General features: G+C 68.3%; 35 protein-coding genes and 2 pseudogenes. 11 read left to right on the top strand and 26 right to left on the bottom strand.

Annotated elements, in window-relative coordinates; genetic code table 11:
• Positions 1 to 118: 118 nt before the first annotated feature.
• The 10 genes from ACWCP8_RS37155 to ACWCP8_RS37110 all read right to left on the bottom strand — a co-directional run bounded on the left by ACWCP8_RS37155 (position 119) and on the right by ACWCP8_RS37110 (position 10492).
• The gene (locus ACWCP8_RS37155) at positions 119 to 706 is read right to left on the bottom strand and encodes a hypothetical protein (RefSeq protein ID WP_451120761.1); all 588 of its coding nucleotides are present in this window, start codon (positions 704 to 706) and stop codon (positions 119 to 121) included.
• Between the two features lie 688 nt (positions 707 to 1394).
• Positions 1395 to 2057 carry a Type 1 glutamine amidotransferase-like domain-containing protein gene (locus tag ACWCP8_RS37150; RefSeq protein ID WP_313940999.1) on the bottom strand — a complete coding sequence of 221 codons (663 nt, stop codon included), beginning with the start codon at positions 2055 to 2057 and terminating at the stop codon, positions 1395 to 1397.
• A 459-nt stretch (positions 2058 to 2516) separates the two neighbouring features.
• The gene (locus tag ACWCP8_RS37145) at positions 2517 to 3302 is read right to left on the bottom strand and encodes an enoyl-CoA hydratase/isomerase family protein (RefSeq protein WP_451120759.1); all 786 of its coding nucleotides are present in this window, start codon (positions 3300 to 3302) and stop codon (positions 2517 to 2519) included.
• On the bottom strand, positions 3299 to 4546 hold the full coding sequence (locus ACWCP8_RS37140) for a cytochrome P450 (protein WP_352272352.1): 1248 nt from the start codon (positions 4544 to 4546) through the stop codon (positions 3299 to 3301). Before ACWCP8_RS37140 ends, ACWCP8_RS37145 begins: the two co-directional genes overlap by 4 nt.
• Before the next feature lie 104 nt (positions 4547 to 4650).
• On the bottom strand, positions 4651 to 6030 hold the full coding sequence (locus ACWCP8_RS37135) for a cytochrome P450 (RefSeq protein ID WP_451120757.1): 1380 nt from the start codon (positions 6028 to 6030) through the stop codon (positions 4651 to 4653).
• Positions 6031 to 6040: 10 nt separating this feature from the next.
• A complete protein-coding gene (locus tag ACWCP8_RS37130; RefSeq protein WP_352272348.1) occupies positions 6041 to 6601 on the bottom strand; it encodes a GTP-binding protein in 561 nt (186 codons plus the stop codon).
• 1 nt (position 6602) lies between these two features.
• Complete coding sequence (locus ACWCP8_RS37125; protein ID WP_352272346.1) at positions 6603 to 6995, bottom strand: DUF742 domain-containing protein; 393 nt, start codon at positions 6993 to 6995, stop codon at positions 6603 to 6605.
• The gene (locus ACWCP8_RS37120) at positions 6988 to 7830 is read right to left on the bottom strand and encodes a roadblock/LC7 domain-containing protein (protein WP_451120755.1); all 843 of its coding nucleotides are present in this window, start codon (positions 7828 to 7830) and stop codon (positions 6988 to 6990) included. The genes ACWCP8_RS37125 and ACWCP8_RS37120 overlap by 8 nt, the downstream gene beginning before the upstream one ends.
• Positions 7827 to 9014, bottom strand: a complete 1188-nt coding sequence (locus tag ACWCP8_RS37115; protein ID WP_451120753.1) for an ATP-binding protein — start codon at positions 9012 to 9014, stop codon at positions 7827 to 7829. The genes ACWCP8_RS37120 and ACWCP8_RS37115 overlap by 4 nt, the downstream gene beginning before the upstream one ends.
• 758 nt (positions 9015 to 9772) lie before the next feature.
• On the bottom strand, positions 9773 to 10492 hold the full coding sequence (locus tag ACWCP8_RS37110; protein WP_451120751.1) for an IS6 family transposase: 720 nt from the start codon (positions 10490 to 10492) through the stop codon (positions 9773 to 9775).
• A 299-nt stretch (positions 10493 to 10791) separates the two neighbouring features.
• Between ACWCP8_RS37110 and ACWCP8_RS37105 the strand changes: the two genes are divergently transcribed.
• Positions 10792 to 11712, top strand: coding sequence for a DUF1918 domain-containing protein (locus tag ACWCP8_RS37105; RefSeq protein WP_451120749.1), 921 nt, complete (start codon positions 10792 to 10794; stop codon positions 11710 to 11712).
• 264 nt (positions 11713 to 11976) lie between these two features.
• On the opposite strand, the gene ACWCP8_RS37100 is transcribed toward ACWCP8_RS37105, so the two are convergent.
• The gene (locus ACWCP8_RS37100; protein WP_451120747.1) at positions 11977 to 12204 is read right to left on the bottom strand and encodes an SHOCT domain-containing protein; all 228 of its coding nucleotides are present in this window, start codon (positions 12202 to 12204) and stop codon (positions 11977 to 11979) included.
• Positions 12205 to 12624: 420 nt separating this feature from the next.
• On the opposite strand from ACWCP8_RS37100, the gene ACWCP8_RS37095 reads away from it, so the two are divergent.
• Positions 12625 to 12906: a dsRBD fold-containing protein gene (locus ACWCP8_RS37095; RefSeq protein WP_356003064.1), complete on the top strand. Its 282-nt coding sequence runs from the start codon at positions 12625 to 12627 to the stop codon at positions 12904 to 12906.
• Positions 12907 to 13195: 289 nt separating this feature from the next.
• Here the strand turns inward: ACWCP8_RS37095 and ACWCP8_RS37090 are convergent, their stop codons facing one another.
• Genes ACWCP8_RS37090 through ACWCP8_RS37070 form a run of 5 tightly spaced genes read right to left on the bottom strand, consistent with a single transcriptional unit; the run spans position 13196 to position 17789 of the window.
• Positions 13196 to 14563, bottom strand: coding sequence for a Ni/Fe hydrogenase subunit alpha (locus ACWCP8_RS37090; protein ID WP_451120745.1), 1368 nt, complete (start codon positions 14561 to 14563; stop codon positions 13196 to 13198).
• Positions 14560 to 15342, bottom strand: a complete 783-nt coding sequence (locus tag ACWCP8_RS37085; protein WP_451120743.1) for an NADH-quinone oxidoreductase subunit B family protein — start codon at positions 15340 to 15342, stop codon at positions 14560 to 14562. The genes ACWCP8_RS37090 and ACWCP8_RS37085 overlap by 4 nt, the downstream gene beginning before the upstream one ends.
• Before the next feature lies 1 nt (position 15343).
• On the bottom strand, positions 15344 to 16150 hold the full coding sequence (locus ACWCP8_RS37080) for an FAD/NAD(P)-binding protein (RefSeq protein ID WP_451120765.1): 807 nt from the start codon (positions 16148 to 16150) through the stop codon (positions 15344 to 15346).
• A 23-nt stretch (positions 16151 to 16173) separates the two neighbouring features.
• Entirely contained in the window at positions 16174 to 16632 is a 459-nt protein-coding gene (locus ACWCP8_RS37075) for a Crp/Fnr family transcriptional regulator (protein WP_356003076.1), read from the bottom strand.
• Positions 16629 to 17789 (bottom strand): 4Fe-4S dicluster domain-containing protein, encoded by a 1161-nt coding sequence (locus ACWCP8_RS37070; protein WP_451120741.1) that lies wholly within the window; start codon positions 17787 to 17789, stop codon positions 16629 to 16631. The genes ACWCP8_RS37075 and ACWCP8_RS37070 overlap by 4 nt, the downstream gene beginning before the upstream one ends.
• A gap of 176 nt (positions 17790 to 17965) precedes the next feature.
• Here ACWCP8_RS37070 and ACWCP8_RS37065 point away from each other — a divergent pair, with 176 nt between their 5' ends.
• Entirely contained in the window at positions 17966 to 18469 is a 504-nt protein-coding gene (locus ACWCP8_RS37065; protein ID WP_451120739.1) for a hydrogenase maturation protease, read from the top strand.
• Positions 18470 to 18982: 513 nt separating this feature from the next.
• Positions 18983 to 20926, top strand: coding sequence for a multicopper oxidase family protein (locus ACWCP8_RS37060; RefSeq protein ID WP_451120737.1), 1944 nt, complete (start codon positions 18983 to 18985; stop codon positions 20924 to 20926).
• A 384-nt stretch (positions 20927 to 21310) separates the two neighbouring features.
• On the opposite strand, the pseudogene ACWCP8_RS37055 reads toward ACWCP8_RS37060, so the two are convergent.
• The 6 genes and pseudogenes from ACWCP8_RS37055 to ACWCP8_RS37030 all read right to left on the bottom strand — a co-directional run.
• Positions 21311 to 21985, bottom strand: a pseudogene (locus tag ACWCP8_RS37055) (P-type ATPase); the annotation flags it as partial.
• Positions 21986 to 22485: 500 nt separating this feature from the next.
• Positions 22486 to 22791 (bottom strand): Hsp20/alpha crystallin family protein, encoded by a 306-nt coding sequence (locus ACWCP8_RS37050; RefSeq protein ID WP_451120735.1) that lies wholly within the window; start codon positions 22789 to 22791, stop codon positions 22486 to 22488.
• Between the two features lie 54 nt (positions 22792 to 22845).
• Positions 22846 to 23493 carry a Fic family protein gene (locus tag ACWCP8_RS37045; RefSeq protein ID WP_451120733.1) on the bottom strand — a complete coding sequence of 216 codons (648 nt, stop codon included), beginning with the start codon at positions 23491 to 23493 and terminating at the stop codon, positions 22846 to 22848.
• An 82-nt stretch (positions 23494 to 23575) separates the two neighbouring features.
• Positions 23576 to 24124 carry a hypothetical protein gene (locus ACWCP8_RS37040; protein ID WP_451120731.1) on the bottom strand — a complete coding sequence of 183 codons (549 nt, stop codon included), beginning with the start codon at positions 24122 to 24124 and terminating at the stop codon, positions 23576 to 23578.
• A 253-nt stretch (positions 24125 to 24377) separates the two neighbouring features.
• A complete protein-coding gene (locus tag ACWCP8_RS37035; RefSeq protein ID WP_451120729.1) occupies positions 24378 to 24605 on the bottom strand; it encodes a hypothetical protein in 228 nt (75 codons plus the stop codon).
• A 55-nt stretch (positions 24606 to 24660) separates the two neighbouring features.
• Positions 24661 to 24900 carry a putative PEP-binding protein gene (locus ACWCP8_RS37030; RefSeq protein WP_451120763.1) on the bottom strand — a complete coding sequence of 80 codons (240 nt, stop codon included), beginning with the start codon at positions 24898 to 24900 and terminating at the stop codon, positions 24661 to 24663.
• Between the two features lie 36 nt (positions 24901 to 24936).
• On the opposite strand from ACWCP8_RS37030, the pseudogene ACWCP8_RS37025 reads away from it, so the two are divergent.
• Positions 24937 to 25463: pseudogene (locus tag ACWCP8_RS37025) on the top strand (transposase); the annotation flags it as partial.
• Positions 25464 to 25706: 243 nt separating this feature from the next.
• Here ACWCP8_RS37025 and ACWCP8_RS37020 read toward each other — a convergent pair.
• Together ACWCP8_RS37020 and ACWCP8_RS37015 are read right to left on the bottom strand one after the other, a co-directional pair.
• Positions 25707 to 28076, bottom strand: coding sequence for a SpoIIE family protein phosphatase (locus tag ACWCP8_RS37020; RefSeq protein WP_451120727.1), 2370 nt, complete (start codon positions 28074 to 28076; stop codon positions 25707 to 25709).
• 621 nt (positions 28077 to 28697) lie between these two features.
• The gene (locus ACWCP8_RS37015) at positions 28698 to 29333 is read right to left on the bottom strand and encodes a TetR/AcrR family transcriptional regulator (RefSeq protein ID WP_451120725.1); all 636 of its coding nucleotides are present in this window, start codon (positions 29331 to 29333) and stop codon (positions 28698 to 28700) included.
• A gap of 245 nt (positions 29334 to 29578) precedes the next feature.
• Here ACWCP8_RS37015 and ACWCP8_RS37010 point away from each other — a divergent pair, with 245 nt between their 5' ends.
• Positions 29579 to 32794 (top strand): bifunctional cytochrome P450/NADPH--P450 reductase, encoded by a 3216-nt coding sequence (locus tag ACWCP8_RS37010; protein WP_451120723.1) that lies wholly within the window; start codon positions 29579 to 29581, stop codon positions 32792 to 32794.
• 133 nt (positions 32795 to 32927) lie between these two features.
• Positions 32928 to 33974: a zinc-binding dehydrogenase gene (locus ACWCP8_RS37005; protein ID WP_451120721.1), complete on the top strand. Its 1047-nt coding sequence runs from the start codon at positions 32928 to 32930 to the stop codon at positions 33972 to 33974.
• A 116-nt stretch (positions 33975 to 34090) separates the two neighbouring features.
• Here the strand turns inward: ACWCP8_RS37005 and ACWCP8_RS37000 are convergent, their stop codons facing one another.
• Complete coding sequence (locus ACWCP8_RS37000; RefSeq protein ID WP_451120719.1) at positions 34091 to 34537, bottom strand: LuxR C-terminal-related transcriptional regulator; 447 nt, start codon at positions 34535 to 34537, stop codon at positions 34091 to 34093.
• A gap of 187 nt (positions 34538 to 34724) precedes the next feature.
• Positions 34725 to 35360 carry a TetR/AcrR family transcriptional regulator gene (locus ACWCP8_RS36995; protein ID WP_451120717.1) on the bottom strand — a complete coding sequence of 212 codons (636 nt, stop codon included), beginning with the start codon at positions 35358 to 35360 and terminating at the stop codon, positions 34725 to 34727.
• Between the two features lie 136 nt (positions 35361 to 35496).
• On the opposite strand from ACWCP8_RS36995, the gene ACWCP8_RS36990 reads away from it, so the two are divergent.
• The 4 genes from ACWCP8_RS36990 to ACWCP8_RS36975 are packed head-to-tail and all read left to right on the top strand — an operon-like array spanning position 35497 to position 41223.
• Positions 35497 to 36642 (top strand): VOC family protein, encoded by a 1146-nt coding sequence (locus ACWCP8_RS36990; protein ID WP_451120715.1) that lies wholly within the window; start codon positions 35497 to 35499, stop codon positions 36640 to 36642.
• Complete coding sequence (locus ACWCP8_RS36985; RefSeq protein WP_451120713.1) at positions 36639 to 37577, top strand: fumarylacetoacetate hydrolase family protein; 939 nt, start codon at positions 36639 to 36641, stop codon at positions 37575 to 37577. Before ACWCP8_RS36990 ends, ACWCP8_RS36985 begins: the two co-directional genes overlap by 4 nt.
• Positions 37574 to 39208 (top strand): bifunctional 3-(3-hydroxy-phenyl)propionate/3-hydroxycinnamic acid hydroxylase MhpA, encoded by a 1635-nt coding sequence (mhpA, locus tag ACWCP8_RS36980; protein WP_451120712.1) that lies wholly within the window; start codon positions 37574 to 37576, stop codon positions 39206 to 39208. The genes ACWCP8_RS36985 and mhpA overlap by 4 nt, the downstream gene beginning before the upstream one ends.
• Positions 39205 to 41223 (top strand): acetoacetate--CoA ligase, encoded by a 2019-nt coding sequence (locus tag ACWCP8_RS36975; protein ID WP_451120710.1) that lies wholly within the window; start codon positions 39205 to 39207, stop codon positions 41221 to 41223. Before mhpA ends, ACWCP8_RS36975 begins: the two co-directional genes overlap by 4 nt.
• Positions 41224 to 41406: the final 183 nt, after the last annotated feature.

The raw sequence follows: 41406 nt of genomic DNA, 5'->3' as shown, positions 1-41406 counted from the left end.
CGTCCGTGACGGCAACCTGCCCGCTACACTCCCACCGCTCGACGTTTCCCCAGGTCAAGCCACAAAGTACTGCTGGAGTACTAGTACTCCAGCCGCACTTCGTGAGCCCGTGAACCGGTCAGCCGGTGCGCACCGCGGTGACTGTGAAGCGTTCGACTTCGGCGATGTGCCCGCCGGTGGACGCGACGACCGTGAGCACCGGGTCGTCGGCGCCGGAGAAGGACACAGACTCTTTCCAGTGGCGGCCGTTGCCGCCTGCCGCGGTGCAGCAGGAGGTGCCTAGCGGTGCCGCGGACGACGGCTGGCGCACCTGTATGCGGATTCCCTCGTCCACGCCGGTGATCCGCCCGCCGGTCAGCAGGGGGGAGCGGACGATCAACCCGTATCCGGGAATGGTCAGGGAGAACGTCGTGTCGTCGGTGCCCACGACCTCCCACGGGGCATCCGGGCCGGTGCCGTACCGCACGAGGTGGATGACCGCCGCAGTGCCCGTGACTCCCGCGGGCCTGCTCAGCCCGACGCCGATGCGGGCGTCCGGACCTCTGACGGTGTGCGCGGTGACGCGGCCGATGTCCTGGAAGCCCAGGTAGCCCTGGGTGAAAGACAGTGCGGTCTCGTCAGGGTCGAGATGCCAGGGCTGGTGGCCGGCGGAGTGGAAGTCACGCTCCCACGCCCGGGCTTCGGCGAGCGTGGTGAAGGGCCACATCGGCTGGAAGCGCCCAGAACCGAGCGGCGGCGCGCCGCCCCCGGGCCCCGGCGTGGTCGGCGCCGGCGTGCCCGGTGGGGTGATCGCCGAGGGGCCTGACGGTACGGAGACGGTGGCCGACCGCGACGGCGACGATGTGCCCGGTGCGGCGGACGGCGATCCTGACGCGCTCGGGGGCGAGCCGGAACTCCCGCAGGCGGTGAGCACCAGGCCGGTCCCGGCCGTTGCAGCGAAGAGTCGGAAGTGGAGCCGAATGTTCATGGGCGCCCCAGGAAACACGTATCGACCGTTGATACTGCTTGTGCGACTATCGTGCCACTAGTCCGGTTCGTGTCATAGTGGCCAGGACCAGCTGCTTTTCAGCAGGACGCGCGATCAGCATCGCGTGGGAGCCTCGGCCGTCGGTCAGCCTGTCAACCAGCGGCCGGCGGTTCGTTCATTTCACGCAAGAGAGAATCCGGTCGCGAACTCTCCTGTCCTCGACTGGGGTTCACCCCGGCGCGAACCGACCCGCGACGAGGATCGCCACCTCGCGGAGCAACGATTGCCACCGGTCAGGGACTGCTCTTCGCCGTGCGGTCACCGCCCGATCTTGCAAGGTGCAGGCACCTCACCAAGAACACGAGGTGGAAGTGCTGCAAGGCGACAAGGTCACGTCCAACGGTGCGACGTCACGAATGCCGGGCGGCTATGACCCGAACTTCGTCCATTGCCCTTCGGAGACCACCTCGACGGAGCCGTCGACGACCTTGATGGCCGTCTGTTCGTCGATGGCGTAGGCCGGAACGCCGATGTCGGCGGCCCACCGCTCTGCGTCCGCCAGGGTGTTCTGCGGGAAGGCGTCCAGGTGCGGAAAGATCGAGAAGTCGACGACTCCCAGGGTGCGGTCGTCCGGCGCGGACGGCCACTCGACGAAGTACGCTCCGATCCGGGGCGTCATCACCATGCTTCCGGCACTCACTCCCACCCAGACCGTGTCGGGCAGCGAAGGCAGCAGATCGGCCAGCCCGGACTCCCGCATCCAGTGGCTCAGGTACGTCGCGTCGCCGCCGTCGACCAGGAGCACGTCGGCCTCCCGGAGCCAGGGGACCCATCGCTCCGCGCCGATGGTGGGCAGTGCGGTGAGCTCGAGGACACCGAGCGACGCCCAGCCCAGGCCGGATAGGTGCAGCCCCTCGGGTTCGGCGGCTACGAAGCCCCGCACCGATGTCGGACCGCACATCGGGTGACCCCACTGTGCTGTCGGGACACAGAGGGCGTGGCACTCGGCGATCGGCTTGCCGAGAAGCTGCACGAGCGCCGAGTGGATGCTTGGGTTCGTGACGCCACCTGACGTAAGCAAGAGCTTCAAGGTGCCTCCAATTTCGCGCGCGGAAGGTGGTGTACCTGAAGACCCGGGACCGTGCTGGGGCTCATCGTAGTTCGGGCAACCTCTTCAGAGGTCTCTCAGGTCGCCGCGCGATTGCCCCCACGTTCGTTGATGCATGTTCATACGGGCGGACTGCCCGGAACGTTGCCACTACAAGCGGCGCGGCCACACGTTCATGCGACGGCCCGGCAAAGACCGTCCCACCCTCACTCCAGCCCGCTACACTCTCCACGCCCAAGCCGTTGACCAGCGCTGATGAAGAGGTCCGGCTGGAGTACTAGCCGCTGGGGCTGCGAGCGCAGCGCGAGGTGCCCGACCCGATCGTGAGTGGCCGGGTACCTCGCCGCGCGCACTGTGCCCGCCACACGCGCCGAGGCACCCGGCCGTCCCTATGCCTCGGCGGTCCGTGGCGGGCCGGACGCTCGCATCAGCCTGGGAGGATCAGCCCCTTGCGTGCTGGTGGAGAGTGGCTGCCAGGAGATGGGAGTCGAGCAGGGAGACGTCTGCCATCCTGTCCGCCCGTGCGTAGCCGGCCAGCATCCGTTTGGTCAGGACGAGTGCTTCGGGCGAGCGTCGGACGAGGGGCCTGGTCCAGGAATCGATCACCTTGTCCAGCTGGTCGAGTGGGGCGGTCCGGTGGAGCAGACCGATACGGTGGGCCGTGTCGGCGTCGAAGACGTCGCAGGTGAGCATGAGCTCGCGAATCCTGGAGGTGCCGGCCTCGGAGATCAGGCGTCCCATCGCCCCGCCCCACGCCGGCGGTAGCCCTATGCCGACCTCCGGCATGCGAAAGCGGCTGGTGTCGGCACCGGCGCGCAGATCGCAGAAGGAGGCGAGGGCGAGACCCGCGCCGATGACCCGCCCGTGCAACCGGGCGATGGTGACCGCGTGAGTGTTCTCCAGGGCCTGGCACAGGCGGTGCGCCTTGTCGGCGATGCGCCGCAGATTTACTCCGGACGGATCGGCGGCCAGTACCTCCTGGTACTCGTTGCGGTCGGCACCCAGGCAGAAGTCCGTACCCAGTGACGACAGCGTCAGGATCCGGACGTCGGGTCTCTCGTGGAGGTCGTCGAGCAGGGTGGCGAGGTCGTCGAGGACTGCGGCGTCCAACGTGTCGTCCTGTCCCCAGGGGTTGAGGCGGACATGCAGTACGGGGCCGTCCTGCTCGGCACGTATCGCCTTGGGAGCGGTCCGGGCGTGTGCGGGGGTGGGGGTCGATTCGGTCATGCGAGGGCTACGTCCAGGTTCAGCAGGCGCCGGAACGCCACACGGGGCGCCATCGACGGGGGGCGTACGAGGGTGAGGCGAGGAAGGCGCCGGATCAGTTGGCGGAGAAGGGTCTGGGCTTCGAGGCGGGCCAGCGGCGCGCCGAGACAGTAGTGGATGCCGCCACTGAATGCGAGGTGGCCGGGCGTGCGTTCGGGGTCGAACCGGTCCGGGTCGCTGTGTCTGGCCGGGTCTCGGTGCGCCGCTCCGACCATGAGGTGGACCATTTCGTCGCGGCGGATCTCGACACCTCCCAGCACGGAGTCCTGCGAGGCGATCCTGCTGATCACGTGGGTGGGCGGGTCGTAGCGGAGCGTCTCCTCCACGAACCCGGGTACGAGGCCCGGGTTGTCTGCGATCATGTCCCAGCGTTCCGGGCTTTCGACGAGCCGGAGTGTCATCGTCGAGAGGAGGGTCGCGGTGGTTTCCAGGGCGGCCAGCAGGACGAACAACACCAGGAAGTAGACCGCCTCGTCGGCCTTGTCCTGGTCGGGCTCGATCGCGTCCCACGTCTGGATCCACCGGGTGACGGGGTCATCACCTGGGTGGGAGCGCCGATCACGCACCAGGTCCATGAAATAGGTGCGGAGTTCGGCCGTGGCCGCGTCGGACAATGCCAGTTGACTGGCCGACGGCAGCAGCTCCTGGGTGAAGACCTGATCGTGTGTCAACTCCCGGAGCCTGGGCCAGTCGGCCTGCGGCAGCCCGAGCCAGTCACCTATGGTGGCCACCGGCAGCTCCTCGCAGACAAGCCCGGAGAAGTCCGCCTCGCCAGTGCGTATTCGCTCCGTGAAGGCGTCGAGGAGCTGATTCGCGGTCCGGTTCACATTGCGGCCGATGCGCTCCACGGTGGCTCGGTCGAAGGTGCCCGCCGCCTGTCGCGCCTTGGTGTGGTCCGGGGGGTTGAGCGCGGCGAGCGTGTTGCTCATCTCGCGTGAGGAGGGCGCGTTCCAGCGTGTCCCGGGCCCCTGACGCTCCCGCCATTTCCTGTCGGGCTCCAGCCATTGACGGCTGCGCAGGACCTGGGTGCAGGCGGCGAAGCCCGTCACGACGGAGCCGCCCCAGGGGGCGGGCACCACCTCGCCCCGCGAGAGGAGTTCGGCGTATATCGGGAAGGGGTCTGCCTGCCCTCTGGCCGTCCGCAGACGGGAGAAGAGGGAGGCGGACGCCCGGCGGTCGTACGACGGAGTTGTGGCAACGCCCATGGTGGCGGCTCCTTTCTGAGACCCAGCCGCCATGCATACCCACAAGATCGTTAAAGCATCCGCTACCCCTGAGTACTCAGGAGGTTACTAAAATCACACTTCCCTCACTCGCCCCTGGTCCACGCCAGGAAGCGGCTGAACAGGCCGCCCTTGGGCTGCAGCGCGGCACCGGCGTTCGTACGCGAGGGTCCGGCGGTGGAGGGCGAGGAGGCGGCTGTTTGCTGCTGGGGCATCTGGCCCGCGTTCGATTCGGCCGACACGGCTGCCTGGGGAACAGCCCTCGGGGTGAAGCGGATCGGGAGGGTGACCAGCGAGCGGCTCCACGGGCTCGGCACCCAGGTAAGCGCCTTGAACGGGACACGCATCTCGACGTCGGGAAGCCGGTTGAGCAGTGCTTCGACGGCAGTCACGGCGATCATGAAAGCCGGGTCCTTGGCGGGGCAGGCGTGCGGGCCCGCTCCGAACGCCAGGTGCGCCTTGGCGCTGAGCTGTTCGCGGTGTTCGGTCAGCTTCGGGTCGGTGTTGGCCGCGGCGAACGAGATCAGGATCGGGTCGTTGGCCCGGATCACCCTGCCGCCGAGCTCGACGTCGTGAGTCGGGTAGTGGGCCGCGTAGTTGGCGATCGGCGCGTAGTTCCAGAGGGTCTGGGAGACCGCGTCCTCGACCGGGAGGCCGACCTGCCAGTCCTCTCCGAGGTACAGGGCGCTACTGGTGCCGATGGCCGCGGCCAGCGGCGCAGTGCCACCGGAGAGCAGGGTGACCAGCTGGTGCAGCACCTCCTCGTCGCTCAGCTGGGCCGGGTGCTCCATCAGACGAGTCGTGAGGTCGACTGCCGGGCGCCGCCGCTTGAGGGCGATCAGCTCGGTGAGCGCCCCGCCGAGCACCTCGTCGGCCCCGGGTGTGCCCTCGAAGATGCCGCTGATCCCGGCGATCACGCGGTCGCCGATCTCGGGCGGGCAGCCGAACAGGTTGCTGAAGACCAGCAGAGGCAGCGGCTGGGCATACTCGGCCATCAGCTCCGCCTGGCCGCGGATGTCGGTACTGAACTGGCTGATCAGGTAGGTGGCGGACTGCTGTGTCTGCCTGATGAGCTGGTGCTCGTTGACCGTGGCGAGACTGTCGGTAACGGCCTGACGCAGTCGGGCATGTGCCGCACCGTCACTGAAGAGAGCGTTGGGGCGGTAACCCATCATGGGCAGTGCCGGGCTGTCGGCCGGGACGCGCCCTTCGTTGAGGGCGTTCCAGCGGCGGGAGTCGCGCACGAAGGAGGCGGGGTTCTGCAGGATGTGCAGAGCGGCGTCGTAGCTGGTGACGAGCTCGGCCTGGACGTCGGGGGCGATGTCCACGGGCGCACTGGGACCGAACGAACGCAGATGCGTGTAGTGGCTGTCGGGGTCGGCTCCGAACGAGGGGCCGTACATCTGGACGTTCCCGTGCGCGGGGCAGCCGGGGGGTATCTGCTGCGGTTCAAGTGGCTGTTGCATTGCTGCGCTCCTAGCCGAGTTGGGACATGAGGTGTTTCACGAGGGTGATGAGGGCCTGCGCCGAGGAGTTCTCGTCCCGTACGTCGCATTCCACGACGGGGGTCTCGACGGTGAGGTTCAGGGCCTCGCGCACCTCGTCGAGCGGGTAGTCCGCGGTGCCCTCGAAGTGGTTCACGGCGATGGCGTACGTCAGGCCGAAACGTTCGACGAGGTCCAGGACGGGGAAGGACTCGTGCAGTCGCTCCGGGTCGACTAGGACCAGCGCGCCCAGGGCGCCTCGGGAGAGCTCCTCCCACATCTCCTTGAAGCGCTCCTGGCCGGGCGTTCCGAAGAGGTAGAGCACCAGGGTGTCGCTGAGGGTGAGCCGGCCGAAGTCCATGGCGACGGTGGTGGTCTTCTTGTCGGGGGTGCCCGAAAGGTCATCGAAGCCCACGCTGGCCTCGGTGATCTCTTCCTCGGTCCGTAGGGGCTCGATCTCGGAGAGACTGCCGATGCAGGTGGTCTTGCCGACCCCGAAATGCCCCACTATGAGGATCTTCACTGCGTGGGAGACATCTGGATCCAGGTACACGCTACGCTCCGAATCGATTCTTCAGGCCCTCAAGCACGGCGCTGACCAGTTCTCTGTCGACACGTTCGGCGCGAGGTATCGGTCTCCTCACGAGGATGAGACTGTCCTCTTCCAACTGCGCCAGCAGGATGCGGACGATGCCCAGGGGCAGGTGCGTGTGCCCTGCAACCTCGGCCACGGACAGGAAGCCGTTCGCGACCAGGTCCATGACCTGCCCCACTTCCGGGGACAGCGTGTGCGCCGCGACCGGTCCGTCCTCTGCCGCCGCCGTCACGAGCGTCGTATGCTCGTACTCGTGGTCCGGGGGCAGCGCTCGTCCGTTCGTGATCACGAAGAGAGGGACTAACGGAGACGTCAGTTCCAGCTCTTCATCCTGTTCGGGCCCGTCAGGCATGGCCTGTCCCCTTCCCCGGTGTCGCCGCCGCGGTCAGTCTGGGAACCGCCTCGTGCAGACGCGTGGTGAACTCCTCTATGTCGCATTCGTGTTCGGCGGCAGCGGCCAGGAGGGCACCGGGGCCGGCCGCCATCAGGAAGATCCAGCCGTGCTGGAACTCGATGACCGTCTGACGCCATTCCGCGTCCTCAAGGACCCCCGCGAACTGGGAGGTGACCCGGCTGTAGGCGTGGATGCCCGTCATGGCCGCGGAGATCGTGTCCGCGAGGTCGCGGCTCATCCCGCTGGTCGTCCCGCGGGGAAGGCCCTCCGATCCGAGCAGCACCGCGTGGCGGGCACCCTTGACCTCGGACATCACCTGGTCGAGCTCGCCAAGGACGAATCCCGCGTCATCGGAGCTCTGCTGCCGGGGGGCGCTCCCCCGCGCACCTCCGGCGTCCTCGGCCCTCACCCTCGGCGGCGAGGTGAGGTTGTTGCCCAGCCGGGCGACAAGGCGGTGCATGCGGAAGGAGATCTGCTGCATGTCCACATCGGGCGCGGCTGCGGCGGCGAGGTAGGCGCCCTGCCCTGCCCCGATCAGGAAGCTCCAGCCATGCGAGAACTCGATGATGGTCTGGTTCCACTGCGGGTCCTCCTCCGGTCCGGCGAAGTGGGCCGTCGCCCGGCTGAGCGACTGCATCCCGGCCATGGCGGCGGAGATGGTGCGCACATCCTTCTCGGCCAGGCCTTCCGTCGCGCCGCGAGGAAGGCCGTCCGCGGACAGCAGGACGGCGTGCCGTGCACGGGGCACGTTGTGCACGATGTCCTCAAGCATCCACGACAGGTCTGCGGTCATGCGTCTTCGGACCCTTCGAGCGAGGTGGCGTCAAGGTTGCGGCCGGAGAGCGTGCCGCGCTGGAAGGCCCCCAGGCTGCGCCCGGAAGTGCGGCCTGTCTCCCCCGGGGTCCGCGGCGCCGGTGAGGTGGTGTCGTGATCGGGGACGCTCGCGATGGGTGCCTGGCGTGCGCCGCGCTTGGGCAGACCGTGCATGGTGCGCGACGTTGCGCTCTGGGGCCGGCTCTCGGTGGCGGGCCGGATATTGCTGACCGGAGCCTCCTGGGCGGGCGGTATCTCCTCCATGGTCCACAGCTCCTCGGGCAAGAGGACAACGGCCCTGACGCCGCCGTATCGGGAGACTCCGGTGACGTCCACCCTGAAACCGTGCTGACGCGCGATCAGGCCGACGACCGGGAAGCCGAACTTCGGATGAGTCCCGAGCTGCGACAGACGGGGGGCGACTTCTCCGGAGAGCAGCGCGGTCGCCCGCTGCCGCTCTTCGTCGTTCATGCTGACACCGGCGTCGTCGATGACGATGCACAGGTTGTTCTGGACGCGCTGGAACGTCACCTCGATCGGCGCGTCGTGCTGCGAGAAGCTGGCAGCGTTATCAAGCAGCTCCGCCACAGCGAGTGCGACGGGCGCGACCGCGGACGCCTTCAGGGCAAGACCGGTCTGCTGCATGATGGTGACTCGGTGGAAGTTGCGGATCTGTCCCTGGGCACTGCGCACCACGTCGTAGACGCTGGCGGGCTTGTTGCGGCGGCCGAGGGGCGCACCGCACATGACGGCGATGCCCTGAGCCTTGCGCGCCATCTGGGCGTTGGCGTGGTTGACGTCCAACAGGTCGCTGAGGACGGCGTGTCCGCCGTACTTGTGCTGGATGCCATCCAGAAGTGTCGTCTGCTCGGCCGCGAGGCTCTGCAGGAAGCTAGCGGCGCCCTTGAGGACGGCCTTTGTGTTCTCCTCCGCCGCTTCCTTCGCCTCGCGGAGCGTGGCGTCCTGCTCGTTCCGGAACGTCTGCAGCTCGGCGCGCGACGAGTGCAGGTGGCTCTCTGTCGTGGCTAGCTGGCGCCTCAGTTCGGCTTCGGTATGCTGCTTCTTCGCCCCCAGCGCTCTGTTGCGGGCGACGAGTGCCACGACCGCGACAACGGCTATCGCCGCCACCACAACCAAGCACCACGCAAGTGTGTCTCGATTCATGGAAACCTTTCCAGGTGCATGGCATGCGGACGGCTGCGGATACACCTCGCGAGGACCCGCAACACAGCTGATCGGTACGGTTCACCTGTTGTTAAGCGGAGAGCATGCCGCCGATCGCAAATCAGCATCTGCGTCAAATGGATCAAGATCACAGATGCCAGGATGCTACCACCGGACCTTCGCCTCCCCGGACGCCTGCTATGGCGCCTTATGCGCCCAACACGGCTGCCGCAACAGCGGGTTGACACGACCTTTCGACCCCGCATCTGCCATCCGCCATCCCTCTCGCCACCGATCCGCCAATCGGCACTTCATAAGTGGAGTGACAATCTCTCACATCGATCTGAGGAGCCGTCAACCGGACCCTTCAAGGACCTCATCGACAGGTGGCGGCGTCCAGTTCATAGGTGCCGGGAGCGTGTTGTACGCTCGGCGGGAGAACGCCCGTGCAGGCGCCCGGGAATCCCCGGATGCACCCTGCACTTTCCGCACAGGCCGATTCGCACGGCAGCGATCCCGTGCCCGAGCCACCGACCGAGCAGAGGCGAGGGTGAGGTCCGACCCAGTGCTCCGCCACTCGCGCTGACGGATGATTCTCGCGGGATGCTCGGAACCTTTCGGTGAGCGCGCTCGCTCACCATCTGCGTCCCCGTGAAGTGGTGTTCCTGTGAGCACCCCGGCGGGCATTGTCACGTTGATGGCGGGGTGGCTGGGTGATGGGGTTTCGGGGCGTGCTGGGGTGTGGTTTGGGCGCCTGTTCAGGCCGCAGCGGCCAGGCTGATGTTCTCGGTGACGTGGTCCCAGAGGGTGAAGCGGATGGTCATCTCGAAGCGGTGTTCGGTGGCGGTGCGGAGGTGTCGCCAGGTGCGGAAGTGGGGTGAGATGCCGCTGAATGCGGACAGGAACCGCTGCGCTGCGCCGACGGAGCGGAAGCCTTTCATCGCGTGTTCGCGTTGCCTGGTGGGCTGGTGGCTGTTCTCGGCCCGGTTGTTCAGGCCCTTGTGCGAACGGTGCTCGACTGACGGCATTGCCTCGCGGTGGGCCGCTTTGTAGAAGCGGAGCTTGTCGGTGACGACCACCCGCGGCACCGCCCGGGTCTTCTTCATCAGGCGGCGGAAGAAACGGCTGGCCGCGGCCTTGTCCCGACGGTTCTGCACGAGAATCTCGAGGACGTTGCCGTCCTGGTCGACGGCCCGCCACAGGTACTTCAGCTCACCGCTGACCTTGATGAAGACTTCGTCCAGATGCCACTTATCCCCCGGCCTTGGCCGGCGGCGGCGCAGCCCGTCAGCGTAGGCCTGGCCGAACTTCAGACACCAGCGGCGCACGGTCTCATGGGAGACGATCACACCGCGCCGGAGCATCAGCTCCTCGACCTCGCGGTAGCTGAGCGGGAAGCGGAAGTACAGCCACACGCAGTGCGAGATCACCTCGACCGGGCACCGGTGCCCCCTATACGACGGCGAGATGCCCTCCACGGACGATCCCCTCCACCAGTGACCAACCCGAAGATCATCTCACTCAGCCAGCCAACGTGACAGTGCCGCTCTGCGACCGTTCGGTGGTGCATGATGCTTCTCCCTTCGGGGGTGTGACGCGCACGTGTGCAGCGCGTCGGGAACCAATCGCCCACAGGTGAGCCGCCCAGGTCTGTCTGGGGCCACGAGGCCCGAGACCGGCCCGTCGGCCCGAGAGGAATCAGGGTTTCACCCCGTGCGGCGGCACGCCGCGCGTGGCACGTTGGATACAGCAACATAGTGAGGAAACGGCGGCGATCATGCGAGCTCACCTCGGCGATCAACTTGTGGTCGAAAGCCCAGTCACCGGCGCTACCAGGCGCGACGGCGAGATTGTCGGACTCCACCACGAGGACGGAACCCCTCCCTACGACGTGCGCTGGTCGGATACGGACGCGGTGACTCTCGTATTCCCCGGGCCCGACGCGCATGTCCATCACGTCGAACACGAGCCCGAGGGAGACTACGAGTTCCGTCAACCGGGCAGGGAAGAGGCGGGTACCGAGTCCGCCAGGACCCGGCCCGGCAGGGCACCCAACCCTGGCGACATCGGTCGGCGCGTGGCCTTCGAACGCAAGCGCCAGGGGCTCACCCGGGCAGAAGCTGCCCGCCTGGCCGGAATGGCGCCGGCCTACCTGGCTTATCTCGAAGAACGGCCGGCCGACCCGAGTGTGGCGAGTCTGATCAGACTGGCCAGCGTGCTGCGAACCAGCGTCGCAGTCCTGCGCGGAGGCGGTATCGACCTGCCGCCAGGCCGAGGTCGGGCGGTCACGCACCCCCGGCTGCGGGACCTCGGCCCCGACGAATGCCGAGCCCGGCTTTCCACACATGGCGTGGGGCGAGTCGCGGTGTCGACACCCGATGGCCCAGCCGTCATCCCGGTGAACTACGAGGTCATCGATGACGTGATCGTTTTCCGGACCGCGCCTGACTCGGTGCCCGCAGCGGCTGTCGGAACGGATGTCGCATTCGAGGTCGACCATGTGGATGAGGCCATGAGCCAGGGCTGGAGCGTGCTCGTAGTCGGCCCTGCGCGGGTTGTTACAGAGCCCGACGCAGTGCGTCGGCTAGCAACTCGCGCCCATACCAAGCCTTGGGCGGGGGGCGAACGCGACATGTGGGTGTCGATCCGGCCCACGCGCCTCACGGGGCGTCTCATCAGTCCCGCCGCCGAGCAATGAGGGGCACTTCCGCGGTGCGCCCGATGCGTATCCCACGACCGCGATCCGACCTTCGCCGCGAAGCAGGTCCAGGCACAGCGCCGCGCGGCCTATTGTCATGCCCCTGCGGATCACGAGAATGAGGCGCACCCTGCGGGGGTGATGTCGATGCTGCGCCGACGGAGTGGATGCACCGCGGTTGGACGGACAATTATGGCGGCTCCCCTTGTCTGTGGCGATCTCGGCGTCCTTGATGCGACTGGTCGGCAAGGGCATCTGCCGGGGTCATTCGTGTTTCGTGGAAGGCGGGGAAGCGCACAGGGTCGTCAGGCGCCGCTGGTACTCCTCCTCATCGATCTCGCCGCGGGCGAACCGCTCGGCCAGCAGCTGCTCGGGCGAGGGCCCGGCCTGGATGTGGGTGTGGGGGTGTTCGGGGGTGCGGCCCAGGACCCGGAAGATGAGCACGCCGATGCCGACGATCACCACCCAGAACAGGACCATGTTCACTGACATCGCGAACCAGCCCCAACCACCACCGTGGCCGTACCAAAACATCGCGTTTCACTTCCCGGTTGCTGCCGGGGGCCGCGGGCGCGGGGCCCGCTGTCCTGTCACGTTCCCTGTCACCACCACGGTCCCACGGCCTTGACCGCCGGTGTAGAGCCGGATGGGCCCCGGTCGCCGGCCAGTCAGCCACATCCCCCCGGGGGCGCACAGGGCGGGCCGGACGGACCCGTCCGGCGCTCCCGGCAGGGCCAGTAGGCCCAAGCCCGGGACAGCCCGCACGGCGCAGTATGGAGACCGGAGCAATTCGAGAAGGATCGTTGTCGCGCCGAATCCGGGCATCGGTCGTGCCTCGCCGCCGTGGGAACCCGGCGTGCCGACGGCGGCCGAGCCCCCCGCAGGCTGGACCATTCAAGGGAAGTCTTGGCCATGACCTTGCACACCAGCACCGAGAAGCCACACAGCAAGCAGTGGAGCGTGCGCCTGGACCTCTTCGAGGAAGGTGACCTCACCAAGGTTCACGCCGTCCTAGACACCGGTGACACCACCCTTCGGAGTCGCAGCTCCGCGCAGCGCAACCCAAACGACACACCCGTTCCCGAGATCGGCGACGAGTTCGCCGCCGGCCGGGCCCTGATCGACCTCGGCAACCAACTGCTCCGCGCCGGAAGAACTGACTCCGCTTCGGGCGGCCTCGCCGCGCCCGGTTGAAGGGCGTCGAGGGCAGCCGCCCCAACTGGTGGACAGAAAGAGTTCCGCCACTGCGCAACGTCGGCCGTGGCGCTTCCGCCCGATGTCCGACGGGCTCGGGATGCGTTCGCGGCCCCGATGCGTGCCGTGCGGCATTCCCTGCTGTCTGCCCGGTTCGCGGGCACGGCTGACCTCCACCCAGGTGCGGGGGCGACTGTTGCCGTACGGCCCCACGAGCCACGTCGACGCGTCGACCTACGGCGGGCCGGTGAGCTGGCGTGCCGATTCGCGCACCTCCCTCGTTCGGCTTTCAGGTCCGCTCGACGGTGAGATTGAGGAAGTGGGCCGAGCATGAGATGCACGGGTCGTGATTGCGGACCGCCCGTTCGCACAGGGCGGTCAGCTCCGCGTCGGTGGGATCGCCGTCTCCCAGGCGTTCCTGCACGATTCGGCGGAGGTCCTCCTCGACCGCACCCAGGTTCTGTGCGGTCGGCGGGACAAGGCTGGCGTCGGTGACGGTTCCTTCGGCGTCGAGGGTGTAACGGTGGTACAAGAGACCGCGCGGCGCCTCAGTCGCTCCATGCCCGGTACCGGCTCGTGAGGGCACGTCGACGTAGGGGCGCGGCGGGGGTTCGTAGGCGTCGATGATCCGCAGTGCCTCGTCGACCGCATAGAGCACCTCAACCGCTCGGACGATGATGCTGCGGAAGGGGTTTCGACAGACGGTGCCCTGCCGGGGGTCGCCGAGTCCGGCGTCGTGGGCGGCCTGGAGGGCGATCGGGGACAGCCAGCGGCCGCTGATGGCGTACCGGGCGAGGGAGCCGGTGAGATGGCGGCGGTTGTCCAGCAGGGAGTGCAGGGCGGTGGAGTGGGGTACCTGGCTCTCGGCGACGTGGGCGCCGAAATCGTGGACCCCAAAGGTACGAGTGGGCAGCGCGCGGTCGGATTCGGGGGGAAGGTAGCCAGCGTGCGGCGCAGGCATGACGGTCGGGGTGCCGGACTCGATGGCGTAGGTGCCGGGCTCGGACAGAGCGAACAGGTCGTTGTCACAACCGGCGTCAGGGAACTCGAAACCGGCCACCCAACGAACGGTTTGGGCCGCGTCGTCCCGGGCCCGGCGCAACCTGTCGGCCAGCGGGCGCAGTTCGTTCGCGGTGGGGATGCGGTGGAAGCCACCGAGTCGGACATTGACCGGGTGGATCGCCCGGCCGCCCAGTAGTTCCAGGATCGCGTTGCCGGCCTGCTTGAGCCGCAGGCCGCGTTCAATGTCGGCACGCCGGGTGCGAGCCATGTCAATGACGCTGTCACAGCCGAAGAAGTCGGGCGCGTGGAGAAGGTAGATGTGTAGCGTCTGGCTCTCGATCCATTCACCGCAGTAGAGCAGCCGGCGCAGCGCCGCCAGCTGCCCGTCCACGACGACGCCGCAGGCGTCCTCGATCGCTCGGCAGGCGCTCATCTGGTACGCGACCGGGCAGATCCCGCACACTCGGGAGGTGATGTCGGGCGGCTCGGCGTAGGAGCGTCCGCGCAGGAACGCCTCGAAGAAGCGTGGCGGTTCGTAGATCGCCAGCCGGGCCTCTGCGACCTCGCTGCCGTCCATGCGCAGATATAGTGCGCCCTCACCCTCGACGCGGGCGAGCGATCCGACTTTCAACACCCTTGAGCCGCGGTGGGTCACTCTTCCAGTTCCTTCCGGGAGGCCGTGTCGAACTCAGGAGCGGCGGTATTGAAGGTTCGCAGCACCCGCACCACGTCGAGGGTGTCCATGCCATCGCGGCGCAGGAGGGGAATGAACGAGGGGAAGTTGGTCGAGTTGGACGGGCCGAAGCAGCCGTAACAGCCGCGCCCGTACGCGGGGCAGATCGCACCGCATCCGGCGTGGGTGACCGGACCCAGGCAGGGTGTGCCGTGGGCGACCGTCACGCAGACGGTGCCGCGCTGCTTGCACTCGAAGCAGACGCTGTGCGCGGGTACGTCGGGTTTGCGTTCGGCCAGGTAGGCGGTGATGACCTCCACCAGTTGGCCTCGGTCGATGGGGCAGCCGCGCAGTTCGAAGTCCACCGGGACATGGGCGCTGATGGGTGTGGATGTGGCGAGGGTCTCGATGTAGTCCGGTCTGGCATAGACGGCAGCCTGGAAGTCAGCGACGTCCGCGTAGTTGCGCAGTGCCTGGACGCCGCCTGCGGTCGCGCACGCCCCGATGGTCACCAACCGCTTGGAGACGGCCCGGATGTGCTGGGCCCGGTCGACGTCCTGCTGGGTGGTGACCGATCCCTCGATCAGCGACAGGTCGTAAGGGCCCGGCGCGTCGGCGCTGGAAGCCTCCAGGAAGTGTGAGATGTCCACCCTCTCGGCGATGCCGAGTAGTTCGTCCTCGCAGTCCAGCAAAGTGAGCTGGCATCCGTCGCAGGAGGCGAACTTCCAGACGGCGAGTTTCGGACGATCGCTCGCGGTCATGTCACAACTCCCGGACCATGAGGAGGGGTTGGGCCTTGCTCCAGCTGACGACGGGGCCGTCGCGGCAGAGCAGGAGGGGGCCGAGCTGGCAGTGCCCGCAGTGGCCAGTGGCACAGTGCACATTGCGTTCCAGCGAGACCCGAATCAGCTCCGGATCGACGCCGCGGTGCACCAGTTCGCCGGCGGTGGCGCGAATCATCGGCTCGGGGCCGCAGATGAACGCCGCCGACGCCGCGGGACCGAAGGCGGCCCGGTCCAGCAGGGTCGTGACGACGCCGACCTCGCCCTGCCACAGCGGATCCGCGCGGTCCACGGTGGTCAAGACCCGGGCAGCCGACTGCCAGCCGCGAACGTCCTCGGCGTAGAGCAGCTCGTGGGGAGTGCGCGCTCCGATGAGAACGTTCAGCCGTCCGTAGCGCTCGGGGGTGGCGAGCGCGTCGCGTACGAGCGGGCGCAGCGGCGCCAGACCGATACCTCCGGCTACGACGAGCAGGTCGTTCCCAACTGCGGCGGGTAGTTTCCAGCCGGTGCCGAACGGTCCGCGCACTCCGACCGTGTCACCAGTCCGCAGCTTGTGCAGCGCGGCGGAGACCGCTCCGACCGTGCGGACGGTGTGCGTCAGCCGGTGCCCGTCGATTCCGGAGACCGACAACGGGATGTCGCCGATGCCGAAGGCGTACACCATCGCGAACTGCCCAGGAGTGAAGGGCTGCAGGGTCGAGCGGACCGGTTCCAGGACGATCGTGGCGGTGTCGGGCGTCTCGGCCTCACGTTCCACCACCCGGAACGGAATAGGGACGGTTCCCAGCCGAGCAGTTGCGGAAGCCGTGATCACGACTCACCGGCGTCGGGGGGCCCGTACAGGTCGAGCAGACGGATTCGGGTGGACTTCAGCCGCCGTGCGATCACCTGCGCAACGCAGTTGGTCAACGCCATGCCGAACGACGGATCCTTCTCGCACGCGGCTCGGACCCGCTCCGCGTCGAACTCTGACGCCGACACGGTGCTGCGGGCCTGCGCACCGAGGTGCCAGCGGTACGGCTCGAACAGCCAGGACCAGCCCAGCAGATCACCTTCACCAAGGGTCTCCAGGACTGCCTCGTGCCGGGCCGGGACGTGAACGTCGAGCGCAACGAGCCCGGAACGGATGATCCAGAACCGGTCGGCGACACCGCCCTCGTCGAAGATGCGGGTGCCACCGGGGAAGGAGACGTCGTGGGCGAACGTGACCAGCCGCTCACGGTGGCCGGGCGACAGGGCCCCGAGAAACCCGTGGCGAACAACGGTCATTGCGGGCCCTCCCCCGACTCCTGCCGGGCGGCCTCCCGTTCCAGGCTCAGCGCATGGGCCTCCTCGGTGATGTCGATACCGACCGGGCACCACACGATGCAGCGCCCGCAGCCGACGCACCCGGAGCTGTCGAACTGGTCGTACCAGGTGCCGAGTTTGTGGGTGGCCCACTGCCGGTACCGGCTTCGCGAGGAGTTGCGGACCGGACCCGCCTGCAGGTGGGAGAAATCCAGGTCGAAGCAGGACTCCCAGCGCCGCCATCGCTCGGCATGTTCGCCGGTGAGGTCTGTGACGTCCTCGGTGGTGGTGCAGAAGCAGGTCGGGCAGACCATGGTGCAGTTTCCGCAGGTCAGGCAGCGGGCCGCGACGTCGTCCCAGCGCTCGGCCGTGAGAGTCTCGCGCATCAGCATCTGCAGGTCCACCAACGGCATGCTGCGGCCCATGCGATCCGCCGCGTCGGCGACACGCTCACGCGCCGCGGTCCGAGTCGCGGCGTCGGCGGAACCGTGGGGCAGCTCGGCCAGGACCGACTCTCCCTCCTCGCTCCCGATCCGCACCAGGAAGCGGTGGCCGTCGGAATCGAGCACCTCCGTCAGCGCCAGGTCGTAGCCGGGCCCCACGGCCGGCCCGGTGCCCATGGACACGCAGAAGCAGGTGGCACCCGGCTCGGTACACTCCGCCGCCACCAGGAAGGCCCGCTCACGACGCCTACGGTACGCCGGGTCGTCGAACATCCCGCCCGTCAGCACCCGGTCCTGGATCGCGATGGCCCGCAGGTCGCAGGGGCGCACACCGAGGAAGGCGTACGACGACGGTGCTGTCCGGTCCTGGGTCACCACCAGCTCACCATCGGCGTCGCGATCGGCAGTCCACTGCCTCTCCCGCGGCGGATGCAGAAACGTCTTCCAGGACTGAGGACCCGCGCTGTGCGCGAACACGGCGCCGTCCTCGCGGGCACGCAGCCGGTAGACGCCTGCCTCCAACTCGACTCCCCAGCCGTAGGGGAGTTCCGCACCGCCCGCGATCTCGGACAGGACGATCGCCCCGTCGCGGACGGTCGGTCCCACGACCGTCCGGCCACGCCCGGCCAGGACCGCGATCAACGCATCCAGGCCGTCCTTGCCGATCACCGCTTCCGTCCCGCAGTCGTCAGCCATCCCCACCCTTCCGACGCCGCCGATGATGCCTTCCCGGCCAGTATGCGCACGGCCTGCTGCCCGGCATGGGCCGACCGGCCCCTGCGTGGTCCAGGTGGCTGTGTCCGTCACCCCGTACGGCCCTCGCACGGACCCGGTACCACTGGCGAGCCTGGCTGACGGGAAGGGGCAAGCGCGTGAACCTCACTACGCGGATCGCCGTCATCGGTATCGGGAACGAGTTCCGCCACGACGACGGTGTGGGCTGGGCCGTCGTGGCCCGCCTGGCGGAACGAGCCGCGGAACGGCCACTGCCGGGTGCGACCGCCCTTCTGGCGTGCGACGGCGACCCTGCCCGCCTGATCACCCTGTGGGAAGACATCGACCTCGCCATCGTGGTGGACGCCGCACACGCACACCCCGGGCACCCCGGTCGGCTGCACCGCCTGAAACTGGATGGTGGGCAGCTGACGCAGACAGGCAGTGCGACGAGTTCCCACGGGCTCGGGCTCGGCGATGCCGTCGAACTCGCCCGCGAACTGGATCGCCTGCCCGGACAACTGGTCGTCTACGCCATCGAGGGAGCCAACAGCACCCTGGGCACCGGCCTGTCAGCACCCGTCGCAGCCATCGTGGAGCCGCTCGCCGAACGGATCGCGGAAGAAATCGCGCTGCACGTGGGTTCTGCCGGCAGCCGATAGGCACGAACTGGCTGCTTCCGGCGTGTATGTTCCCTTGCGCACCGCCATCTTCTACGCCAGAGCGCCTCCCCCGGCGCAACTGTCTGCCGCCCGAGTCATACGCGGACGCCGTAACGGGTCCGCGCGGCGAAGCCCGTTCGGCGCTGACGCTTGACTTCGAGCGTGTTCCCCTCCGTAACGTCATCCCATGGCAGACGAGAAAGGCACAGTGAGTGAAGTTCCTCCGGCGGAGTGGACACTCGGCCTCTACGCTGCGAAGGCAGTTAAGTGACTGCGCTACTGCCGAAACCCGACCGAGTCGTACCGGTCTCCTTTTTCTAGCCGACTGATGCCACCGTCATAGGTCATGCATCGTGAACGCCACGGAGTGGAGATCCGGGCGTCCTGAAACACCGCACCTGCACGAAGAACTCGGCCCGCGACGTTCCGAGTGGCTCTTCTTCGTCGTGTCGGAAACACTGGAACGGTTTCTGGGACTGCAGCCGATGGGGGGCCGTGTCCAGGAGGACTCAGATGGCCACAAGGCGCCAATTCATCAAGGCCGGCCTAGGCGGCGGAATCTGCCTATTCCTCCCGGCCGGGTCTGCCTCCACGCCGGGGTTCCCAAGCCGCGTCCTGGACCCGACGACAATCGACAAGTACGTCACCGAGCTCGCCGTCCCGCCAGTCATGCCCTGGATCGAGAGGGACGAGGCAGGACACGTCGATCACTACACGATCGGCGTACGGCAGTTGCGGCAGCAAATCCTGCCAGCCGGTATGCCCGCCACGACGGTGTGGGGATACGGGTCGACCCGGCATCCGGGAAGCTTCGCCTATCCGTCATGCACCATCGAGGCGACCTTCGGCCGGGCCATACGGGTCACGTGGGTGAACCAGTTACTCGACCGCCACGGCAACCATCTGCCGCACCTGCTGCCGGTAGACCCCACACTGCACTGGGCCAACCCTGAAGGCGGCATTTCACGGCGTGATGCGCGACCGGCCTTCACCTCGACACCCGGCCCCTATACGGGACCCGTGCCGATCGTGACCCACCTGCACGGGGGGCACAACACGCAGGAGAGCGACGGCTACCCCGAGGCGTGGTATCTACCCCGTGCATCCGACATCCCCGACGGATACGCACGGGTGGGCTCCTTCTATGAACAGTTCAAGACGATATTCGAGAACCAGTTCGATGCAGCCTGGGAGCCAGGAGCCGCCATATTCCGGTACGCCAACCAGGAGCGTGCCGCCACCTCCTGGTTCCATGACCATGCCCTGGGGGTCACTCGGCTGAACGTCTACGCGGGGCTGGCGGGCTTCTACCTCCTGCGTGGCGGGCCCGCCGACCTCCCGGACGGTGTGCTTCCGGGGCCGGCGCCGAAACTAGGTGACCCTCCGGGGAGGCACTACTACGAGATCCCGGTCGTCATCCAGGACCGGTCGTTCTCCACCGACGGCAGCCTGTTCTACCCGGCGAGCCGCGCATCCTTCGACCACTTCACCGGTCCGTACATCCCCGACAGTGACATCTCCCCCATCTGGAACCCGGAGTTCTTCGGCAACACGATGGTGGCCAACGGCCGTACCTGGCCCGCTCTCTCCGTCGAGCCGCGCCGCTACCGCCTGAGGTTCCTCAACGGCTGCAACGCACGCTTCCTGATCCTGAAGATCGTCACCGACCCGATGGCCACTCGCCCCGCAGCCCCGGTGCTCCCCTTCTGGCAGATCGGTTCGGAGGGAGGCTTCCTGCCCTCACCTGTGCAGCGCGACCAGCTGCTCACCGCCCCGGCCGAACGCGCCGACGTCATCGTCGACTTCACCTCGATCCCGGTCGGCACTGATCTGTACCTCATCAACGAGGGCCCCGACGAGCCGTTCAAGGGTGGGAGAGCGGGCACAGACTTCCGGCCGGCGGCCCCCGGGACCACTGGACAGGTCATGAAATTCACGGTGTCACGGCCGCTCGCTACTCCGGACAGGACCGTACCCCCCGCCCGCCTCGCCCTTCCGCCGTTCGAGCCGTTGGGTCCAGCGAGCCACACGCGACAGGTCTCCTTGCAGGAGCAGAAGTCCGCTGTCCTGCGGGGTGTGGGTCCCCGCGTGGTAATGCTCGGCACCGTGGACCGGAACGGAAACCGGACCCCCATGGGGTGGGGTGACCCCATCACGGAGAACCCGGCACTCGGGGCGACCGAGATCTGGGAAATACATAACTCCACCGGCGATGCCCACCCGATCCACATCCACGAGGTTCAGTTTCAGGTCGTCGACCGACAGAGCACCGGGCACAGCGCAAGACCTCCAGAGCCCGGGGAGAGCGGTTTCAAGGACACGGTGATCGCCTATCCGCACGCCACCACCCGGGTCAAGGCCACCTTCGACCGGGCGGGACAGTATGTGTGGCACTGCCACATGCTGGAACACGAGGACAACGAGATGATGCGGCCGTACCGTGTAGGCCCTCCCTGAACGCCAGAACACCCCGCTGCCATCGCCCTCGGGCGGTGGCGGTTCACTCACCCGGTCTGTCGAGCCGGCGCCGACCGCCACCTTGTTCCGGTCGCTGGTGACCGGCCGGTTGAAGATCATGCGGCGATGCGAGGCTGGTGACTGGTCGCCCAGTCCGGCCTGGCACGGGCGATGGTGTTCAAGCACCTGGCCCGTCCGTGCGAGTGCGGGCTCGTTGACTCCCGTCCTGTCGGCCAGGTGCCGGTGTTCGCTCTGCCCGGCCCGCGCTGCTGACCGCGGCGGAGGAAGTCGGTCAGCGGCAGACCTACGGCGACACCGGCGATGCAGGAACACCACGCCCATGGCGACCGCTACGGCGGCAATGAGCCAGGCGACCTTCTTGACCTGCTTCTCCAGGGGGCTGGGGTCGCGACGAGTGCGCTGGCTCAGCGCGGCGATGCGTCCCAGTTCCGTGTGATCGCCGGTGGCGAACACGATCGCCTGGGCCCGGCCCCCCGTGCACGTGGTGCCACTGAAGATGAGGTTGGGCTCCTGCAGCAACGGTGCCCCGGCGAGTTCGGGACCGGCGATGCGTTCGGCCGGCGCGGACTCGCTGGTCAACATCGACAGGTCGACCTCGATGCCGCCCTCGGCCAGACGTGCGTCGGCGGGGACCTTGGCGCCCTCCTCGAGAACGACCAGGTCGCCCGGCACCAGGTCCCTCGCCTCTACGGCCGACGGGCGTCCGTCCCGGATCACCAAGGCCTGCTCGGGCAAGTACTTGGCCAGAGTCTCCACCGCCTGTTCGGCCTGCCGCTCCTGAAGGAGCGCAAACCCTGCGTTGACGATGACAACGGCGACAATGGCCCAGCCGAGCACCGGGATGCCGGCTACGAACGCCAGCACCGCGGCCGCCCAGAGCAGCAGGGCGAGCGGGTGCACCAATTGCCGGACGAGTTCACGCCCCAAGGATGACCTCGCCTTGCGGCGGACCTCGTTGAGGCCATAGCCGGCGAGGCGACGCGCCGCCTCCCGTGCGGAAAGACCACGTGCCTCGGTGCCGAGTTCGCGCCGCAGCAAGGGCAGGGTCTCCAGAGGATCCGGGCTCAGTAGCGGACTCTGGCCTGCGGTTGGACGGGGGTGCCGGCCTCGGTCATCTTCGGCTCCCGGCCCCCACCGCCGCCGGTCGGCCTACCGTGGGTGCAACATGCAAGTGGCCGCACCTTCGGTCAGCGGCGCGTCGCAGCTCGTTCACACGACGGTCGAGCAACCGCCGCAGCGGACGCACAGTTACGGTCCGAGATTGCATGGCTTCGGGTCCGGTCGAATTGACATCGGGCATCTTGCAGCTCCGCGCTGTGTCCCTGAGCCTCGGCCAGGCAGAAGTGGCCCTCGGCGCTGATGCGGTGGGCCTCGGCATGCATGTGTCCGGTGTTGAGGAACACCCGGCTCCTGCCCGCGCGGGCCAGGGTCCGAGCGGGCAGGTTCCCGGCCTGTCGGCCGACATGCCGCCGCATATGTTGGTGAGCTGGGACCGCAATGACGTCGAGGACGTCATCGTGGAGAGACCAGCAGATTCGTCAAGACTCGTCGTGATCGTTGGTTGCGGCCCGCTTCACGGGGATGCTGCGTGCCGTCTCCGTTTTCTCGGGCTCCATCGCCACGCGAACGGTGAGGATGCCGTCCTCGTACTCCGCCTCGACCCCGTCGGACGGAATCTGCGTCGGTAGGCGAACGGTGCGGTGGAAGGAGCCATAACGGAACTCCGAGTGATCCTTCTCCTCCTTGCTCTCGGTGTGTTCGGCGCCGACGGTGAGCGTGTCGCCCTCGACCGTGATGTGGATGTCCTTCGCGGGGTCCATCCCGGGAAGCTCCGCACGCAGCACGTACTGCTGTCGGGGTACGGATGAATGTGCCCAGCTGTGTACAGACGAACGCGCTCACGTGCGGGGAGTCTCTCCGGCGCCACGTCCCTGGGGCGAGCGGTGATCATCCGGGGACGGCGGTGATACCGGTGCCCGCCGCGGCCTTTCACCGCACATGGCAGGGGCGGCGGCCCGGCGGTGGGATGCGCGGATGAGGACTGCGACCAGGGCTGCGAGGTCTGCGGCGCCGGCCGGGTCGTCCGCGTAGCGAGTGGTCTGCAAGGGAGCCACTTGGTCCAGCCGCACTCCGTCGAGGTCCAGGACATAGGCCAGGGTCAGCAGCGCCAAGCGCGCGTTTCCGTCCGGGAAGGGATGGAAGAAGGCCACGTCGAGATACGCCCTGGCTGCGCGGGCTGCCAGGGGAAGTGCCGGGTCGGTGCTCTGCTGCAGGCAGCGGGCGAAGTCAGGCCACGTGGATGGTGTGAGCCCGTAGCGCTCACGGCCGCCTTTGGCGAAGGCATCACCGTCCCGGAAGGTGATCTCGGATCTGCCGAGGACAATCCGCTGCCAGCCGGCGAGCAGAGCCGGGGTGAGGGCGCGTCGGTGAGCGGCGTCGATGCGGGCCAGGGCGTTCGCGTCTAGCAGCCGCTCGGCGCGTTGCGGGCACCGGTGCCGGACCTCACCGTCGAACCAGCCTGTGAGCCCGTCGACGGCCGGTGCCACGGGAATTTGGGTCCCGGCACCGGCCAACGCCCAGTCGACCCTATCCCTGACCGTGCACCAGACGGCGAGGGAGTCAAGGGAGTCAGTAGTCACGGAACGGTCGATGCCCGGTCACGCCGAACCCGAGATCCTCACCGACGGCGTCGACCAGGACGGAACTCGGCTCGGCCCAGCTCTTGAAGCGCCCGCCGATAGCGCCCTTCACCATCTCGGACGCTTCCTCCCCTTCCAGGCCCACCGAGGAGAGATACCACGTCAGCACGCGTTCACAGAGCATGTGCCAGCCGCTCTCGGTACAGGTCCGGTCCACGACCAGGGTCACCAGCCGGGTTGCTGCTCGCTGGACGTGCCAGCTGCGGTCCTCCGCGTCCGCATCGGCTGCCGGAGCGAGCTCGGCGAAGCGCTCGGCCAGTTCTTCCAGCCAGTCGCGCCACTCCAGGAGTGAGGCCACGACGTTGGCGGTCGCGGCCTCGGGGCCGTCCCGCAGCGAACAAGGATCACAGCACCAAGCGGTGACGACGCCGCCGCCACCGCCCTCGCCGAACGCCCAGTGCCATCCGCAGGCCCACCGGTCGTAGCGGTCGACCAGGAGGTTTGTCACCAGTTTGACGAAGCCGTCCCGGTTCGCCATGGCGCGAATCAGCGCCGTGACCTGTGCCTCCTCATCACTGTTCCAGGTGAAGGCGTGATGGTCAGGGTCAACGGCGGACCATGGCAGCAGGCGCGGGATCAGGTCCCAGTTGATGGACGTGGTGTTCCTCCGATAATCCGTCCGGTCGGTGCAACCGGCCGATGCTGCCAGGACCGCGCGGCTCCTGTCATCTGAATATCCAGCGAGTCCCATCCCCGTTGATCACGGTGACGAGTCAGCCCACGCCGGCCGTTCACCAGCAGGGCGAGTCGGCGAAGGAAGCTGAGCACATTCGCATGTACGTGGTTGGGCACCTTTCCCTGTACGCCGACAACTGCCCCTCCTGGCTGGTCACCTCGATCGGAATCGGGTGGACGTCGGGCATCGGCCGCCATACCGGGAAGCGGGGGAAGTCGGTTCCGAACCAGTCCATGAGGTCGGGGAAGAGGCTGCGCCTGCGCTCCATCTGGGTTCCGGACATGGTGTCCTCCATCTCCAGCGCCTTGGCGGCGCCTTCTGCGGTGCCGGATTCAGTTTCAGTGGCTGGACGTCAGGTCCACTTGGGACGACTCGGTCCTGAATGGGACCGTTCGGCCCTCCCTGTGCAGGTTCGTTTCGGCAGCAGCCACCTGCTGCTTCACCGCGGCAAAGCTGTCCGGTGCCACGGAAATCGAGTCGATACCGGTCTTCACCAGGAATTCTGTGAAGGCGGGGTCGTCGCTGGGACGCTGGCCGCAGAGGCCGACCGTGCGGCCGGCGGCCTGGGCGCGCGGCACAAGGGTCTGGATGCTGCGCGTGACCGCGGGGTCGGTCTCGCCGAGCTGACCGGCATGGTCAATCTGGACGGCTACCCGGCCGGCACCCGCATCATCGTGCGCCGCGAGCGGCCGCACCCCGGAGCCCAACTGTCCCTGTTCGACCAGGACGAGGGCCTACGGCATCAGGTGTTCCTCACCGACACCCCGTACTCCGGTGGCGGTTCCGCCCAGTTCCTGAAGGTCCGCCACCGCGGACATGCCACCGTCGAGGACCACATCCGGAGCGGCAAGACCACCGGCTTCGGCCGCTTCCCCTCCCGCCACTTCGGCATCAACACCGTCTGGCTCGAACTCAGCCTCGCCGCGATCGACCTGCTCGCCTGGACCGTGTCCTGCTACTGGACGGGGAGCTGGCCACGGCTGAGCCGAAGAAGCTCCGCTACCGGCTACTGCACGTCGCCGCCCGCCTCACCCGCGGCAGCCGACGCCTCCACCTCCGAATATCGGCGACCTGGCCCTGGAGACACGAACTGGCCACGGCATTCCACCGCCTCGCCGCACTGCCCCGACCCGCCAGCTGACCAGCAAACCCCCGTTCGCCCACGACCCGAAAGAACCCGGAGAACCCGACCACCGCGCCGGGACTCCGACCTGCCCAAGCACCGAAATCACGTCGGCCACCCAACAGTTGGCGATCAGCGACGCCGCCTCAGCCCAACCGAAACGGCGAGGTCAGGCGGGCGCGCAGCGACTCTCACTGCGCAGGAGCCGCGCTCACCTCGTCGCCGCCTGCAGCACAACGAGGGGGCCACAGTTCAGTGTGGCTACTCGATGAGCTGCTCGGCCCAGATCGTCTTGCCGCCTGGGGTGTAGCGGCAGCCCCAGCGCATGGCGAGCTGGGCGACGAGGAACAGGCCGCGTCCTCCCTCGTCGGTGGTTGCGGCACGCCGCAGGCGAGGCTGGGTGGGACTGGAGTCGGTGACCTCGCAGATTAGAACGTCGTGACGAATCAGACGCAGTTCCGCAGGCGGACGGCCATAGCGGATGGCGTTGGTCACTAGTTCGCTGACGATGAGTTCGGTGGTGAACAGGAGGTCATCCAGCCCCCACCTGGTGAGTTGGCGGGTTGTCCATGCTCGGGCCTCGGAGACGGCGGCAGGATCGGCCGGGATCTGCCACTGAGCGGTGTCCTTCGTCGGGACGGCGCGGGTGCGGGCCAGCAGCAGGGCCGCGTCGTCGCGCGGCGTCTGGTCAGCCAGGTTGGCGAGGAGAGACGCGCCGGTTTCGTCCAGAGGGTGCTCCGGCCGGCAGGTCGCGGCGAGAGTGTCCATCAGGTGCCGCAGCCCTTGGCCGATGTCGTCGCCCTCCCGTTCGATCAGCCCGTCGGTATAGAGGGCGAGGACGCTACCTGGCTCGAGGTCGATCGTGGTGGTCTCATACGGCATGCCGCCGATGGCGAGTGGCGGTCCCGGGGAGACCTCAACCACCTCGACGGTCCCGTCGGGCCGGACCAGGACGGGCGGCGGATGCCCGGCACTGGCCAGGGTGCAGCATTGAGTGACTGGGTCGTAGACGGCGTACAGGCACGTGGCGCCGACGGTGTCCTGGTCTGCCGGTGGGGCTTCGGTCGCAAGGCGCTGGACCAAGTCCGCGATCCGGGTGAGCAGCTCGTCGGGCTCGAGTTCGAGGTCCGCGAGCGTCTGGATGGCGGCGCGCAGGCGTCCCATGGTGGCGCTCGCGGGCATGCCATGGCCGACGACATCCCCGGCAACAAGGGCCAGCCGGAGAGAAGGCAAAGCAATGGCATCGAACCAGTCGCCGCCGATCTCCGCTCCACCGCCCGCGGGCAGGTAGACACCTGCAGTCTCGCCTGCCGGAGCGTCGGTGGTGGCCGGAGGAAGAAGACGTCGCTGCAATGCAACAGCCGCCCGGTGCTCTCGCGTGTAACGGCGGGCATTGTCGATGGCGAGGGCGCCCCTCGATGCGATCTGAGCCATGAGATCCGCCTCGTCCTCAGTGAACGGAACGGATGAGCCGACGCGCCAGACGGACACATCGCCGAGCGTGAGGCCGCGAGCGTGCAACGGCGCCACCATCACCGAATGACAGCCCTTCGGCAGAAGGAACTCGACCAGCTGCGGATCGCCGATCACAGAGATGTACTCGTCGCCGCTGAGGATGACCGTCTCACCGTGTTGAAAACTGCGCAGGATGGGGTGATCGAGGAACGGTGGAACAGGGTCGCCGCACTCGATGCCAGCCGGCCACCCCTCGGCGGCCGGTGCCATCGCAGCGTTGCGTAGACAAAGATCTCCACCGCCCAGCCGCTTCGCGGGTTCGTCACCGTCGAATACGGCCTCCGCGAGATCGACCGCGGCGAAGTCTCCGAAGGCCGGCGCCATTACATCCGCCAGGTCCTGCGCCGTGCGCACGACATCGAGGGACCCCCCGACGCGCTCGGCCGTCTTACGAGCGAGGTCCAGGTCCCGACGAGCCCGCCATTGATCAGTGGTATCGATGTACAGCGCTACCACTCCGGTCGGTCGCCCCCGCTCGTCCTCGAGGCGGAAGGCTGACAGTGACATGGCCCGCTGCCGTGCCTGGTCGTGCCGCCACCTCACTGGCTGGTCCCTGCGGACCAACGGTGCGCCCGTGTCGAGGACCTGACGCAGGAACGCCTCAGTTTCCTCAGCGTCCCCGTCCATCAGCACGTCGCGCAGCCGGCCCCTGGGCGGCACGGAGGGACAGCCAAAGACGCCCGACACGTTGTTGCTGTGCACGATGACCAGGTCCCGATCATGCAGGGCGATTGCGATCTGGTCCTGGGAGGAAAACGCGCGCAGGAGTTCTACGCCCTGCTGTTGATCGGACACGTTCTGTGTAGGCGCTGCCACGACGAGGAGATCGGAAGACCCTGTAACCCGCGTCGCCCGGAATGTGATGGGGATGATCTCTCCAGATCGGTGGCGCAGCCGTGCCTGGCCGAATGCAGGTATCTCCGTGGCCGTATCCGCGTCGCCCGGGAGGTCGGCCAGTAGTTCCTGCACAGGGCGGCCGCAGACATCCTTGGCCGTCAGCCCCGTCAGGTCCGCCGCCGTTTCGGTCCACCCCAGCACCGTCCCCCGGCTGTCGAGTACGGCGGTTGCCAGGCCGTCGAAGGCATACGGCCAACCGCCAGGTTTCGGACTGATCATGCTCGATGTCCTCTGGCAATCCAGCGCCGGACAGTCGTTCCTTTCGTGCCCATTTTTTCACTCCACTGTCGGCTGCTGGCGAGTGGGGATCTGTGGCTGTTTGCCCAGATTATCGTGATCATCTATGTTGCGCCTTGGACGCGGGGCTGGGCGCAGGGGGCTGGACGGCGAGCCTGGCCCGCCGTAGGCGCTGTCAGTCCCTGCTGGTCTTTGGGTGGCCCCGGCCCCGGCGTCTGGCGAACCGCCACAGCGGTCTTCGCCCGTGCGCGATGGCGAGCGTCGACGGGACGGTCACCATCTGTCATCGGTGCTGCCGTGGACTGCATGGAGTCACTTCAGCCTCGCCTCGGTGCGGGTGGCGAAGGTGTGCCGGTGGACGTACTCGACCGTGAGGAGCGAGTGGAGACTGCGCGGCAGCATTGTCCGACCCGACGCGCCCCATCAACTGCACCACGCCCCAACGGCCGCAAAGGTGCTGGAACGCCTCGAACGTACCTTCGCTGCCGCGGACCCTGTGGAAGATGACGACGTCGACCTGGTTCGGATGCCGGCGAGGGGGAATCTGCGACCACGCGTAGTCCGAGCTCGCGCGCCCACGGGCCTGCCCCAGGCCGCAATGCCTCAGGACTCAATGGCTGGCACCCTGGCGTCACGATTGGCGGCGAGTCGGCTTTCCAGGCCCGTGATGATCGTGTCCAGCACCAGGCGGAACATGCGGTCCTCGTCAGGGGCTCCGTCCGGGGGCCCGCCTTCGCCGTCTTCGCCGAAAACGGGGGCGGCGGGCTTGAGGTTCGACCACTGGTGAAGCGCACCGTTGAGTTCGGCGATGAGGACACCGATGACGACTGCGCACATGAGAGCGGCGATCTGCTGGATCTCTGAGGGCGGTACCCCTAGGGCATCCAGTGTCGCGATGAGCGCGGCCCAGAACGGGTCGTCGGGCTGGATGAAGTCCGGGTGGCTGAATGAGTAGGCCATGAGGTTGGGGTGGCGGTACGCCAGCGTCCGGAAATCTGTGGCGAGCAGGCGGATGCGCTCCTGCCAGGGAGCGTCCTCCAGCGTCACAGTGCGGAACTGGGCGCCGACCATCCTCGCCACTCCGCGCAGCAGGGCGTCCTTGTTCGGCACGTGGTGGTACGGCGACATCGGGTTCGCATCCAGCGCGGTCGCGAGTTTGCGCATGGTGAGCGCCTCGACCCCGTCCGCGTCGATGAGCCGTAGGGCGGCTGCATAGATCCCGGCCTCGGTCAGAGGCACGTCTCTCTTCCTTGTTCCCCGCTGGGGACGCTTCGCTTTTGTCATACGTCGTACGGTATCGGTTCCATACAGCGTACGGAAATGGGTTCGGCCACACCGTGACGGAGGAGACACTCCCGCACCCCGGGTTGCGCCCGACGTTCCATACGGCGTACGGTTCTCTTCCATACGGCGTATGTTTCTGAGGTACACCCCGACATCGACCGGCGCCCCTGCCTATCCCTCTCCACCCAAAGGAGCAAGCCATGACCACGTCGAACGACCTTCGCCCCATTCGGTCCCCGCGCGGGATACCCCTGCTCGGCCACACCCCGCAGATCCCCAGCACCAACCCGGTGGCGTACTTCGGCGAGCTGTCCAAGCAATTCCCCGAGGGCATCTACGGCATGGACATCGCCGGCATCGAGCAGGTCTTCGTCTACGACCCGGACCTGGTGGCCGAGGTCTGCGACGAGACGCGGTTCTTCAAGCAGATCGAGAAAACGCCCCTGCACCACGTCCGGGACTTCGCGGGGGCGGGCCTGTTCACGGCCCACCAGCACGAAGAGGAATGGGGCATGGCGCACCGTGTCCTCATGCCGGCCTTCAGCCAGCGGGCCATGAAGGCCTACTACGGGCAGATGCTGGAGATCGCCCAGAACCTGGTGGGCAAATGGGAGCGCAGGGAGGGTCAGTCGGTCAACATCACCGACGACTACACCCGCCTGACGCTGGACACCATCGCCCTGTCGGGTTTCGGCTTCCGGTTCCAGTCCTTCGACAAGGAGGAGCTGCACCCCTTCCTCAACGCGCTGCTGGGCGCGCTGGTGGAGTCGCTGCGGCGCTCGCAGGAGCTGCCGATGATGACCAAGTTCCGCAAGGCGGACGACAAGAAGTACCGCGCGAACATTCAGCAGATGCAGGAACTGGTCGAGAGCGTGATCAAGGAGCGCCGCCAGGGGGAGGGCAGCGGCGAGGAGGACCTTCTGGGGCTGATGCTGGAGGCCACCGACCCGGACACCGGCAAGCTGCTGGCCGACGACAACGTCCGCGACCAGGTGCTGACGTTCCTGATCGCCGGTCACGAGACCACCAGCGGCCTGCTCTCGTTCGCCACCTACTCGCTGATGCGCAACCCGCACGTCCTGGCCCAGGCCTACGCGGAGGTGGACCGGCTGCTGCCCGGCGACACCGTGCCTGACTACGACACGATCATGAAGCTGGACGTCATCCCGCGCATCCTGGACGAGACCCTGCGCCTGTGGGCTCCCATCCCGGCATTCGGCAAGGCCCCGTCGGAGGACACCGTCATCGGTGGCTGCTACGAGCTGAAGAAGGGCACCCGGGTCAACATCCTCGAGGGCCCGCTGCACACCCACCCCAAGGCGTGGGAGCGGCCCGAGGAGTTCGACATCGACCGCTGGCTGCCGGAGAACCGTGCCAAGCAGCACCCGCACGCCTACAAGCCGTTCGGCAACGGCGTACGTGCCTGCATCGGCCGGCAGTTCGCGCTCACCGAGGCCCGCCTGGCCCTCGCGCTGGTGCTACAGAAGCTCAAGTTCTCCGACACCAGCGACTACAAGATGGACGTCAAGGAGGCGCTGACGCGCAAGCCCAGCGACTTCCAGCTGGTCGTCCGTCGCCGTCAGGAACACCAGCGGACCGTCTTCGGCGCCGTGGACCTGCAGACTGACGACACGCAGGCGCAGGCCGCGGTCAGCGGTGTCGGGGTGAATCTGACCGTCGCCTACGGCTCCAGCCTTGGCTCGTGCGAGGACCTGGCGCGCACCATCGCCGACCGCGGCGAGCGCTCCGGCTTCGGCACCACCCTGACCAGCCTGGACGAGCTGGGCGACAACCTGCCCACCGAGGGCCTGCTCGTGGTCGTCGCCGCCAGCTACAACGGCAAGGCCCCCGACAATGCCCAGCGTTTCGACGACCTGATCGCCGCCGGGCTGCCCGAGGGCTCGCTGTCGAACGTGCGGCTCGCACTGCTGGGCGCCGGCAACACCCAGTGGGTGGCCACCTACCAGGCCTTCCCTACGCGGATCAACGAAGCTCTGCTGGCTGCTGGCGCCACCCCCATCATCGAGCGTGGCATCGCCGACGCCGCCGGTGACTTCGACGGCATGGCCACTCGCTGGATGGACACCTTGTGGACCACGCTGGCCGAGGAGTACGCCGCCGACACATCCGACGCGAGCGGCCCGCGCTACCAGGTCCAGCTGCTCACCGAGGCGGACGTGCGCCCCGCCATCGTCTCCGAGCAGGCCTACCCCCTCACGGTGGTGGCCAACGAGGAACTCGTGGCTGACGCGACCGGCCTGTGGGACTTCAGTCTCGAGCCGCCGCGCCCGTCGGCGAAGTCCATCACCATCGAGCTCCCCGAGGGTGTCACCTACGACACCGGCAACCACCTGGCCGTCTTCGCCAAGAACGAGCCCGTCCTGGTCAACCGCGCCCTCACCCGCCTCGGCGTCGACCGCGACCAGGTCCTGCGCCTGGACCAGCCGGCCGGCGGCCGCACCCACCTGCCGGTAGGCACCGCAGTCACCGCAGGCCTGCTCCTCACCGAGTTCCTGGAGCTGCAGGACGTGGCCACCCGCACCCAGGTGCGCATCCTGGCCGAGCACACCGAGTGCCCGTGGACCCGGCCGCAGCTGCAGGCCTATACCGCCGACACCGAGGAAGCCGAAGAGCGCTACCAGAACGAGATCCTCGGCAAGCGCATCTCCGTGCTGGGCCTCCTGGAGCGCTTCCCCGCGGTCGAACTGCCGCTGGCGGTCTTCCTGGAGATGATGGGGCCGATCCGTCCCCGCTTCTACTCCATCTCCTCCGCGCCGCTGGCCAACCCGCGCCACGTGCGCCTGACCGTGGGCCTGCTGGAAGGCCCGGCCCTGTCCGGTGACGGCCAGTACCGCGGCACCTGCTCGTCCTACATCGGCGGCCTCGAGCCCGGAGACGTCTTCTACGGCTACGTGCGGGTGCCCTCCCCGACCTTCGCCCCGCCGGCCGACCCCGCCACGCCGCTGATCCTCATCGGCCCCGGCACCGGTATCGCGCCGCTGCGCGGATTCCTGGAGGAGCGCGCCTCGCAGCAGGAGAACGGCACCGAGGTAGGCCTGTCGCAGGTCTTCGTCGGCTGCCGCCACCCGGAGCACGACTACTTCTACCGCCAGGAGATGCAGAACTGGGAGCAGTCCGGGATCGCGCAGGTCCACACCGCGTTCTCCGCGGTGGCCGGTCACCCGGCCCGGTTCGTGCAGAACGCCATCGCCAATGCCGCCGACACGGTGTGGCAGGCCATCGAAGACGGCGCGTACATCTACGTCTGCGGTGACGGCCGCCGGATGGCGCCCGCCGTGCGCGAGGCCCTGGCCGCGATCTACCGCCAGCGGACCGGCGCCGACGACGAGACAGCCCAGCAGTGGCTCGCCCAGCTCGAGGCCGACGAGCGCTACCAGCAGGACGTCTTCGCCTGACCCCCAGACCCCGGGAGGCGTGCGGCGTACCTCTCCCCCCGCACGCCTCCCGGCCACCACAAGCCCACCAGACACCACACGGCACCCATCGGCCGGAACCGGCCGAAGCGCCACTCATAGAAGGAAGATCACCATGGACACCATGCTCGCCGGACGCTTCCACCTGGACAGCAAGAAGTTCGTCGTCGAGGAGACCCCCGTCCCCGTGCCCGGACCGGGCGAGGTCCTCATCGAGGTCAAGGCCGCAGGCGTCTGCCTCTCGGACGTCCACCTCATCGACGGCACTCTGGTCCCGCAGTTCGCGACCTCCGACGTGGTCACCGTCGGCCACGAGGTTTCCGGCGTGATCCACGCCCTTGGCCCCGACCTCAAGCGCGGCCTGACCGTCGGCACCCGCGTCACCCTGGAGGCCGGCAAGACTTGCGGCCAGTGCGCCGACTGCGCGCGTCGCCGCCCCTGCACCCAGATGCGCACCGCCGGCATCGACTACGACGGCGGCTGGGCTCAGTACACCATCGCCCGCGAGGACACCCTCATCCCCATCCCCGACAACCTCCCCTTCGACCAGGCCGCCATCATCCCCGACGCGGTCTCCACCCCCTACGCCGCCGTCGTCACCACCGCGGGCGTCCGACCCGCCCAGTCCGTCGGCATCTGGGGCGTTGGCGGAGTCGGCGCGCACAACGTGCGCCTCGCCCGCCTGGTCGGCGCCGCGCCGATCATCGCCATCGACCCGCTGCCCAGCGCCCGCGAGCGGGCCCTGGATTTTGGCGCGGACTTCGCCCTGGACCCGGCTGCCCCCGACTTCGCCGACCAGGTCATGAAGGCCACCGCCGGACGAGGCCTTGACTACGCCTTCGACTGCGCCGGCGTTCCCGTCGTCCGCGAGCAGGCCGCCGCAGTGCTGGGCCTGGGCGGCTCCCTCATCCTGGTGGGCATCACGCCCAAGCCGCTCACCATCACCGAGGGGCTGACCTTCAACTACATGTGCAAGCAGGTGCGCGGCCACTACGGTGGCTCCCCCGAGTCCGTCTCCGAGCTGGTGCGACTCACCGCAGCCGGCCGCCTCGACCTGGCCCCCTCCATCACCGACCACATCCCGCTGGCCGACGCCGCCGACGCCCTCCACCGCCTGGAGAACAAGATCGGCGACCCGATCCGCCTCATCCTCGTCCCCTAACACCTGAACAGAAAGTTCATCAAGACCACCTCGGGCAGGGGTGACTGGGCGCCGGAGCTTGACAGAGCACCGGCGCCCACGGTCTTTCGCTCCCGGCCCCCTGAAACACAGGGAGTTCAGAGCCACCCGCGGCGGACCGCCTGCGCGCCCGCCTGGAATCGGGTCGTCGCCCCAAGGCGGGTGGTCAGGTCGGTGATTCGGCGGCGCAGGGTACGTTCGCTGAGGCCGAGTTGGGGGGCTATGGTCTCGTCCTTCAGCCCGGCGTGGAGCAGGTGGAGCAGAGCGCAGTCGGCCTCGCTCAGGTCGGGATGGTCATCCGTCTCCTGCTGCAGAACACGGGGGTGGCCTGCCGCCAGCTGGCGTCGAAGAGGTCGACGAGGTGTCGACCGGCGGCGACCAGTGGACCAGGGGGCGGTACTGCGCGGGACGTCGGCGCCGGCGGTGAGCGGAACGACGGCATCGCGGCGGTCGAATACCAGCAGCTTCAGCGGGACATAAGGCAGCACCCGGGCTTGTTCGCCGAGGAGCACGAGGTGCTGGAGCAGTTCAGCGCACTCAAGCATGGCCAACAGCTGGCTCGAGCAGATCGCCCGTGTCCGCACGCCCGGGCCAGCAGTTCCCTCTCGGACTTCAATGCGCTCGAGTCGGCAGTGCTGAAGCTGGCTGCCGGCCTGAGTTTGGGGCCTCCGCCATCCAGTGCGAGCACACAGGGGCCCGGAGGCTTCTGGACGCAGGCCGGTCCCTGAGCTGTCAGTCGAGGGCGGGCAGGGAACGCCGGGTGACCTCATGGGCGTCGTCCGGCGGGAGGCCGAGCATGCGCAAGACCATTTCGGCCAGGTCGGAGGCGGTCTCGTCGCCGTCGAGGTCCGGGCGGGCCAGCCTCAGCGCCACGAGGGACAGCAGGGTCCCGCCCAGGGCGGACAGGGCAGTGGTCGCGCTGCTGCAGGTGAAGCGGCCCGAGGCGATGCCGATCTCCAGGTCGCGCAGGGCTCGCGGTGACAAGCCACGGTCCGCGTGAATGTGGGCCAGACCGCGATCACGCAGGATCCGCATGAGTTCCGGGTGAGAGTCGGCCATCCGGGCGGTGAGCCGGAAGCCCGCGGCAACTAGTTCGGCCGGATCTTCGATCCCTTCGACACGGTCGTCGATGACCTGCCCGAACTCCTCCAGGGCGTCCGTCACCGCGGCGTCGAACAGCTCCGTCTTGGACTCGAAGTGGTTGTAGAAGGAGCCGAAACCCACGTCTGCGCGCTCGGCGATGGCCTGGATGCTGGCGCTGGTGTCCCCGGTCTCCGCGAGGATCTGCCGGGCCGCGCGGACGAGCGCCTGCCGGGTCTCGGCGCGGCGCCGCTCGAAGCGGTTCTTGGTCGGGGCTGACGTCGGCATACGGCGAGTGTAACAACCGTCACGATCAGTCTGCCATTACTGATGAGATCATCAATTATTTGGCTCGAACCCATTGACGATGAGCAAGGCAAAGTTGATGATTTCCTCATTACGGCAATGTTGCTTGGAGGACACCATGTCCCACACCCCCGTTAACAGGGCCGCTCCCCCGACGCCCCACCAAGACCTACACAGTGAGCAGGGCGCCCTGCGCGGAGAGCACCCCGGACGTTCCCGAAATCCCGTGATCAAGGTGGCGGATCTGGCCTGGCTGGAGTTCGAGAAGCCGGACCTGGACCAGGCCGAGGTGTTCGCGCGTGACTTCGGGTTCGCGATCGCCGCCCGCACCGAGAAGGAGCTGTGGCTGCGCGGCACGTTCGCGGGCTCACCCTGCATGGTCATCCGGCTGGGGCGTGCGTCCCGGTTCATCGGGCCGGCGTTCCGCGCGGCCGAGCGGGCCGACCTGGACCGGCTCGCCCGCGCCACCGGCAGTACCGTGCGGGACATCGACGTACCTGGCGGTGGGCAGTCGGTCGCCCTGCTCGATCCCTCGGGCCTGGCGGTCCGGGTCGTGTACTGCGCCGAGCCGCTGCCCGCGCTGCCCGAGCAGCAGCCGCTGATCCTCAACTTCGGCACCGAGCCCCGTCGTACGAACGTCACCCAGCGTCCGCCCCGTGAGCCGTCCCGTATCCAGCGGCTGGGCCATGTGGTGCTGGAGACTCGGGTGTTTGCCCGCACCCTGAACTGGTACCTGGACACCCTCGGGATGATCGTGTCCGACTTCCTGTTCCTGGACGGGCAGCGCGGGCGCGGGCCGACCATGGCGTTCATCCGGTGCGACCAGGGAGGCGTGGCCGTCGATCACCACACGCTGGCCCTGCACCTGGGACCCGGAACCGGCTATGTCCACTCCGCCTACCAGGTCACCGACCTCGACGCGATCGCCGTCGGCGGTGAGTACCTTGCCGAGCGCGGCTACCGGCGCAGCTGGGGGATCGGCCGGCACATCCAGGGCAGCCAGCTCTTCGACTACTGGCGCGACCCCGACCACTTCATGCTGGAGCACTTCGCCGACGGCGACCTGTTCTCCTGCGACCTCGAACCGGGCTGGGCGCCGATGTCGGGGAGCGGCCTAGCCCAGTGGGGCCCGCCGGTCACCCGCGACTTCCTGGGCACAAACCCGTCTCCCGCCAAGCTCCGCGAGGTCATGACGGCCCTGCGCGACGACAACGAACTCGACCCCGCACGCCTGCTGGGCCTGATGAAAGCGATGAGCTCATGAGCACCAACGTTATGCGCACCACCGACGGCTGGTGGGTCGTCCGGGACGAGCGCGCCGTCCGTATCAAGACCAAGGCAGTCACCACTGTCGATCTGCTCGCCGACCGGGACGCGGTCCGCAAGGCCGCCACCTCCGCCGAGAGCGGCACGCCCGTCGCCGACCTGGTGGCCCTGCCTCCGGTCACGACCCCCTGCCGGGTGGTCGCCCAAATGGTCAACTACCACAGCCACGCCAAGGATTCGGGCTTCACCGGCGACATCCCGCCCACCTTCTTCCGCAAGGCATCCGGCTCCGTCAGCGGCCCGCACGAGGAGATCGTCCGCCCCTCACACGTAAAGTTCCTCGATTACGAGGTGGAACTCGCCCTCGTCATGGGCGCGCCTCTGCCCGTGGGCACCGTGGTGGAAGAGAGTGACCTGCCGCGCTACGTCGCCGGTCTCGTCCTGACCAACGACGTCAGTGCCCGCGACGTCCAGTTGACCAAGACCCAGTTCTACGAGAGCAAGTCCTATCCAACTTTCACACCGACGGGTCCGTACCTGGCCCTGCTGGAACCTGAGGACTTCGCCCACCTGGTCAACCTGCGGCTGCGGTTGTCGGTCAACGGCGCGCCGCGCCAGGACCGCACGCTCGCTGACATGATCGTACGACCCGCGCAGGCCCTCACCCTGCTCGCCCGCTTCCAGACCCTCGACCCGGGTGACCTGCTGCTGACCGGCACGCCCGGCGGCACGGCCCTGAAAGCCCCGCCCAAGTCTGTCGAGAAGATCGCAGCACTGCTGCCGCCCGCGATGAAGTGGAAGGCGTTCTTCAACAGCCAGGCCAAAAACCCCCGTTACCTGCGTAATGGTGATCTGATCACCGCCACGATCGCTACCCCGGACGGGCGGATCGACCTCGGCGAGCAGCGGACCTCTGTGACGGGCACCCCATGAGCGCCGCATCCCGGACACCAGTGGTGATCATCGGTGCGGGACCCGTGGGGGTCACGGCCGCTCTCCTGCTCGCCCGGCGCGGAGTACACAGCGTTGTCCTGGAGCGCCACCGGGACGTCTACCCCTTGCCGCGTGCCGTTGTCGTGGACGACGAGGTCCGCCGGATCCTGCAGAGTGTCGGCGTCCACGAGGAATTCGCCGCCCTCGCCCGCCCGGCACGCGGGCTCCGGCTGCTGGACGCCCGGCACCGCGTGATCGCTGAATTCGCGCGGTCCCCGCAGGGACATCACGGCTTCCCGCAGACCAGCATGTTCGACCAGCCCGAGCTGGAACACCTGCTGCGCGACGCCCTGGCGAACCGCCCGGAGTGTGAGCTGCGGGGCGGGGTGGAGGTCGTTTCCGTCAGCCAGAACGCCGATGGAGCAAAGGGTTCGGCTGGTCCGGTCCGGGTCACCTTCCGCCGCGACGGCAGCGACGAGGACGAGCACCTTTGGGCCGATGCCGTCCTCGGCTGCGATGGCTCGGGCAGCGTCACCCGCGACGCCATCGGCGCCACATGGGAGGACCTGCACTTCGAGGAGAGCTGGCGAGTCATCGACGTGCGCACCAGCCGCCGGGTGCGCAGCTGGGAAGGCGCCGAGCAGATCTGCTGCCCCACCCAGCCGGCCACTTTCATGCGCGTCGGCGAAGACCGCTACCGCTGGGAGTTCCGGCTGCCCGACGATCAGCACCTGGACGGTCCGGACGGGCTGGAGCGCCTGCGCGAGCTGGTCGCCCCCTGGGTGGACCTGCCGTCTGATGCCTCCCCTGGCGACGACTTCGAGGTGATCCGGCAGGCGCAGTACACCTTCCGCGCCCGCCTCGCCGACCGGTGGCGCCGGGGACGCGTCTTCCTGCTGGGCGACGCCGCCCACCTCACCCCGCCCTTCATCGGGCAGGGGCTGTGCACGGGCCTGCGCGACGCCCACAACCTCACCTGGAAACTCGCCCGGGTCCTCCAACAAGGCGCAGACGAAGGGCTGCTGGACACCTACGAGCACGAGCGCAAGCCGCACGCCCGCCACGTGATCCGCGTCGCGGTCGCCGTCGGCTGGGCCATGACCGGCGGCCAGGACCGCGCCGCAGCGCTCCGCCGGGCCGTCGTGGGCGCAGCGTGTCGCATCCCCGGCGTGACCGCGGCGGTGAGCCGCGACCTCAGCCCCGCCCTGGCCGCCGGTCCGCTGGTACGGCGCCGCCCCCGGCTGACCGGCCGCGTGCTGGCCGGCACCTTCTGCCCGCAGCCCTGGGTTCAGCGCGACGGCAGGCGAGTGCGCCTCGATGACGTCCTCGGGGACTCCTTCGCCGTCCTGACCGCCGTGCCGCCCACCCCGCAGGTGACGGCTGTGGCCACGGCACTGGGCGCATCCACGATTCACATCGACGACCTGGGCGACGACGGCACCCTGGCCACCTGGCTGGCACGCGGCCGAGCCGACGCCGTCCTGCTGCGCCCCGACCGCGCCGTGATGGACACCGTCCCCATCGGCACCGGCGACTTCACGGACACCGCCGTCTGGGCTCCCCTGCTCCACACGGCCCGCCATATCGCCGATGCCCGGCCCGTCCCTCCGCCGAGGAGCCCTACACCATGACCACCCTGCACCCCACGCCGCATCCGGAACCTTTCTTCACCCCCGCCCCGAAGACGGCCGCCCGCAGCCGTATCGCGGACTTCGCCCGATGGGCGGCCCGCCACCAGGGCACCGAAGGGATCCAGGACCCCACCGACTACCAAGCTCTGTACCACTGGTCCGTCACCGACCTGGAAGGGTTCTGGGAGACGGTGTGGGAGTACTTCGCCGTCGACGCGACGACCGGGTACGAGCGGGTGCTGGCCGAGGAGACCATGCCCGGCGCCCGCTGGTTCCCCGGCGCTACGCTCAATTACGCTCACCACGCGCTGCGCAATTTGCAGCCGGACGCTCCCGCGATCACCGCGCTGGACGAGACCGGAGCCTGCTACGAGATCACGGGCCGTGAGCTGCGCGCCCGGGTCGCCTCGGTCGCAGCCACCCTGCGTGACCTGGGCGTCGGACAGGGCGACCGGGTGGTGGGTTACCTGCCCAATACTCCCCACGCCGTCATCGCCTTCCTCGCCACCGCCAGTCTCGGCGCGGTGTGGTCGGTGTGCGGCCAGGACTACGCACCCAAGGCCGCCGCCGACCGCTTCGCTCAGCTCGAACCCACGGTGTTGATCACCGCGGACGGCTACCGCTTCAACGGCACCGCACACGACCGCCGGACCGCCTCGCTCGAACTGGCCCGCGCCTTGCCCACGCTGAAGGCCACGGTGCGCGTGGAGCACGTGGGCCTTGCCTGGCCCAAGGGCGGGCACCCGGGGCTGACGGTGCCCTGGGAGGACGCGGCCACCCGCACCGAGGACCTCTCTTTTGCCCAGGTGCCGTTCGACCACCCTCTTTGGGTGGTGTTCTCCTCCGGCACCACCGGCCTGCCCAAGGGCATCGTCCATGGCCACGGCGGGGTCCTGCTCGAGCACTTCAAGATCCTCGGTCTGCACACCGATCTGGGCGTCGGGGACCGCCTGCTGTGGTACACCACGACCCACTGGATGATGTGGAACCTGGTCGTCTCCACCCTGCTGACCGGTGCCACCACGTGCACCTATGACGGCAGCCCGGCGCCGCTTGCGCGACCGGACATCCTGTGGGAGTTGGCGGACCGCCACAAGGTCACCGTCTTCGGCACCAGCCCCCAGTACCTGCTGGCCATGGCCAAGCTGGGCATCGAACCCTCCGTGCACGACGTGTCGGCCATACGCGTCATCGGCTCCACCGGCTCCGCCCTGCCCGCATCCGCCTACCCCTGGGTCCGCGACCACGTGGGCGCGGGCATCCAGCTGGCGTCCACCAGCGGCGGTACGGACGTCGTCTCCGCCTTCGCCGGCAGCGCCCCCACGACCCCCGTCTGGGAAGGGGAGTTGTCGGCCCCCAACCTGGGCGTGGCGCTGGCCGCCTACGATGCCACGGGCACCCCTGTCCTCGACCAGGTCGGCGAACTGGTCGTCACCCGACCCATGCCGTCCATGCCGCTGTACTTCTGGAACGACCCCGACGGCAGCCGGTACCGCAACGCCTACTTCGGGGCCTACCCCGGTGTGTGGAGCCACGGCGACTGGATCACTCTCACCTCACACGGCTCGGTGATCGTCCACGGCCGCTCCGACGCCACCCTCAACCGCAACGGTGTGCGCATGGGCAGCGCCGACATCCACGACGTCGTCGAACGCCTCCCGGAGATCACCGAGGCCCTCGTCATAGGCGCGGAGGAACCCGACGGCGGCTACTGGATGCCGCTCTTCGTGGTCCTCGCCGACGGGGTCGGCCTGGACGAATCCCTGCGCGACCGGATCCGCGACGCGATCCGCGACGGCGCCTCACCCCGCCATGTCCCCGACGAGATCCTCGCCGTACCGGCCCTCCCGCACACGAAGACCGGAAAGAAGCTCGAGGTTCCCGTCAAGCGCCTGCTTCAGGGCGTCCCCGCCCAGCAGGTCCTCAACCCCGCGGCGGTCGACAACCCCGACCTGATCGCCTACTTCGCCCGCCTGGGCGCGGAGCGGAACAAGCGGTCAACACGCCTCACATGACGTCGGCCAGGGGGCCACTGGCCCAGGTGACAGCACCGGGTCCTTGTGCCCCGCCCGGCTCCGCAAACCCCGTCCCCACCGCGTGGTGCCGGGGCGGGACTTCGGGCGAACGGCAGGGCGACCCAGAGCCAGACCACGGCGGTGAGTGTTCTACGACTGCTGGTGTGCACGGGTCTTCCTCTC

The organism is Streptomyces sp. NPDC002206 (genome assembly GCF_053593595.1).
Note: the sequence above shows the minus strand (reverse complement) of the source record. Positions and strands in the feature narration are given on the sequence as shown.

Bases quoted from the DNA above. Each gene is read 5' to 3' on its own strand.
- ACWCP8_RS37155 (WP_451120761.1), bottom strand. From the start codon at position 706: ATGTGGCCCTTCACCACGCTCGCCGAAGCCCGGGCGTGGGAGCGTGAC.
- ACWCP8_RS37020 (WP_451120727.1), bottom strand. From the start codon at position 28,076: ATGATCAGTCCGAAACCTGGCGGTTGGCCGTATGCCTTCGACGGCCTG.
- ACWCP8_RS36975 (WP_451120710.1), top strand. From the start codon at position 39,205: ATGACCACCCTGCACCCCACGCCGCATCCGGAACCTTTCTTCACCCCC.
- ACWCP8_RS37100 (WP_451120747.1), bottom strand. From the start codon at position 12,204: ATGTCAGTGAACATGGTCCTGTTCTGGGTGGTGATCGTCGGCATCGGC.
- ACWCP8_RS37145 (WP_451120759.1), bottom strand. From the start codon at position 3,302: ATGACCGAATCGACCCCCACCCCCGCACACGCCCGGACCGCTCCCAAG.
- ACWCP8_RS36995 (WP_451120717.1), bottom strand. From the start codon at position 35,360: ATGCCGACGTCAGCCCCGACCAAGAACCGCTTCGAGCGGCGCCGCGCC.
- ACWCP8_RS37140 (WP_352272352.1), bottom strand. From the start codon at position 4,546: ATGGGCGTTGCCACAACTCCGTCGTACGACCGCCGGGCGTCCGCCTCC.
- ACWCP8_RS37010 (WP_451120723.1), top strand. From the start codon at position 29,579: ATGACCACGTCGAACGACCTTCGCCCCATTCGGTCCCCGCGCGGGATA.
- ACWCP8_RS37060 (WP_451120737.1), top strand. From the start codon at position 18,983: ATGGCCACAAGGCGCCAATTCATCAAGGCCGGCCTAGGCGGCGGAATC.
- ACWCP8_RS37125 (WP_352272346.1), bottom strand. From the start codon at position 6,995: ATGCCTGACGGGCCCGAACAGGATGAAGAGCTGGAACTGACGTCTCCG.
- ACWCP8_RS37005 (WP_451120721.1), top strand. From the start codon at position 32,928: ATGGACACCATGCTCGCCGGACGCTTCCACCTGGACAGCAAGAAGTTC.
- ACWCP8_RS37070 (WP_451120741.1), bottom strand. From the start codon at position 17,789: ATGGCTGACGACTGCGGGACGGAAGCGGTGATCGGCAAGGACGGCCTG.
- ACWCP8_RS36990 (WP_451120715.1), top strand. From the start codon at position 35,497: ATGTCCCACACCCCCGTTAACAGGGCCGCTCCCCCGACGCCCCACCAA.
- ACWCP8_RS37000 (WP_451120719.1), bottom strand. From the start codon at position 34,537: ATGCTTGAGTGCGCTGAACTGCTCCAGCACCTCGTGCTCCTCGGCGAA.
- ACWCP8_RS37095 (WP_356003064.1), top strand. From the start codon at position 12,625: ATGACCTTGCACACCAGCACCGAGAAGCCACACAGCAAGCAGTGGAGC.
- ACWCP8_RS36985 (WP_451120713.1), top strand. From the start codon at position 36,639: ATGAGCACCAACGTTATGCGCACCACCGACGGCTGGTGGGTCGTCCGG.
- ACWCP8_RS37115 (WP_451120753.1), bottom strand. From the start codon at position 9,014: ATGAATCGAGACACACTTGCGTGGTGCTTGGTTGTGGTGGCGGCGATA.
- ACWCP8_RS37105 (WP_451120749.1), top strand. From the start codon at position 10,792: ATGCGAGCTCACCTCGGCGATCAACTTGTGGTCGAAAGCCCAGTCACC.
- ACWCP8_RS37085 (WP_451120743.1), bottom strand. From the start codon at position 15,342: ATGACCGCGAGCGATCGTCCGAAACTCGCCGTCTGGAAGTTCGCCTCC.
- ACWCP8_RS37120 (WP_451120755.1), bottom strand. From the start codon at position 7,830: ATGACCGCAGACCTGTCGTGGATGCTTGAGGACATCGTGCACAACGTG.
- ACWCP8_RS37035 (WP_451120729.1), bottom strand. From the start codon at position 24,605: ATGTCCGGAACCCAGATGGAGCGCAGGCGCAGCCTCTTCCCCGACCTC.
- ACWCP8_RS37135 (WP_451120757.1), bottom strand. From the start codon at position 6,030: ATGCAACAGCCACTTGAACCGCAGCAGATACCCCCCGGCTGCCCCGCG.
- mhpA (WP_451120712.1), top strand. From the start codon at position 37,574: ATGAGCGCCGCATCCCGGACACCAGTGGTGATCATCGGTGCGGGACCC.
- ACWCP8_RS37075 (WP_356003076.1), bottom strand. From the start codon at position 16,632: ATGACCGTTGTTCGCCACGGGTTTCTCGGGGCCCTGTCGCCCGGCCAC.
- ACWCP8_RS37040 (WP_451120731.1), bottom strand. From the start codon at position 24,124: ATGGCGAACCGGGACGGCTTCGTCAAACTGGTGACAAACCTCCTGGTC.